Origin of the sequence: Shewanella septentrionalis, assembly GCF_025370265.1 — a bacterium.
Classification (GTDB): Bacteria; Pseudomonadota; Gammaproteobacteria; order Enterobacterales; family Shewanellaceae; genus Shewanella; species Shewanella hafniensis.
In genome coordinates this window covers 57,672-115,342 of record NZ_JAMTCC010000004.1, presented here as the reverse complement: position 1 = coordinate 115,342, position 57,671 = coordinate 57,672, and the positions used below count along the sequence as shown (strand labels likewise).

At 47.1% G+C, this 57,671-nt stretch carries 50 protein-coding genes (2 of these 50 cut by a window edge); 21 read left to right on the top strand and 29 right to left on the bottom strand.

Annotation, left to right across the window (positions count from 1 at the left end):
• Positions 1-753 carry the 3' portion of a D-2-hydroxyacid dehydrogenase gene (locus NE536_RS03485; RefSeq protein ID WP_261271814.1) on the top strand. Its footprint begins 183 nt before the window's first position, so the window shows 753 of its 936 coding nt (coding positions 184-936); its start codon lies beyond the left edge, outside the window; it ends in the stop codon at positions 751-753.
• An 86-nt stretch (positions 754-839) separates the two neighbouring features.
• On the opposite strand, the gene NE536_RS03480 is transcribed toward NE536_RS03485, so the two are convergent.
• On the bottom strand, positions 840-2,414 hold the full coding sequence (locus NE536_RS03480) for a methyl-accepting chemotaxis protein (protein WP_261271813.1): 1,575 nt from the start codon (positions 2,412-2,414) through the stop codon (positions 840-842).
• Positions 2,415-2,677: 263 nt separating this feature from the next.
• Between NE536_RS03480 and NE536_RS03475 the strand changes: the two genes are divergently transcribed.
• Positions 2,678-2,869, top strand: a complete 192-nt coding sequence (locus tag NE536_RS03475; protein ID WP_006080031.1) for a bacterioferritin-associated ferredoxin — start codon at positions 2,678-2,680, stop codon at positions 2,867-2,869.
• Between the two features lie 247 nt (positions 2,870-3,116).
• Here the strand turns inward: NE536_RS03475 and NE536_RS03470 are convergent, their stop codons facing one another.
• The gene (locus tag NE536_RS03470) at positions 3,117-3,773 is read right to left on the bottom strand and encodes a thiopurine S-methyltransferase (RefSeq protein WP_261271812.1); all 657 of its coding nucleotides are present in this window, start codon (positions 3,771-3,773) and stop codon (positions 3,117-3,119) included.
• 102 nt (positions 3,774-3,875) lie between these two features.
• Positions 3,876-4,217, bottom strand: coding sequence for a hypothetical protein (locus NE536_RS03465; protein WP_106651699.1), 342 nt, complete (start codon positions 4,215-4,217; stop codon positions 3,876-3,878).
• Between the two features lie 249 nt (positions 4,218-4,466).
• Between NE536_RS03465 and NE536_RS03460 the strand changes: the two genes are divergently transcribed.
• On the top strand, positions 4,467-6,275 hold the full coding sequence (locus NE536_RS03460) for a protein kinase domain-containing protein (protein ID WP_259504346.1): 1,809 nt from the start codon (positions 4,467-4,469) through the stop codon (positions 6,273-6,275).
• Positions 6,276-6,295: 20 nt separating this feature from the next.
• Here the strand turns inward: NE536_RS03460 and NE536_RS03455 are convergent, their stop codons facing one another.
• The 3 genes from NE536_RS03455 to NE536_RS03445 form a co-directional block, all read right to left on the bottom strand.
• Positions 6,296-8,704 carry a zinc-dependent metalloprotease gene (locus tag NE536_RS03455; protein ID WP_261271811.1) on the bottom strand — a complete coding sequence of 803 codons (2,409 nt, stop codon included), beginning with the start codon at positions 8,702-8,704 and terminating at the stop codon, positions 6,296-6,298.
• A 120-nt stretch (positions 8,705-8,824) separates the two neighbouring features.
• Entirely contained in the window at positions 8,825-12,541 is a 3,717-nt protein-coding gene (locus NE536_RS03450; RefSeq protein ID WP_261271810.1) for a response regulator, read from the bottom strand.
• 214 nt (positions 12,542-12,755) lie between these two features.
• Positions 12,756-14,150 (bottom strand): PhoH family protein, encoded by a 1,395-nt coding sequence (locus tag NE536_RS03445; protein WP_261271809.1) that lies wholly within the window; start codon positions 14,148-14,150, stop codon positions 12,756-12,758.
• A gap of 405 nt (positions 14,151-14,555) precedes the next feature.
• Between NE536_RS03445 and rapA the strand changes: the two genes are divergently transcribed.
• Together rapA and NE536_RS03435 are read left to right on the top strand one after the other, a co-directional pair.
• A complete protein-coding gene (gene rapA / locus NE536_RS03440; RefSeq protein WP_261271808.1) occupies positions 14,556-17,462 on the top strand; it encodes an RNA polymerase-associated protein RapA in 2,907 nt (968 codons plus the stop codon).
• A gap of 257 nt (positions 17,463-17,719) precedes the next feature.
• The gene (locus tag NE536_RS03435; RefSeq protein WP_261271807.1) at positions 17,720-18,616 is read left to right on the top strand and encodes an alpha/beta hydrolase family protein; all 897 of its coding nucleotides are present in this window, start codon (positions 17,720-17,722) and stop codon (positions 18,614-18,616) included.
• Positions 18,617-18,651: 35 nt separating this feature from the next.
• On the opposite strand, the gene NE536_RS03430 is transcribed toward NE536_RS03435, so the two are convergent.
• The gene (locus tag NE536_RS03430; RefSeq protein WP_261271806.1) at positions 18,652-19,458 is read right to left on the bottom strand and encodes a crotonase/enoyl-CoA hydratase family protein; all 807 of its coding nucleotides are present in this window, start codon (positions 19,456-19,458) and stop codon (positions 18,652-18,654) included.
• Between the two features lie 541 nt (positions 19,459-19,999).
• Between NE536_RS03430 and NE536_RS03425 the strand changes: the two genes are divergently transcribed.
• Together NE536_RS03425 and NE536_RS03420 are read left to right on the top strand one after the other, a co-directional pair.
• Positions 20,000-20,995, top strand: a complete 996-nt coding sequence (locus NE536_RS03425; protein WP_012090271.1) for a response regulator — start codon at positions 20,000-20,002, stop codon at positions 20,993-20,995.
• 18 nt (positions 20,996-21,013) lie between these two features.
• Positions 21,014-22,000, top strand: a complete 987-nt coding sequence (locus NE536_RS03420; protein WP_261271805.1) for a sensor domain-containing diguanylate cyclase — start codon at positions 21,014-21,016, stop codon at positions 21,998-22,000.
• A 79-nt stretch (positions 22,001-22,079) separates the two neighbouring features.
• Here the strand turns inward: NE536_RS03420 and rraB are convergent, their stop codons facing one another.
• The 6 genes from rraB to NE536_RS03390 all read right to left on the bottom strand — a co-directional run bounded on the left by rraB (position 22,080) and on the right by NE536_RS03390 (position 26,690).
• Positions 22,080-22,490: a ribonuclease E inhibitor RraB gene (gene rraB, locus NE536_RS03415; protein WP_012090273.1), complete on the bottom strand. Its 411-nt coding sequence runs from the start codon at positions 22,488-22,490 to the stop codon at positions 22,080-22,082.
• A 40-nt stretch (positions 22,491-22,530) separates the two neighbouring features.
• Positions 22,531-23,274, bottom strand: a complete 744-nt coding sequence (locus NE536_RS03410; protein WP_006080014.1) for a 1-acylglycerol-3-phosphate O-acyltransferase — start codon at positions 23,272-23,274, stop codon at positions 22,531-22,533.
• A gap of 161 nt (positions 23,275-23,435) precedes the next feature.
• On the bottom strand, positions 23,436-24,236 hold the full coding sequence (locus tag NE536_RS03405; protein ID WP_261271804.1) for a metal ABC transporter permease: 801 nt from the start codon (positions 24,234-24,236) through the stop codon (positions 23,436-23,438).
• 4 nt (positions 24,237-24,240) lie between these two features.
• Positions 24,241-25,149: a metal ABC transporter solute-binding protein, Zn/Mn family gene (locus NE536_RS03400; protein ID WP_261271803.1), complete on the bottom strand. Its 909-nt coding sequence runs from the start codon at positions 25,147-25,149 to the stop codon at positions 24,241-24,243.
• Positions 25,133-26,317 (bottom strand): hypothetical protein, encoded by a 1,185-nt coding sequence (locus tag NE536_RS03395; protein ID WP_261271802.1) that lies wholly within the window; start codon positions 26,315-26,317, stop codon positions 25,133-25,135. The genes NE536_RS03400 and NE536_RS03395 overlap by 17 nt, the downstream gene beginning before the upstream one ends.
• An 82-nt stretch (positions 26,318-26,399) precedes the next feature.
• Positions 26,400-26,690: a hypothetical protein gene (locus NE536_RS03390; protein ID WP_006080010.1), complete on the bottom strand. Its 291-nt coding sequence runs from the start codon at positions 26,688-26,690 to the stop codon at positions 26,400-26,402.
• 290 nt (positions 26,691-26,980) lie between these two features.
• On the opposite strand from NE536_RS03390, the gene NE536_RS03385 reads away from it, so the two are divergent.
• Complete coding sequence (locus NE536_RS03385) at positions 26,981-27,106, top strand: hypothetical protein (RefSeq protein ID WP_106651706.1); 126 nt, start codon at positions 26,981-26,983, stop codon at positions 27,104-27,106.
• A 115-nt stretch (positions 27,107-27,221) separates the two neighbouring features.
• Here NE536_RS03385 and NE536_RS03380 read toward each other — a convergent pair whose 3' ends face one another.
• On the bottom strand, positions 27,222-27,551 hold the full coding sequence (locus NE536_RS03380; protein WP_006084232.1) for a hypothetical protein: 330 nt from the start codon (positions 27,549-27,551) through the stop codon (positions 27,222-27,224).
• 245 nt (positions 27,552-27,796) lie between these two features.
• Here NE536_RS03380 and NE536_RS03375 point away from each other — a divergent pair, with 245 nt between their 5' ends.
• Positions 27,797-29,446 carry a mechanosensitive ion channel domain-containing protein gene (locus NE536_RS03375; RefSeq protein ID WP_261271801.1) on the top strand — a complete coding sequence of 550 codons (1,650 nt, stop codon included), beginning with the start codon at positions 27,797-27,799 and terminating at the stop codon, positions 29,444-29,446.
• 122 nt (positions 29,447-29,568) lie between these two features.
• Here NE536_RS03375 and NE536_RS03370 read toward each other — a convergent pair whose 3' ends face one another.
• Positions 29,569-31,341 carry a formate--tetrahydrofolate ligase gene (locus NE536_RS03370; RefSeq protein WP_261271800.1) on the bottom strand — a complete coding sequence of 591 codons (1,773 nt, stop codon included), beginning with the start codon at positions 31,339-31,341 and terminating at the stop codon, positions 29,569-29,571.
• Between the two features lie 204 nt (positions 31,342-31,545).
• Here NE536_RS03370 and NE536_RS03365 point away from each other — a divergent pair, with 204 nt between their 5' ends.
• The gene (locus NE536_RS03365) at positions 31,546-32,436 is read left to right on the top strand and encodes an aldo/keto reductase (RefSeq protein ID WP_261271799.1); all 891 of its coding nucleotides are present in this window, start codon (positions 31,546-31,548) and stop codon (positions 32,434-32,436) included.
• Between the two features lie 80 nt (positions 32,437-32,516).
• On the opposite strand, the gene NE536_RS03360 is transcribed toward NE536_RS03365, so the two are convergent.
• Positions 32,517-33,347, bottom strand: coding sequence for a MaoC/PaaZ C-terminal domain-containing protein (locus NE536_RS03360; RefSeq protein ID WP_261271843.1), 831 nt, complete (start codon positions 33,345-33,347; stop codon positions 32,517-32,519).
• Between the two features lie 415 nt (positions 33,348-33,762).
• Here NE536_RS03360 and NE536_RS03355 point away from each other — a divergent pair, with 415 nt between their 5' ends.
• Positions 33,763-34,542, top strand: a complete 780-nt coding sequence (locus NE536_RS03355; protein ID WP_261271798.1) for a methyltransferase domain-containing protein — start codon at positions 33,763-33,765, stop codon at positions 34,540-34,542.
• A gap of 34 nt (positions 34,543-34,576) precedes the next feature.
• Here NE536_RS03355 and NE536_RS03350 read toward each other — a convergent pair whose 3' ends face one another.
• Complete coding sequence (locus tag NE536_RS03350) at positions 34,577-35,479, bottom strand: TraB/GumN family protein (RefSeq protein WP_261271797.1); 903 nt, start codon at positions 35,477-35,479, stop codon at positions 34,577-34,579.
• A gap of 48 nt (positions 35,480-35,527) precedes the next feature.
• On the opposite strand from NE536_RS03350, the gene NE536_RS03345 reads away from it, so the two are divergent.
• Positions 35,528-35,836, top strand: coding sequence for a hypothetical protein (locus tag NE536_RS03345; RefSeq protein WP_006079998.1), 309 nt, complete (start codon positions 35,528-35,530; stop codon positions 35,834-35,836).
• 159 nt (positions 35,837-35,995) lie between these two features.
• Positions 35,996-37,753 (top strand): GGDEF domain-containing protein, encoded by a 1,758-nt coding sequence (locus tag NE536_RS03340; protein ID WP_261271796.1) that lies wholly within the window; start codon positions 35,996-35,998, stop codon positions 37,751-37,753.
• Between the two features lie 38 nt (positions 37,754-37,791).
• Here NE536_RS03340 and NE536_RS03335 read toward each other — a convergent pair whose 3' ends face one another.
• Positions 37,792-38,316 (bottom strand): DUF3016 domain-containing protein, encoded by a 525-nt coding sequence (locus NE536_RS03335; protein ID WP_261271795.1) that lies wholly within the window; start codon positions 38,314-38,316, stop codon positions 37,792-37,794.
• Between the two features lie 276 nt (positions 38,317-38,592).
• Between NE536_RS03335 and NE536_RS03330 the strand changes: the two genes are divergently transcribed.
• A complete protein-coding gene (locus NE536_RS03330) occupies positions 38,593-38,901 on the top strand; it encodes a hypothetical protein (protein WP_012090285.1) in 309 nt (102 codons plus the stop codon).
• 135 nt (positions 38,902-39,036) lie between these two features.
• Complete coding sequence (locus NE536_RS03325; RefSeq protein ID WP_261271794.1) at positions 39,037-39,351, top strand: hypothetical protein; 315 nt, start codon at positions 39,037-39,039, stop codon at positions 39,349-39,351.
• Positions 39,352-39,363: 12 nt separating this feature from the next.
• On the opposite strand, the gene NE536_RS03320 is transcribed toward NE536_RS03325, so the two are convergent.
• Entirely contained in the window at positions 39,364-39,873 is a 510-nt protein-coding gene (locus NE536_RS03320) for a DUF4240 domain-containing protein (protein WP_261271793.1), read from the bottom strand.
• A 130-nt stretch (positions 39,874-40,003) separates the two neighbouring features.
• On the opposite strand from NE536_RS03320, the gene NE536_RS03315 reads away from it, so the two are divergent.
• From NE536_RS03315 to NE536_RS03300, 4 genes are all read left to right on the top strand, one after another.
• Complete coding sequence (locus NE536_RS03315) at positions 40,004-40,384, top strand: hypothetical protein (RefSeq protein ID WP_261271792.1); 381 nt, start codon at positions 40,004-40,006, stop codon at positions 40,382-40,384.
• An 83-nt stretch (positions 40,385-40,467) separates the two neighbouring features.
• Entirely contained in the window at positions 40,468-41,265 is a 798-nt protein-coding gene (locus tag NE536_RS03310) for a response regulator (protein ID WP_126492811.1), read from the top strand.
• A gap of 159 nt (positions 41,266-41,424) precedes the next feature.
• Positions 41,425-41,697, top strand: a complete 273-nt coding sequence (locus NE536_RS03305) for an HU family DNA-binding protein (RefSeq protein ID WP_006079990.1) — start codon at positions 41,425-41,427, stop codon at positions 41,695-41,697.
• Between the two features lie 291 nt (positions 41,698-41,988).
• The gene (locus tag NE536_RS03300) at positions 41,989-42,681 is read left to right on the top strand and encodes a TorF family putative porin (RefSeq protein ID WP_261271791.1); all 693 of its coding nucleotides are present in this window, start codon (positions 41,989-41,991) and stop codon (positions 42,679-42,681) included.
• Between the two features lie 86 nt (positions 42,682-42,767).
• Here NE536_RS03300 and rimK read toward each other — a convergent pair whose 3' ends face one another.
• The 4 genes from rimK to NE536_RS03280 form a co-directional block, all read right to left on the bottom strand.
• Positions 42,768-43,673, bottom strand: coding sequence for a 30S ribosomal protein S6--L-glutamate ligase (gene rimK, locus NE536_RS03295; RefSeq protein ID WP_006079988.1), 906 nt, complete (start codon positions 43,671-43,673; stop codon positions 42,768-42,770).
• 161 nt (positions 43,674-43,834) lie between these two features.
• Positions 43,835-45,568 (bottom strand): putative bifunctional diguanylate cyclase/phosphodiesterase, encoded by a 1,734-nt coding sequence (locus NE536_RS03290; RefSeq protein WP_261271790.1) that lies wholly within the window; start codon positions 45,566-45,568, stop codon positions 43,835-43,837.
• A gap of 9 nt (positions 45,569-45,577) precedes the next feature.
• Positions 45,578-46,012, bottom strand: coding sequence for a response regulator (locus tag NE536_RS03285; protein ID WP_006079986.1), 435 nt, complete (start codon positions 46,010-46,012; stop codon positions 45,578-45,580).
• Positions 46,009-48,162: a CHASE domain-containing sensor histidine kinase gene (locus NE536_RS03280; RefSeq protein WP_261271789.1), complete on the bottom strand. Its 2,154-nt coding sequence runs from the start codon at positions 48,160-48,162 to the stop codon at positions 46,009-46,011. Before NE536_RS03280 ends, NE536_RS03285 begins: the two co-directional genes overlap by 4 nt.
• 324 nt (positions 48,163-48,486) lie before the next feature.
• Here NE536_RS03280 and NE536_RS03275 point away from each other — a divergent pair, with 324 nt between their 5' ends.
• Positions 48,487-48,663, top strand: a complete 177-nt coding sequence (locus NE536_RS03275; RefSeq protein WP_006079984.1) for a PA3496 family putative envelope integrity protein — start codon at positions 48,487-48,489, stop codon at positions 48,661-48,663.
• Positions 48,664-48,844: 181 nt separating this feature from the next.
• On the opposite strand, the gene NE536_RS03270 is transcribed toward NE536_RS03275, so the two are convergent.
• Positions 48,845-49,807, bottom strand: a complete 963-nt coding sequence (locus NE536_RS03270) for a PDC sensor domain-containing protein (protein ID WP_261271788.1) — start codon at positions 49,805-49,807, stop codon at positions 48,845-48,847.
• A gap of 278 nt (positions 49,808-50,085) precedes the next feature.
• Between NE536_RS03270 and NE536_RS03265 the strand changes: the two genes are divergently transcribed.
• Positions 50,086-51,441 carry a flavohemoglobin expression-modulating QEGLA motif protein gene (locus tag NE536_RS03265; RefSeq protein WP_106648241.1) on the top strand — a complete coding sequence of 452 codons (1,356 nt, stop codon included), beginning with the start codon at positions 50,086-50,088 and terminating at the stop codon, positions 51,439-51,441.
• 86 nt (positions 51,442-51,527) lie between these two features.
• Here the strand turns inward: NE536_RS03265 and NE536_RS03260 are convergent, their stop codons facing one another.
• The 5 genes from NE536_RS03260 to NE536_RS03240 all read right to left on the bottom strand — a co-directional run.
• Entirely contained in the window at positions 51,528-52,904 is a 1,377-nt protein-coding gene (locus NE536_RS03260; protein WP_006079981.1) for an alanine/glycine:cation symporter family protein, read from the bottom strand.
• 290 nt (positions 52,905-53,194) lie between these two features.
• On the bottom strand, positions 53,195-54,637 hold the full coding sequence (locus NE536_RS03255; RefSeq protein ID WP_006079980.1) for an MBL fold metallo-hydrolase RNA specificity domain-containing protein: 1,443 nt from the start codon (positions 54,635-54,637) through the stop codon (positions 53,195-53,197).
• A 117-nt stretch (positions 54,638-54,754) separates the two neighbouring features.
• The gene (locus NE536_RS03250) at positions 54,755-55,630 is read right to left on the bottom strand and encodes a DUF2927 domain-containing protein (RefSeq protein WP_261271787.1); all 876 of its coding nucleotides are present in this window, start codon (positions 55,628-55,630) and stop codon (positions 54,755-54,757) included.
• A 6-nt stretch (positions 55,631-55,636) separates the two neighbouring features.
• The gene (arsJ, locus tag NE536_RS03245) at positions 55,637-56,905 is read right to left on the bottom strand and encodes an organoarsenical effux MFS transporter ArsJ (protein ID WP_261271786.1); all 1,269 of its coding nucleotides are present in this window, start codon (positions 56,903-56,905) and stop codon (positions 55,637-55,639) included.
• 9 nt (positions 56,906-56,914) lie between these two features.
• On the bottom strand, positions 56,915-57,671 hold the 3' portion of the coding sequence (locus tag NE536_RS03240) for an ArsJ-associated glyceraldehyde-3-phosphate dehydrogenase (protein WP_261271785.1). 257 nt of this gene lie beyond the right edge of the window; only the last 757 of its 1,014 coding nucleotides appear in the window; its start codon lies beyond the right edge, outside the window — the gene reads right to left on this strand; the stop codon is at positions 56,915-56,917.

Below are 57,671 nucleotides of genomic sequence, written 5' to 3'. Positions count from 1 at the left end.
TGGTTACAATCAAGCTTTGCAGGCATAGATGCCCTGATGAGCCCAAGGGGCAGAAAAGACTATCAACTCACGAATATTAAAGACATTTTCGGCCCGTTGATGAGTGAGTTTGTGTTCGGTTATTTACTCGCGCATATTCGTGGTCATGATTTTTATCGCCAGCAGCAACAGCAAAAACAGTGGCAAGTTCAACTCCCCATACGTCACACAAGTTTACAGGGAATGCGATTACTCTTACTCGGTACTGGCTCAATCGCCCAGCATCTAGCGCAAACCGCAAAACACTTTGGCATGCATGTTACTGGTATCAATAGCAGCGGTAATGCCGTAGAAGGTTTTGATGCCATTGAAGTGATGGCCAATTTGGGCCAGACGTTGATGCAAGCCGATGTGGTGGTGAATTTACTGCCCAGCACTCCGGCAACCCAAAGCCTGCTTAACGCTGATACCTTAGGCAAGCTAAAAGATGATGCAGTGCTGTTTAACGTTGGCCGCGGTGATGCACTCGATCTCGATGCGCTTAATGTCCTGCTTATCGCTAAACCTGCCCAACAAGCGGTTTTGGATGTTTTTGCTCAAGAACCTTTGCCCAATAGCCATCCCATTTGGGAACGGGAAAATGCCATCATCACGCCGCATATTTCAGCGCCAAGCCATCCTGCACAAATCGTCGAGATTTTTAGCCAAAACTATCACCGCTACATTAGCGGTGAGCCACTGCAGAATCGAATCGACTTTAGTAAGGGCTATTGAGTTAGCGCTCAGGAATTGATGCAGAGAGCAGAAAAAGCAAAGGCAATAGTCAGACTATTGCCTTATTTATCTTAAGTTTTAGACAGTTAAATCCTAAAGCTGCGCTTTAAAAATTGCTCAACCAATACCGAGTGTGAATCCATTTCGTGAGTCACTTCATCATTCAAGCCGACCATTTCACTGCCGAGTTGATGGCTAGAATGGGTAAATTGCGACACATTTACCACGCTGCGATTCATCTCATTTGCCACACTCGATTGCTCTTCAACCGCGCTGGCAATATGGTGCGTCATATCGGTAATGGTCGAAATGGCCTCACGGATTGTGCGTAAGGCTGCGCCCGCAAGATCCGCTGTTGAAATACAGTCGGCAGCGGCAACCACTCCTTGCTGCATGCTGACCACAGCTTTGTTGGTCCCCTGCTGCAACAGGTTAATCATGCTTTGGATTTCTTTGGTGGCATCGTGAGTACGTTGTGCCAGCGCCCGCACTTCGTCAGCAACGACAGCGAAGCCACGACCTTGCTCACCCGCTCGAGCCGCTTCAATCGCGGCATTCAATGCCAGCAAATTCGTCTGACCCGCAATACTCTGAATCACATCGAGTACTGTGCCAATATCTTTACTGTGGGCTTCTAACTCAGTAATCACCTTTGATGTTTGTTGCAGCTGCTCCGCCATAGCTTGAATCGAGCTAATGGTGCTCGACACCGTTTTATCGCCATTGATGGTTTCAGCGGATGCCATTTGCGAGGCACTGGCTGCATCAGCACAATTGGAGGACATATCGCCTAATGTGGCGGTCATTTCCTGCATCGCCGTAGCGACTTGTTCTATTTCAGACAGTTGAGCCTGACTGGTACTCTGGATTTGTTTGCCCTTGGCAGCAGAAATTTTGGCCTGTTCTGACACGTTATAACAGGAATCCGATGCACGCCCCAGAATCGACTTAAGCTCAGAATTCTGCATTTGCAGCGCTAAATCAATCGCGCCAAGATCATCAGAGTTTCCACTGTAAATATGTGCCATCAAAGGGTTATCGTAGATATGCTTTGCCTTAGCCACGATAGCATAATAACGACTCAGCACCAGATTACCGCCCACCAGCAATACCAGAATGCTAATCGCAAGGGCAATAAAGCCCATTAAGCCAATTTGCAAAGCAAGGTAAAGCATCGGCAGCATGGCAAGTAATGCTAATAACAGCAATTTGGTGGGCATGCTCACTGTACGTTTTAACGCGCTGACGCTGCCATTTTTGTTCAATTCTGCATAAGCCGTTTCTGCACGCTTAACCTGCTCGCGGGTGGGTTTAGTGCGTACAGATTGAAACTCGACGACTTTGCCATTAACTGAAATCGGTGAGACATAGGCATCGACCCAATAGTGATCGCCATTGGCGCAGCGGTTTTTCACTATCCCTTTCCAAGGCTCGCCTTTTTTGATGCAGCGCCACAGATCCTCAAACGCTTGCGGAGGCATATCAGGATGACGCACCATGTTATGGGGCTTACCCAACATAGCATCGAGTTCATAACCGGCAACGGTACAAAAGGATTGGTTGGCGTAGGTGATATGACTTTGAGTGTCCGTGGTCGACAATAAAATCCAATCCGCTGGATAATCATATTCTCGCTGTGTAACTGGTAGATTTGTTCTCATGAAACCTTATGGATCTTTGATTAGTTCTTTGATTATTCATCCCTGAGCTATCCATCCGTGAGGCATCATCACCCTGACTCTGTATTCCTGAACCTACTTCTAAAATTGCCAAGCAATTTAATGCTAAAACACATCTAGCATAGACGATAAAATGTGCGCCATGTAACAGAAACGTTAAAAGCATAAAAATCACCCAAAAAACATGATTGCATTTGATAAGCGTTTTCATTTAGAATTAGCGCAATGCTTTTGGAGACTAATATATGTACGTTTGTCTTTGCCATGCGATCACCGATACGCAAATTAAAAATGCCGTAAGCCAGGGCGATAGCTCGCTTGCTGACGTGAAAAAGCGCTTAGGTGTTGCCGATCAATGTGGCAAGTGTGCAAGAATGGCGGTACAGATCATCCAGAATCAATTAGAGCGTGAGCCTAATTATTATGAAGTCGCGTAAATTAAATCGCGAATAGGGTGGTAAGGGGAACTCGCTAACGAACACACTTACGACAAGCTAACACCACGCTGACTCAAGCAAACTCAATCCAAAAAGTCCCGCGACAACAAAGCTTTCTATCCGTCACTTCGTCTTAAATAATCTTGCCAGTTTAGACTTTAGATATGATGTTTTAATGACAAGTCCCCACTGAACTCTAATACTACTGATCATTCAATGGGGTTACAGATCCACTTTCGAGTCAATCCTACTTACGTTTCAACAAATAGGCGGCTTCATTAAGCCAAGGCACGACTTTTTTAATAAAGCGGGGATTGTCGGCTAACACATCTTGGGAGGCTAATACTTCAATGTCAAAGTCATCACTCAGATGCTGCTCAACCCAAGTTGGGGATACGGCGAAAGGTGGACCAATTAAGGCTTCCTGCGGATAATCTAAGGTCACTAATAAGCCGACACTGCCGCTAGGTAACAAGCTCGCTAGCTGCTTGGCATATTGTGCACGCATGCTCTCTGGCCAAGCGATCAACGCGGCGCGATCATAAAAAGCAGTCACCGCTTGGGTGATAGTCTTAGGCAGAGTGAAAATATCACCTTGATACAAACTGATCTGCTCAGTGTGATAATGCTGATGCTCACCCACGGTCGTTTGTGTCATCTCGAGTTGGTTATCGCTGAAAAATTGCTGCACCGCCAATTCATTCAACTCACAACCTATGACCTGATGCCCTTGTTCGGCCAAGAAACACATGTCTAGCGACTTGCCGCATAAGGGCACAAAAACCTGTGTATCTGCGGGTAATCCAAGTTTCTGCCAATACTTAACGAGGAAAGGATTGATGTCTTGCTGATGAAAACCTATTTGTTGCTGGTGCCACTTTTCATGCCAAAAACCGGGTTCCATGGGTGTACCTCTATTCGCTAAAGTTGTCCTTACTCTAATGACATTTTAAAGCGGATGCAAAGCTCCCTGCCATTCGACAAACTCAGCAATGTAAAGACTCACTTACTGATCTAACGTGGCTTGCACTTTACGCAGCCAAACACAGTTATCACACTGACATTGACGGCGTGATAAATGGTGCGGGCTTAACGATGAGTCGATAAAATCCACAGCGATCAACAACTGCTGTTTTAACTCGGCAATCGATTTTTCGTTCACGGCCACCAGCTCGTCGTTCTGGTTCATCCAGATACATTCCATGCCCTGATGACAAGTTAAACATTGCTCGTCGCTATCATTAAAAAATACCGCATGTGGGCAATGGGTCACTTCCATTGACTGCAAAATTCGCTTACGCGGATATTCCAATAGCTCGATCAACAAGGCTTTATATTGGGTGGGCATATGCCCTCCTTAGCTGCACTTTGTCTGTTGGTTAATTAACAAAAACTGATTCCATCTCATGTCCCAAAGATTACCTATAGTCGCGAGGATTTAACTTGATGTAAGTCAAAGTCAGTGACGAAATGATGGTATAGGTAAGCCGCGCCTGACGCTGATCACTAATGCCGCTCTGAATCCTAAAATAAAGCCAGCCGCTATTTGATTATCGCCCCCGCTTACTGGTTAAATGAACAAAACAAGGAGCACAATTTGCAAACACCTCAGCTGCAGCATTTTTATATTTCTGAAGAGCAATCCATTTACTTGCTCAAAGCCAATGATGCCCGTAAACACAAGGCGTGGATCCGCCTCTGTAAGCAACAGCTGAGCAAATTAGGTTATACCGATATCGAATTGGTCGGCAAAGGTGCCTACGGTTTCGTGTTTGCGGGTATCAATCAAGCGGGCGATGCCCATGTGTTTAAGTTCTCGCGGATTAATCTGCCACAACACATTCAAGATAGGCTCGAAGAAGAAGCCTTTATGCTGTCCTTACTCAAGCATCCCAATGTGCCGGGCGCGATCAAATTTGAGCGAGTCGGCAAACAAGGCATACTCGTGATGGAACGAGCAAAAGGAGAAGATCTCGACCAACTTTGCCGCCGCATGGGCGCCCTACCGACCGCTATGGTCATGAGCATCGCCCGCCAACTCGCCGATATCTTGTATTACCTGCGCACGGGCAAGCCTTTAGTGCACGGCGATATCAAACCTTCTAATCTGGTTTACGACATTGGACAACAACACTTATCGTTGATCGATTGGGGATCGGCGGTGTTTGCCCAGCGGGATGAACATAATAAGCCGGTCGAAGACAATGTGATGGCGTTAATGTCGAGCGATCAACAACATACCAACGCACGTATGGGCGATGTGTACTTTATCGGCGAAGAACAACTCAATGGGGCACTCTCCAGCCCGCGCTTTGACGAACAAGGCGTTGCTGCAACTCTGTATGCTCTTGCCTCAGGCCAAGCAAGCCGCTTCGGTGCACAAGTTATCTCGCCCACCAGCATTGGCTTACCAATGGAATTAGCCCGCACCTTAGAGGGCATGCTCAGCACAGATCCTGAGCAGCGCAACATTGCTGGCGATTACTTTTTGAAAAGTATGCGCCACAGCCACAGACTGCATTTACCAGAACTGCCCAAAGCTGAGTTACAGGGTGAAATTCCTGTGTGGGTGCAATCCCGCGACAAAGATGTTGAAACCGTCAGTTACAGTTCGCGTAAGTCCTTTTTGAAGGAACATAACGCCCAAGAGCCTATCGCTAAGATGGATGATATTCAGCTCGAAAAATATTACCGCAACTTCCTCGCGGGCATGGGAGACACCGAAAAAGGTTTTATCGCCGCCGTGGGTCGGTTAGCGCAATATCCGATCGTGGGCGGTCTCGCGATCCACTGGCAAGAAACCGGCGTGTTTATCGACTCCAATCTTGCGATTTACGATGCAAAACAAAAAAGTGCCTTAATTATTGCGGTCAACAATATGGTAGATCTGGCGCGGGGAATTAAACGTATCGGGGTGTTTAAGGCCTGTTTCTTTAACGCCAAAGACACGCTGCATATCGAGCGAACAGATATCAGCGAGCCGTTTGTTGCCAGCGCCGATCTGCAATTGCCCTTTGAAGTCGGTGATGTGCCCACCTTAGAAGATAAGTCACGGTTACACTCTTACTTTGAAGACGGCAAAGATCCCGACGAAAACCTCGAATTGCCGGTGGAGATCATGGAAGAATTAGCCCGCATCAACCAAATTCACCACACAGGCTGCATCATTTTTGAGGCGCTGCCGAATCACTTAAAGATCCACAGTTACTTGAAGCTGCTCAACCCACGTAAGCAGGCGGCATTTCGCGCCAGTCTCGATCGCATCTTGCATCATGTCGGCAAAATCCAAGGCCACGGCGTGTCGGGCTTTATGAAACTGCCCTACAAAAACACCCGCCGCTTTACCCATCTAGAGCGTAAAGCCGATCACTTTTATCCGAAAAATCCAAAAGAAATAGGCGCCTAATGGCGCCTATATTCATCAGATTAAATCGGTGATCCCGGCGGTAAGCTTAACGGCTTAGGGATCAGCTTAACCTTAGCATCGGTTAAGCCCGCAGCCAGACCCTGTTGCAACCAAGTATAATGGGCCGCAAGACTTGCATTCGCTCGATTCGACTTCGCTTTCAATTGCTTAATCACAAACTGAGCGCGATCGTTGATCGCAGCCCTCACCTCTGGTGAGGTTTGAGGATTGTGCAGCGTTGCCAGCACTTCATCAATCACCACAGCGTTCACTCGCATCCACACGCCTTCGACCACCCCAAGCTTGTCCTCTTGATACAAGGTCGCCGCGAATAACTTATCCAGTAATGTCGTCACCGATAACTGCTCGCTATCCGCCATGGATGCTTGGCTGACACGATTCAAACGTTTAGGCATCAATAGCAAGCTCACGGTATAACGGCTAAATACTTCAGCCATACCGAGAGGATCGTTAATTGCGCCTAAACCTGAGTCGAAGGATTCCCGCGTAGCATGATAATTCCCCGCCTTTGGCACTAAACTGTCGAGCAAGGATTGCGGCACAGTTAAACTCGCCGCATCTAAGGTTTTAAGCAGTGCGTCTAAACCTGTTAACTGCAACTGCGGCGCAATATAGCTCCAGCGGCTGCCTTCACCTATGGATTGATAGTTATAGTCAGTGCCGCCAATAAACTTAGCAACCGCATCGATTTGATAACGCGTCAGCAAATAAATTGGCGCAAAGGCATCGGCTAGCTCGCCCAGTGGCTCATTGGGTAACAAGGCCGCACTGGAGAATCCCGCAATCGCCTTAGTGCGAATTTTGTCGAGCTTACCCAACTGGTCGATGGGATCGTCACCACTATCCCACAAACTGGCATAGGCCTGACTCGCATCCTTTTGGCGAGAATCGGCCTCACCGATATAACGTAAGCCACGTTTCGCCACATCGGCCAGTAAGTCGACTTGCAACGCTTGTTGGGTGCGAGCATCGCCTTGTTCGCTATAGCCATAGGCGATAGCAAAATCATCCCAAGGGCCAACACCTGTAGTGTAAGGCGCTGAAATATCAATATCATTGCCCTTTAGCTGGATTTTCGGATGGGGATAATCCATCACAGAGGCATCCTGATTGGTCGAAGCGGCAAAGTTATGATCAAGCCCTAAGGTATGGCCAACTTCATGGGCGGCCAGTTGGCGAATACGCGCCAGCGACAAGGCTGTCGCCGCTTTCTCGGCCGCCACTCTATCCTGCCAGCCTGCGGTTAAGCCTTTGGCAATCAAGTAATCCTGCCGCACACGCAAGCTGCCGAGCGTGACTTGACCCTTAATGATTTCACCGGTGCGTGGATCGGTCAGCGCGGCGCCATAGGACCAACCCCGCGTCGCCCTGTGCACCCATTGGATCATGTTGTAGCGAATATCCTGCGGATCGGCATCTACAGGTAATAACTCAACTTTAAAGCCGTTGATAAATCCGGCGCGAGTAAAAGCAGCCTCCCACCAGCGCGCGCCATCGAGCAAGGCAGACCGTATCGGCTCTGGCACACCGGGATCGAGATAATAAGTAATAGGTTTAACGACTTCGCTTGGCGCAGGGCCAGGATGCACTTTCTGTAAACGGTGGCGCAGGATAAAACGCTGCACTAAAGGTTGGTCAAAGGGCGTCGCATAGTCTTGATACTCATCTGACAAATAGCCGCTCATAGGGTGATAAGCCCGCGGCTGATAATCGGTATCGGGCAGCTCAACAAAGGAATAACGCATCCGCACCGACATTAAAGTGCCATCGGGTGTTACCTGTGCGACCTGTGTGCCTGCGACATCGCCTTTAAAGGTGAGTTGCACATCTACATCGGCGTTTTTCTCAAAGGATTTTATCCATTTGGGTAGGATGACAGAACGACTCAAATCGAGCCGATAATTGCCCTGCTCTGTTTGTTGCAATACGGAAGATACGCCGTGTAAATCATTGAGCACCAGATCGTTGACTGCCACCAGATCGGGCTTGCCCTCAATCACTTTGCCTTGCCATAGCACTGAATCGGCAAAGGCTTCTGCAACCGCTCTTTGCTCAGCGGCGTCAGTGGTATTCGCACGATATTGGGTATTGAGTTGCTTGAGTAAAATATAGGGGCCTTGGCGTTCAAACTGCACCATGCGGGTCTGACCCAGTTGGCCGCGATCGAGACCAAGGTCGTTCGAACCTACACCCTGCGGCAAACTAGTGACCAAGAGAAAAGGCTGATTTAAGCGATTGACCTCAAGGTACAACTCTCCCTGAGATTCCTCGTAATAGAGATTAAGAAACCCTTTCGCCTCTTGGCTTTGCTTAATAATCTTGGCACTAGGCGCGGCTGCTGCGACGGTAACGGTGGGAAATCCTAACAGCGCTATGGATAAGGCTAAGGCTAAACTTTGGGGTTTCATCTTTCCTCCTGATACGGCTGGCTGCGTTATTTACCTTAATAAGTTATCGATGAATCTTGATCTCAAGCGATTGATTTACAGTAAATAACGCGAGGCCATCACTGGCCCCGAGCAAATAAATTAACGATTCTGATGCTGGTTCTTATGTTTGATCCAGTGATTTAATGTTTCAAATAATTCATTGAGCACTATAGGTTTAGTGATGTGGGCATTCATCCCCGCCGCTAAACTTTTTTCCCTGTCGCCCGACATGGCATGGGCTGTCATGGCAATAATAGGCAGTTCATCGGCATTAAAACGCTCACGCAGTGCCTTTGCAGCGGTTAACCCGTCCATCACTGGCATTTGAATATCCATCAACACGGCATCAAACGGCCGCGAGTCTATGGTATCCAGCGCCACTTGACCATTGTCGGCCAGCACCACTTCATAGCCAGCGCTCTTAAGGAGTTCTGTGGCCACTTGCTGGTTGATAAAATTATCTTCCACCAGCAGCACTAAACCTGTGTGTTCTCCGTCTTCAACTTGGACTTCAACCATAGGCTGAACCACATTCAATCTCGGCTCATCGGCAAAAGCGGCAATAATCTCATCGAACAGGCTCGATGCCTTGAACGGTTTTTGCAGTACGGCAAACACATTGGCACTATCGACTTCATGCTGCAAGGGCTCTGCCGCATAGGCCGTCATCATGATAATCACAGGCCGTTTCGCTAAGCGGCCCTCGGCAACCATAGTGTCTATGGCGCTGACCACATCGCTGCCGTCCATTTCTGGCATCATCCAGTCGAGCAATAACAGATCGATTGGCGCCCGCGACAGTTTATAAAGCGCCTCGGCGCCACTGGCGGCGGTATCAACTTCGAAGTGGAAATCTCGCATCAAGGTCGAGTAAATTTGCAGTGCCGTTGGGTTATCGTCAACGACTAAGGTACGTAGACTATTGAGCTTTTCCGGCACGACCAAAGGCTCAATCTTAGCGGCTTCGGCAATCTCAAAGCTGATGGTAAAGCTAAAGGTACTGCCGACCCCAAGCTCACTCTGCACCTGCATCTTACCGCCCATCATAGATACCAGATGCTTACTGATCGATAAACCTAAACCTGTGCCACCGTATTTACGGGTGGTCGAACCGTCGGCTTGGGCGAAGGCATCGAACAGTTTTTCTTGCTGATCTTTGCTGATCCCAATACCGGTATCCCGCACCCAAAACTTCAAGGTAATCCGATGATCGCGCTCACCGACATCTTCACAGCCCAGCTCAATTTCGCCAGATTGGGTAAATTTCACCGCATTCGATAACAGGTTAATCAATACTTGACCTAAACGCAGCGGATCGCCTTTAAGCATGAGTCCCGCTGTCACAGGGGCATACAAGAGTAACTCAACGCCCTGCTCCTGTGCCTTGAGCGCATTGAGATCGAGGGCATGATCGAGCACTTTATCCAGCGGGAATGGCACCCGCTCAAGCTCCAACTTACCCGCCTCAATTTTAGAGAAGTCGAGAATATCGTTGATGATCCTCAGCAGCGATTGCGCCGAGAAACCGGCTTTTTCGAGGTAATCTTTCTGCTGCGCCGTTAACGAGGTGCGCTGCGCCAACTGCAACATACCGATAATGGCGTTCATCGGCGTGCGGATCTCATGGCTCATGTTGGCTAAGAATTCACTCTTGTAGAGGTTAGCTAATTCGGCATCTTGCTTGGCTTCTAAAAGCGCCACTTCGTTACTCTTATGGCGGGTAATATCCTTATGGGTACCGAGCATACGCTTAGGCTGACCTTCGGCGGTGAACTCCACCACACGGCCACGGGATAACACCCAGTGATAGCCGCCATTTTTACCTAACATACGGAATTCGATTTCGTAAGCGCCGACAGGGTCTGCTAAATATTGGGCACGGTATTCCTCGACGCGAATCCGATCGTCGGGGTGGGATAATTCATCAATCGTCGATACTAAAGCTGGGAATTCATTGGTTTTATAACCCAGCATAGAATAATACGCAGGGTTACAAATGATCTGTTCAGAGTCTAAATACCAATCCCACAGGCCATCCTCCACCGCATCCATAGCTAAGTGATAACGCTCTTCGGACAGGCGTAACTGTTCTGCGGATTCGTATTCCCGCGTCACATCACGCCACACAGCAATCAAGCCCTGCAGTTCACCGCGGCGATTATAAAAAGGCAGTTTAAGGGTATCGAGCAGCACAGGTTTGCCCGCTAGTTCGACCTTTTCTTGGTAGCGCAGCGGCGTGCGATCTTTTAGGACTTGTTCGTCTTCGGCGCGGATACGTATACCCATTTCAGGCGAGGTCAGATCCTCAGATGACAAACCTATCATCTCGCTCTCTGTGTAACCCAGCATGCGCTCAGCCGCCTTGTTACAACCTAAGTAGTTGCCTTCTTTGTCTTTAAAGACAATAGCTTCTGGGATTGAGTCAAGCAAAGAACGCAGTAGCGCATATTCGCGCTCACGCCGCTCTGTGGTGTCTTTTAAGCGTTCAGTACGCCGCGCCACTAGCTTATCGAGCCGCTTATTCTGCTCAGCCAGATGGTGGGTATATTGCTTGTTTTCCTCAAAAATCCGACTCACCAGCAAGAACCAAGGTTCCCAGCCGCGGGTGATTTTCTCCGGTGGCTTACGCGGCTCTTGCGAGCAACCCTCTAGGTGCGACAGTAGTCGCGAGGCAGGGCTTACAAAAGAGCGGCGCGTCTGCCAATGCACTATGGTCACCAACACAGACAGGGCGATCACCACCAAAATAAAGGTCAGCTGTAGTTTTTCCCACGAGTCTTGGAATAGGTCGTCTTCATCCTGCAAATACAGTAAACGCCAAGGCGCGTTATGCAGGGCAACCGAGTGGATGTAATAGCCGTTACGTATGATGCCATCATGGGCATCGAACAATTCCGACTCAGGTAAAGAATGCAGCTCAGAGGGAATACGTTGGCTGATGTGATAGACCCGATTAATGTCTGAGCTATCAAAATCGCTGTGGGATAAAATATTGTTCTGTTGGTCGAGCAAAATCACAGTGCCCGGCATCTTAAAGTAGACCCGAATTTGCCGCGCTAACGAGGCAAGCGTCATGTCCAAGTTGATTGAGCCAATGAATTCATCGTCCAAATAAACAGGCACACCTAAAGTGGTCAATAAACCTTTACCGGTGGAGTCCACATAGGCTTCGCTCCAAAACACACTGCGCTGCGGGTTCATGGCCGGGGTGGCATATTGGAACTGTTTCTTGTTGAGTAATTCGTCCCTAAATCGTTGATCGTCATTCGACCAAGGGAAATAGGACATAATCCTACGTTTCGACAGGTAATAAATTGCCGAGGCTTTCGGGGCGGCTTCTTTGGCGACGGGGAATGACAGTGACAACTCAAACAACATCTCAAGCTCTTGATAGAACTTGTCGCTGCGGCCATCGAGGGAACCTGCACCCGTGATCCTACCCATGTTGGTAAAAGGCTCACCGCTCTGGGCGTAGCTAGGTTCTAAGGTAAAATACTGGCCACTTTCGTTAAATTTACCGTATTGGGGTAAGCGCTCTTTACGGACGAGTTCGCCTAAGCGCAAATGATCCACGGCAACGTCACGTAAGCTTTTTACCGCTCTAATGCTCGACTCGAGTAACAAATCGATTTGCAGAACATGGCGCTGAACCTGTTCTTCACGCTGCTCCATCTGCTGGGCTTTTTGGCGGTCGAAAAACATCCATGCGGTCAACAAAGACATGACGATAACGCCGATGTACGTATAAAAAACGGCACGGTTGTAGTTCTTCTGGATCGGCGATTTTAGTTGCAGATCCGGCTCACTCGATTTCATCCACTACCCTTGATTGCAGCGCTTGATTTCAGCCAACGGCGGCAAAAGCTATGAGCTCCATATAGTAGCAGGAAGGAACTGCCAATCACATAAAATAATTGTCCGATAAAGGCTACTCATACCACTGATAAGTCGATTAAAAATCTACTACTCTATAAAACTAAGGCCTCAATATCTGAGGCCTTGTTATTACGCTAAATTAAACCGACTCTCTTTAGAGATGCTCTTCGGCGTATTCCGCTAAGCGTGAACGCACCACGCCATTTAGATACACGTTGGCGCTGCCTTCAAAGTCTTTAAAACGTTCAACAATATAGGTTAAACCTGAGGTCACTGCGGTTAAGTAGTTAGAGTCGATTTGCGCTAAGTTACCGCAGCAAATCAGTTTTGTGCCCTCGCCCATACGGGTGATCATGGTTTTGATCTGCGAGGCGGTGAGGTTTTGACATTCATCCAGTAGCACTATGGAGTTTTGGATCGAACGCCCGCGCATAAAGTTAATCGATTTAAACTGAATGTTAGCCTTCTCCATGATGTAGTTCATGCTGCCGGTGGGATTCACATCATTCTTATGTAGTACTTCGAGCGTATCGGTAATGGCGGCCAGCCAAGGCATCATCTTCTCCTCTTCCGTGCCGGGCAAGAAGCCGATAGATTCGGCGATTTCAGGGGTGTTACGGGTGACAATCACTTTGTCGTAGCGATTACGCTCGACCACCAGTTCCAACGCCGCGGCCATGGCGAGCAAGGTTTTACCGCAACCGGCGGGGCCAGTTAAGATCACCAGATCGATATCGGGATCGAGCAGCGCCTGTAGTGCCATACCTTGATAAACGTTTTTAGGTTTAACACCCCATGCCTCGAGGTTTTTCACCCGCTCACGGCCAAGATCTAAAATGTGCAGATGGGTGTCAGTGCGATCGGTAACACGGCCGCAAAAATCCGACTCCGTATCGATAAGGTATTGGTTAATGTAAAAATTATCATTTTCGAGATCTTTGAGCGGCACTTCATGCACTGTGTGTCTACCGTGACGCTCGGTGGAGACCTTATTCAAGTGTTCCCAAAAATTACCTTCGAACTGGTAAAAACCTTTGCTGAGGAAGCGAATATCATCGATCAACTGGTCGGTTCGATAATCCTCAACCAATTGAATACCCGCACCTTTGGCTTTAAGGCGCATATTGATATCTTTGGTGACTAGGACAACAGTACGGGGATGATGCAGATTTTGCAGATGTAGGGCGGTGTTGATGATGCGATTGTCGTTTCCATCTCCTGGCAGGGCGCCTAAGGTAAAATCGACAAGGTGGTCAGGAAAGATGGAGAGCGAACCGACCGCATCGGCATGACCCTCTCGGCTGGGCAAAGGGACACCATTGATAATCTGTTCTGGGGTAGTTTCACCGCCTAGGGTATCTTCCAATGCCCTAATGGCAACCCTAGCATCCCGACTCACATCACTCTTTCGATCTTTAATCTGGTCCAACTCTTCTAGCACTGTCATCGGAATGACCACATCGTGCTCTTTAAACGAATAGATCGCCAAAGGTTCATGTAGTAACACATTGGTATCCAGTACAAACAACTTTCTGTCGTCTTGTTCCATGGCGCCTCCAGAGTGCTTCATAAAAGTTTAAACACACTTTTGAGTCTCAATAAAAGTTACACGGCTCCTATTACTGGCAAAGCTTATGGCAAAAAATGATCATAAGGTTCAAGTTGATAGCACTTACTCACACTTAAACCTTAAATTGATATTGGCACCAAACTCACGAGATAACAATACAGCAACCATTGTTTACCATACAGACTCGAAGCAGTGTATAACCGCGGATGTGACATTAGCGTGACAATTTCATGTGTTGGCACGACAATTTTGTCGCTTGTACAATTTGTAATCTAGCACTCTGGGAATTAGGCTCTAACGGGTGAGAGGGCGATTTAAATATCACGAGTATTGGTATAACATACGCGCCCTTTGTTAGAGTCCGCCTAGAAATGAGAATTTAAGATGCCGTTCGCCTTAGGTCAACGTTGGATAAGTGATACCGAGTCAGAGCTTGGTTTAGGAACTGTGGTTCAAGTAGAAGGCCGTATGGTCACTGTTTTATTCCCTGCCACGGGTGAGAACCGTATGTTCTCCCGAGCAGAAGCCCCTCTGACACGCGTTATATACAATCCCGGCGATTCGGTTGAAAGCCATGAAGGCTGGAGCCTTGCGGTCAGCGAGTTGACCGAGAAAGATGGGATAGTGATCTATCACGGCATTCACAGTGAGACAGGCGAGCAAGTTACCCTGCGTGAAACCCTGCTGAACCACAATATTCGTTTCAATAAACCCCAAGACCGTTTATTCGCCGGCCAAATCGATCGCCTCGACCGTTTTGGTGTGCGCTATCAGTGCCAAATGTTGCGCCACAAATTGGCCTCATCGGATCTACTTGGCCTGCAAGGTCCACGCGTTGGACTTATTCCGCATCAAATGTGGATTGCCCATGAAGTCGGTCGTCGCTATGCACCGCGTGTACTGCTGGCCGACGAAGTGGGTTTAGGTAAAACCATTGAAGCGGGTCTGATTATTCACCAACAACTGCTGACTGGCCGCGCCGAACGCATTCTGATTATCGTGCCCGATACTTTGCGCCATCAGTGGTTAGTGGAAATGCTGCGCCGCTTTAACTTGCGCTTCTCGGTATTTGATGAAGATCGTTGCGTAGAAGCCTATGCCGATCACGACAATCCTTTCTACACAGAACAATTAGTAATTTGTTCACTCGAATTACTGCGTAAGAAAAAACGTCTTGATCAAGCCCTAGATGCCGATTGGGATCTGTTAGTGGTTGACGAAGCACACCACTTAGAATGGACCGAAGAAGCACCAAGCCGCGCTTATCAAGTGGTTGAAGCATTAAGCGAAGTGATCCCAGGCGTTTTACTGTTAACCGCAACGCCGGATCAACTTGGCCATGAAAGTCACTTCGCCCGTTTGCGCCTGCTCGATCCGGATCGTTTCTACGATTACGATGCCTTTCTAGCCGAAGAAGACAGCTATAAAGACGTCGCCATTGCCGCCGAAGCACTGGCTGGCAACGCTAAATTACCCGATACCGCTATCAACAGCTTGACCGAGTTACTGGGCGAGAAAGACATCAGCCCAAGTATTCGTTTAATCCAAGCCGAGGGTATTGATGCCGAAGTACAACAAGCTGCTCGCAGCGAATTACTGCAAGAATTACTCGACCGTCACGGTACTGGCCGCGTCTTATACCGCAACAGCCGCGCCTCAGTAAAAGGCTTCCCAAAGCGTTTCTTTAACGCTTACCCACACGCCATGCCAGATCAATATCAAACAGCCGCACGCGTCAGCGGCATGATGGGCGGACACAAGTCATTAGAGGCGAAAGCGGCGCAAGCCCTGAGTCCTGAAAAACTGTATCAAGAATTTGAAGATAACAGCGCCAGTTGGTGGAAGTTCGATCCCCGTGTGGATTGGTTAATTGAGTTCTTAAAATCACACCGCAGCAAAAAAGTGCTGATCATCGCCAGCCAAGCGGAAACCGCCCTGAGCTTAGAAGAAGCCCTGCGCACCCGCGAAGGGATTCAAGCGACGGTATTCCACGAAGGCATGTCGATTATCGAGCGCGATAAAGCCGGCGCTTACTTTGCTCAAGAGGAAGGCGGCGCACAGGCGTTGATCTGTTCTGAAATTGGTTCTGAAGGCCGTAACTTCCAGTTTGCCAGTCACTTAGTCCTGTTCGATCTGCCGCTAAACCCAGACCTATTGGAACAGCGCATCGGTCGTTTAGACCGTATCGGCCAGAAAAATGATATCCAAATTCACTTGCCGTACCTTGAAGACACCGCCCAAGAACGTTTGATGCAGTGGTATCACCAAGGGCTAAATGCCTTCGAACTGACTTGTCCGAGTGGCCACGTGCTTTACAGTGAATTTGCCGAAGATCTGTTAAACGTGCTTGTGGTTGATGACAGCGACGAGCTGACAAACCTGCTCAATCACACCCAGAGCCGTTATAAAGAACTCAAGCACGCCATGGAGCAAGGCCGCGACAAGCTGCTGGAAATCAACTCACACGGCGGCGAGAAGGCAATGGCTATCGTCCAGCGCCTCGCCCAGAATGATGGTGATACCCATTTGATCGGTTCAGTGATCCGTCTGTGGGATATTATCGGTGTTGATCAAGAAGATAAGGGTGAAAACTCGATCATTCTGCGCCCGAGTGAGCACATGATGTTCCCAACCTACCCTGGCTTGCCAGAAGATGGCGTGACGGTAACCTTCGACCGTGACACAGCGTTATCTCGCGATGATATTGCGCTGATCACCCAAGAGCATCCACTGGTGCAAACGGGGCTAGATCTGATCACAGGTTCAGAAACCGGCACCACCAGCGTCGCAATTCTGAAGAATAAAGCCCTGCCAGCAGGTACCTTATTCTTAGAACTCATCTACATGGCCGATGCTTCTGCACCTAAGTCGAGCCAGTTGTATCGTTATTTACCACCGACACCCATTCGCGTGTTGCTGGATAAAAATGGTAACGACCTGTCGGCTAAAGTGGATTACGCCAGTTTCGATAAGCAATTGAGCGCGGTGAATCGTCACATTGGCGGCAAGTTAGTCACCGCATCTCAGCCAATTCTGCATCCGTTATTTGCTAAGGGTGAGGAATATGCTCAAGTGGTTGTGGATGAAATGGTCGCCCAAGCCAGAGAGAAAATGACTCAGCAACTGAGCGCAGAGCTAAGTCGTTTAGAGTCACTCAAGGCGGTGAACCCCAATATCCGTGAGGAAGAATTGGAATACCTGCGCAATCAGATGCAAGAGTTAAACACTTATCTGGATGCCAGCCAGTTACAACTCGATGCGATCCGTATGGTGCTCGTTAGCCACGTATAGGCCCGAGCGAAACCACAGGTTTCCATCAATTAGCCCAGCCAAAGCGCTGGGCTTTTTTATGCCCTTTAGCTTTCGATTCAAAGTGGTTTTCTATAATAAGCGGCTTTTGATGCTCAGCGGCGTCACTTCAACTGACTTGGTTATCCGAAATGATGAGGCATGACCCTTTGGCGAGGAAAGTTCACTTTTTGGTAATTGTTCAGGTTATACTCAAGCACTGATGAATTTATGAGACTACACAGGTGGTTATCAATTCTATGGCACGCATTATTTCACTTCTCTTTTGCCTCCTACTTGGTTTCACTACCATCTCTTCCCGCGCGGCAGACCCAGCAACAGCTGCGCCAACGCCAGCCGAAGTCAGTGCTAAAAAATTAAATAACCGCTATTTACCCGAGAATGAAGTCAAACAAATCACCATAGACAATCAGCCCTACGATTTGTTAGTACGGCCATGGGAAGGGAAAAAGAAACTCGGTGCGGCAATCATTCTGCCCGCCACCAACGGCACAGCAGACGCGCCGGGACTAATGGCGTTTGTGCGCCGTAATATTAATCCTGCCGGTTGGGCCAGCTTAAGTTTAACTCCGCCAACTGAGCTGCCTGCGGCCAATTTTGCCACCGCCGCCACCGAAGTCACCTCGCCCGGCGCCGCGCAATTAAGTTCGCCGTCCAACAAACCTAGCCCTAAAATCAAGCCCGAAGATAACAGCAAACATCTGCAAGAGCAGGAAGACTTTCTGGTCCAAAGCATGTCGCAATTAGATGCGGTCGGCGCAGATTATGTGGGCAAACGCATTTTGATCACCGCCGACCAAAGCGCAGGATTATTGATTAGCCTATTAAGCCAAAAGAAGATTGCCGATCCCGATGTGCTGATCGTCATCAATCCCTATCGTGAGGATGAAAAGCTCAACCAAGCACTCGCGGAGCAACTGGCGAAACTCACGCTGCCGATTTTAGATATCCAATCGCCGGACGGTCATCCCGCCTCATTAGAAACGGCCGCGAATCGTAAGATTTTAGCCGTGACCTTAAAAAGCCCTAACTACCGCCAAACCAGCTTAGCGCTCAATTTAGATAACGAGAGCGCATGGCAGAATTGCTTAAATGCGATTAAAGGCTTTTCTGCCCGCATGAGCGGCGCGCAGTAACAAGGGCGATTCAAGCTAATTCAGACAAAATAGCATTACCAGCCCGACTGACGATCTTGGTAAGGTTTCTGCGGATCTTTCAGCTGACGCGCCGCCGCTATCTTGCAATTTTTGCCTAACAATAACCGAATCTGACTAATCGACTCACGGCAAAGCAAGCTCCGCACCGATGCCGTCCAACTGCGGTTAATGCTGAGTTTGATGGCCGCTGCTGCATCCGGTGAGGTTTGCATCAGTTGCTGTGCCAATTGTTGAGCCGCTTCCATCGGCGTCTCGCTCACTTGGGTCACGAGTCCTAAGGTCAGCGCTTCATTGCTCTCAAGCACTTTTGCCGTCAGGCTCAGCAGCATGGCTTGATCCTTAGGCATGATTTGCCTTAACGCGACCAACCCCGCCATATCAGGCACGAGTCCCCATTTTGCCTCCATGATCGATAACTTACAGTCATGGCTAGCGATGCGCACATCTGCGCCCAAGGCGATTTGCATACCGCCGCCATAGCAACAGCCTTCAAGTACGGCAATCACAGGTACGGGCAAGTTTTGCCAACCTAATGACACCCGCTGGGCTAAGTTCGCATTCCCCGGTAAGCCCTTAAACAGTAATTTTACCGCCTGCATGGGTGCCGACATCACGCTTTTGACATCGAGCCCAGAGCTAAAATGGCCACCCGCCCCCGAGAGGATCACCGCTCGCACCCCACGATTGGATTTGATATTTTTAATCGCACGGTCGAGCTCACTAAACATTAAATAATTAATCGCATTCATTTTTTCAGGACGATTAAGCAACACATAGGCGATGCCATCATCGATTTTGACTTGTACACTTTGGCCACTCATGAAATATTCCGTTACTGGTCAGTCCAGAATAAATGTTAACACGTTTGGAATAATTCACTAAAAGATATAACATAAGCCTGTTTTTTGACTTGAGTCAAAATATTGCCAATTCAAACATGGACTGAAGGCAACTTATGTTAGGCTGTCGCCAATACGTGCGGTAATCCTAATGTATCTTTCGATGAGATAGACTTATCGAACTCGGCAATGAAGTTACCTCGCCGCCAACATCGACGCTTATATAAAACTGTACTTGCCGCTAAGGATAACGCCGCAAACAGATGGACTCAGTCGTCCTTTTTATTCGTTACATCCTTGTTATTTGCTAAAAATTAGCCAGCTCGATTTAAAATTTTGCATCATGTGATTCAATAATGAGTCAAATTTTAATGTCAGCGAAAAAACGAAATTAATCAATAATATCTATAAGTTACATCTAGAAGATATAAATCAGACTTGCCCGAAGAACGCAATTCGTCAGTCGGACCTGAAAAATAAGTGTTATCTTCAATTAATGGGCAAATAAGGATCACTAGTCAGCATGTCAATATCTGTACTCATCTGTGACGATTCCGCCATGGCACGTAAGCAAATGGCCCGCACGCTCCCAAAAGAGTGGGATGTGGAAATTACTTATGCGACCAATGGTGCCGAAGGCCTTGATGCTATCCGAGCCGGAAAAGGCGAAGTGGTGTTTCTCGATCTCAACATGCCAGTGATGGACGGTTATGAAGTACTGCAAACCGTGCAGCAGCAGGATCTCCCCGCGCTGATCATTGTGGTCTCTGGCGACATTCAAATCAAAGCTCACGAGCGAGTCAAAGCCTTAGGCGCATTAGATTTTATTCAAAAACCCGTCAGTGCCGATGCCATCAGTAACATTTTGCAAGATTACGGCATCTTAACCCTGACGCAGAAAGATATCGCCGACGAAGTCCCGATGATCAAAGTCGACATGCGTGACGCTTGCCAAGAAATTGCCAACGTCGCCATGGGCCGCGCCGCCGATCTGTTAGCTAAGTTACTCGATGTATTCGTGTTACTGCCCATCCCCAATGTGAACGTGCTTGAGGTGAGTGAGTTGACCATGGCACTCAAAGCCACGGAAGAAAGCTCGACCGTATCGGCTCTTTGCCAAGGTTTTATTGGGGCGGGAATTGCGGGTGAAGCTCTGCTCTTGTTCCATGACTCCAGCTTTAAGGACATGGCCAAGCTGATGGGATTAGCCAATCCTGAAGATAAAAATACTGAGATAGAAGTCCTGATCGATACCGGAAATGTGTTAATCGGCGCCTTCCTTAACGGCATTTCTGAACAGCTCGACATGAAATTTAGTCAGGCTCACCCTGTCGTGCTAGGACGGCACTGCACGGTTAACGATCTGATCCATGATAATTCAGAGAAATGGCAGCGAACTTTGGCTATGGAGATCAACTATCGGATTGAAGATCATAATATTCAATGCGATTTGTTACTGCTCTTCACCGAGGATTCTATCCCTACGCTTAGTTTTAAACTCGGCTATTTACTCGATTAACCAGTTGGATTTTATCCTATGTCAAACGACCAAAGCGCAATGAACGAACTACACTGGCTCATCGATATGGTGCAAACCATAGAGGTGGGATTAGTGGTATTAGATCGCCATTACAATATCCAGCTGTGGAACGGTTTTATGGAGAATCACAGCGGTGTTTCCCCTAATTCTATCAAAGGTCAAAACCTGTTTACCCGCTTCCCCGATCTGCCCGCCACTTGGTTAAAGCAGAAAATGGAATCGGTTTTCATGCTTAAAAACCGTGCCTTTATCAGCTGGGAACAAAGGCCATACGTTTTCCAATTTAAAAACTACCGCCCGATCACAGGCCGTGCTGACTACATGTACCAAAACGTGACCTTGTTGCCACTGGCATCGCTTACAGGGCAAGTGACCCATATCAGCGTGATTATTTATGATGTGACTGATATTGCCATCAACAAGTTACAACTTAAAGCCGCGAACGAGCAACTCGAGCGCCTAAGCCAAACCGATGGTTTGACTCAGCTGCATAACCGTCGTCATTGGCAAGAATGTTTAGACCATGAGTACGACATGTATACGCGCTACTCAGGCATGGCAAGTTTAGTGATGATAGATATCGATAACTTTAAACATATCAACGACAGCTATGGTCATCTGGCGGGTGATAAAGTGATCCAGCATATCGCCCACTTACTCAGCCAATCCCTGCGTGAGACCGATTGCGCCGGACGTTATGGCGGCGAAGAATTTGCGGTTGTATTGCCCAAAACCAGCGGCGCAGATGCGATGAATTTTACCGAGCGGCTCAGGGAAAAAATCGCCGCATCCGTCATAGTGTATGAAAGCTTGAAGATCTCTGTGACTGTGAGTTTAGGTGTATGCGAAATTGGTTCCCACATCACCAGCAGCTCAAGCTGGATTTCTTGCTCCGATAAAGCGCTGTACGAAGCCAAGCAAAAAGGCCGTAATTGCAGCGTTCTGCATACCAGTACAACTGCGAAAAAAATCAGCCAAACTTAAAATATCTACCTAATAAAAATGCCCATCTATGATGGGCATTTTTATTTAAAACGGTAGAGATTAGATATTCATGCGCGAATTAATGAGGGAAACCATCATCTTCTTCGTCGTCTTCATCTTCTTCGTCATCCATTTCATCACCGACAAAATAGGTGCCCCAACCGTCATATTCCACTTTCTGTTTTACCGCTAATTGCAGCAGTTGTTCTGCGGCTTTATCCAGTAATTCAACATCTAGCTTGTGGTGCGCGACAGCATCGAAACAGAAAATAATTGAACCATCTTCCAGTTCCATTTCTTCAGCATCGTTTACCTCAAAACCTAATTTAAAGGCATCTACTGCGGCTTTTTCGAGACGATCGAAATTGGTCGATGAAAAGTGATGCTCAATAACATATTCCGCATCAGGCTCTGAGCCATCGTCAAGCAGGGCTTGCACTATGTCACGATTCTCTGCAAGTTGGGCTTTTAACTGACTTTCAATAGACATGGATTTGTCTCCGTTAAGGTAAATCTGGCTCAAATTGGCATTATACGTCATCACTCGCGAGAGTTTTACCCATAAGTGCTGCCGCCTCTTGATTTATCTCAGCAAATCTCGCCGACATGCTGGCGTGAATTTGCGCAGAAAAGTTTTTCACATCGGCTTTATCTAAGCCTGCTGTCGCCACGGGTGCCATCATATCGATAATGACTACACCGTTATTCCAGCGATTAAGCTTAATGTGGCTTTGGCACGAGGCCAATACCGGCACAACAGGCACTCCCGCCGCAATCGCAGTATGGAAAGCGCCCGCTTTAAAAGGTAACAAACCGCGCCCACGTGAACGTGTCCCTTCAGGGAAAATCCACACAGACAAATTCTTCTGTTTAATTTTTTCCACGGTTTTCGCCATAGTATCAAAGGCACTATGACGGTTTTTGCGGTCGATCAGAATATTCCCTGACAACCAATAAATTTGACCGAATAATGGCATCCACGCCAAACTCTTCTTGCCCAAACTCACAGTCCCTTTAGGTACCGCTGTCGTGTGAGTGAAAAGATCGAAGTTATTCTGATGATTTGCGAGGAAAATATAGGGGCCATCCTGCACATCTTTATGTCGACGTACAATCACTTTGATCCCAAGGATCGGAGCGACCGATGAGAAGATCTTGGCGAACATATGTACATTGTCGCGGTGCCGAGGTCTTAATAAACACACTAAGCCACCAAAAATAAAGGCAAGCAACAATGACACCGCCAACAGCATTGATCTGACGATTAAAAGCACGATTTACTCCGACTGTAAAAGTGGCGTCAGTATAGCTACCATGGCTTTGGGACTCAATATATTGTTTACATCTGTAAGCTGACTTGCTAACAAGCAAGCAAAAAAGCCCATCGATATACTGAAAATCCAGTGTATCTATGGGCTTTTATATCAATATTTATCTAAGCGTGGTGCTTTGGCAGGATTTCAGATCCCGTTGCCTGAGGTGCAACTTTAGCTAACACTAAACGGATAACGAAGGCGCTCACGGCCAAAGTCGCGACAATCGCCGCACCGCTGGGCAGATCTAACGTCGCCGACAGGACTAATCCTAGAACATAACCCAACAAACCGACGAGGTAAGCGTAGAACAACCGACCTTTGCCGCAATACTTGTTCAGCGCGAGAGCGGGCAATATCAAGGTACTGAATACCAGATAAACACCTACTAATTCCACCGACAAGGTAATGACCAGCGCAAATAGCAGATAGAACCCTGCACCATCCAATATCTGGGGACGCAGGAATATCGCCAATAACACCAGCGAATATACCACTGCTGGCAAAATCAGTTGTGACCAACTCACCCACAGGATCTGACCTGACATCAATTGCTTTAACAGCTCGGCGCCGTGTGGGTCGTTCGCCAGCAGCAACATAGCCGCTACCGCAGACAACACATAAAAGCAGCCGATCATTGCCTCCAACTCACCCGCCATCCGCTTAGATAACCAAGCGATAAACCCTGCGCCCGCGAGGGCAAACAGCGCTGGCATCCACACATTAGCAAACGGCATGTCTTCTAATCTGTGGTCCATGTGAGCGACAATCGCGCCTAAGGCGGCAACTTGCGCTATCGCTAAATCGATAAAGATGATGCCACGCTTAAGCACTTGTCTTCCAAGTACAATATGCGTTGACAACACTAAGATCCCCGCCGCCAATGCAGGCAACAGAATCGACATCAGTTCAAGATCAAACATAGGTTTATTTCACTCCATTTAAGAGTGAAATCACGCTGTCATAAAGGCTAAATAAATCTTGGCTCTTATCGTTACCACCCACAGACATAGGCAGCATTACCACGGGCAAGTTCGCTTTCTCACCCAGCCATTTTGCACCGCGCTCGTCCTGATAAGAGGCCACGACCACCGCCAGAATATCCCCTTGCTCGGCGCGCGTCAGCAGACTCGCTAAATGGCCGCTCGTTGGAGCTAAACCCGGTTTAGGCTCTAAATCCGCCACTTGCTCGATACCAATCCAGTTGAATAAGTATCTGAAGCTTGAGTGGTAAGCGATCACTTTTTTACCTTGTAATCCCTTAGCTTGCTCTTCCCAACGCGGGACTGCGGCTTGCCAGCGAGTGGTAAAATCTGCCAGTGATTTTTGATAATCAGCCGCGCCAGCAGGATCTAATTGAGCCAGCTTAGCACTCAGCGCCGTGGCGACGTTTAACAGACGCGTCGGATCGAAATGGATATGTGGATTACCTTGGGCATGCACATCACCCATGCTGCGATCGACACTGGCCAGCTTATCTAAGGTCTCGATTTGATCGGCGGCGAAAAATAACCCTTGATCGGTCGAGCGCACTTTTGCGTTTGCCGACTTCATCTGCAGCATAGGCAACCAACCCACCTCAAGATCGGCACCGGCGCAGACCACAAGATCCGCCTGACGCATTTTGGCGATCAAGCTCGGGCGCGCCTGCACTTGATGCGGGTCCTGTAATGCCGTTGTTGCCGAATAGATGCTCGCCGTAGGAGCCAGCTCCTTCGCTAATGCTGCATATTCAGGTTCACAGGCAAACACGTTTAGTTCGGCGTGGGCCAAACCGGTATAAGTGACAGATAAGGCCACTGCGGCCAATTTAGCTAAATTAGAATTGATGCGCACCGTGAGCCCCCAGAGACATAATGTATTGAATAGTGAAGATGTTGTCGTCTTCAATTCCGTCGAAGTTAGTACCCTTTTGATTGGTATACTGGAAACGAACCGTCGAGAAATGGCTAGAATGCCAAGCCAAACTCACCTCAGATTCTTTCAACTTCTGCCCATGGAAATGATCGCCATGGAGCTCTTGCGTATCAGCTTCACCATAACGCACACCCGCTGACCAGCTAGGCGTGAATTGGTACACACTGCTCAGATACCAACCTTGGTGGTAATCTTGGCTTGGCGCATCCTCTGGATGCAGATCGACAGGGGTAAAATCGCTCACCCGATAATACTCGCCGCTCACGGTAAGATTCTGATATTTGTAGTTACCGTTAGGCGCCCACTTATAAACAAAATCAGCACCATAGGTATTTTTACCTGTGTACGATGCGGCGTGGCTATGACCTGCGTGCTCATCACCATGGTCATGCTCATCTTCATGCTCGCCTTCTTCATGGGCAGTCACTTGGCCATTCTCGTTACGCAGGTAACTTAAACCCGCTTGCCATGAGCTGTTATCGCCTATGTCGCCACCGATTTTTGAGTACAAGGTATAAACGCCGACCTTCTTAAACTCACGTTCACCATGCTCATCGGCGGCACGTAAACTGTCGCCCTTAAAGGCTTCAACGCCCATAGTCCAATACAAGTCGGTTGGCGCTACGTAGTTGAAACGTATACCGTCATCGAAATAATGGCCACCTAAAAATGCACGGTAAACCACAGGACGGTCGGTGAAAGAATCTGTGTGTAAATGTTGGTTATTGAGGTAACCAATGTCCGATAGGAAACGGCCACCACGGATAGAAAATCCCGCTGACATCGCCATGGTTTGAATGAAGGCTTCTTCAAGATTCAGCTCAGTCTCACCGTCATGCATCTCAACCACAGCAGTGACTTTACCGTAAAACATATCATCGATATTGGCGCTCAGGGCCAGCTCAGTCTCACCTAAACCAAAGCCATCCGGGCTCTCGGCTAATGGACGCTCACCCGTTTGATAGTAACCATTTAATACGGCGCTGATCGCTGGGTTCGTTAGGCTCGAATCTTCAGCCAATAGGCTAGGCGAAACAAACGCACACGCCAAAGCCACCAAAGAAATTCGGGTATTTAAAACAGTCATGATATCTCCAAAATACAACTAGCACTCGACGACTAATATAAAGTCATCAAGAAATACAATAAGTTAAAATGTTTGAGTTGATTTAGAGCGTGGCAGGTGGCGCACGACTGCGATAAACACTGACGTGTTCAGAAATGGAGGGGGGTAAAATAAATTCGACCACATCGAAATGCTGCACGCCTAAATTGAACGTCAGCGGTTGGGTCAATAAAATCTTGTTGAGCTGGTGCTGATGGAAGCACAGGGTACAGTGGGTCTTAGCCCCATCGTCAAGATGGGTCACACTATGGGCTGAGGCGGCAAAAGACAGCAATATCAAGATGGCCGAAAGCCATATCGAAATCGTGCGTCTAATGTGACGTTTAAGTCTCACTCAGTCGTCCCCATAGTTAAAAAGTTGCATAAGTCTATGTCAGGGCCATAGCAAGTTGCAATAAGGTAATCACTTTGCAAAAGGTTACAAGATATTTGAGGTGGGTAATCTTAGCGACAACTGGCCTCGCCCATTACGGCGAATCCTTGCGGGAATGCTGCTAAAAGAGCGCATTTAAGATTAGCTTAAGTGAGTGTAACTATAGTGTATTTAGTTTTTATGTCAGCGAGCACAGCGGCAAAATTGAGCTCGATATGGCGTCCATTTTCAACCACCAAAAGGCCACTCACATGCTAGCATTTTTTCGTGAAAACTTAGGGATTATCTTAGGGATAGTGATTTTCAGTGTGGTGATATTTGGTGGAATTTACTACGTTGAGCATTCCTTAGCGGCCCAAGAACAAGTCGTTCAGTAAGCAAAGGCCCACTCGCGACGGCGATAATTCGCCACAATAAACACCTTATTAGCTATACCTTGAGCGCCCGCTAAAGGCGCTCGACTCATTTGTGCCTCAACAAATTGTCTTCTCGTTATCGGTACTTTTGTCTTTGGTCACTATCATCGACGGGTTCCGGCGCTTCAATGGTGATCACTTGGTCCATAAAGTGACTCACGAACAACAACATCAGCGAAAAAATCATCACAGGGATCGCAAAGTGCCGCACTGAGGCATCGAAATAACTGTATCCCGCTGTAAACACACTCAAATAAAAGCCTAATAACTTAAGCTTAGCCAATGTTGGGCTACGGCCTAACCAAGCGGTGCAGTGAGGACAACGCACTTGGGCGTCGAAGCCTTTGCCTCTTTGTTGGGTGATGTCACTGACCTTGATGTACTGATTACAATGGGAACACAACATGAAAACACGATTCCTAAATAGCGATGCGCAAGTTTACCAGATCCCTGCCAGACTACGGCCAGCAAATACTGATAAAAGGCTAATATTGTCGAAGATACGGGTAAAGCCACGAGCCCAGCAGTAAGCCAGATACATCCTTGCTACAAAAAACCTTAGCTCCGAGGCCAATTTCACGCGACGGCGTTTTACAGTCAATCCGGCAGCCACTATCATAACCAAACATATTTCAACTTAAGACCATTCCTATGCATCGCTACCTCGCTCTAGTGTTTGCCCTATTTATTCCATTGTTAAGCCTTTCATCTCCAACGCAAGCCGAACCTGTCGCGGTAACCGATAACACATCAACCACACCTGTGGCGGTCAAAGCTGAACTGGCTATGTTGCAACAGGCTATCGATACCGATATCCATAAACTAAAACATGCAAAAGGTGAGTTGAAGACGATTGTCGAATATCGCATTCAAAACAAAACCTTACAGTTACGTAATAAGATTAAAGATCTGCTCGAAGCAACACCGATCGACAGTGCTTTTCTGCAGCCATTGATCCAAGGGCAATTGAACTACATCCAACAGATTGATAGCTATATCGATGACAACATTGATAAATTAGAGCAGCAATTAGGCTCGGGTACAGATGATGCGATTCTGCTCGATATCTCTAAGCGCGAATTAGACAAAGACACCTATTACAAACAGCAACTCGAGACACTCAATTGGCTCGAACAGGTTGGCCAAGATGTTAGCGAAGCACAAAAGTCCCTGCTGCAAATTTTGATTGCGCGTGCAGATATGCTTGAAAGCTTAGTGACTTACACTCAGCAGCAACTGCAAGCTGCGGTCGATACCGCAACCAATGCCGGTAAAAATGTCACGTCGGCGCAAACTAGCCATGTGATGATGCTAAAGGAACGTTTGGCCCAAAATAGCCAAAGCTTAAATATCGACATCAACTTACTCGATGCTTTAGGCCAAGACACCGCCGCGCTGAAAAAGACCTTGTTTAGTGTGTCAGGCGATATTACTCAGGACGTATTGAGCTTTGATGTGGCCTCGAGCTTAGTCGAGCAATGGCTGAACACGGCGCAGGAACAAGCTATAAATCATGGCCCTACCGTCGTGTTTAAGTTGTTTGTATTCTGCTTGATCTTAACTATCGCGGGTCTAGCCGGCAAGTTAGCCAAACAGATAGTGAAGAATACCGTTAGCAATTCTAAGTTGAATTTGAGCAAGTTATTACAAGACTTCTTCACATCGCTATCAGGCAAAGCCGTCTTTACCATAGGACTCTTGGTCGCCCTGTCCCAGCTTGGGATCGAACTTGGGCCGCTACTCGCAGGCTTTGGTATCGCGGGTGTGATTATTGGTTTTGCCCTGCAAGATACCCTGTCGAATTTTGCCTCTGGCATGATGATCTTAATTTATCGTCCCTACGATGTGGGTGATTTGATCAACGCCGCTGGCGTCACGGGTCGAGTAAGCCACATGAGTCTGGTCTCGACTACGATTAAAACCATGGATAACCAACGTCTTATTATTCCTAACAATAAGATTTGGGGCGACACTATTAACAACATCACGGCCGAGCACCAACGTCGAGTGGATATGACATTTGGTATTGGTTACAGCGACAATATCGAACATGCTGAAGCGATTCTCAAATCCATCGTCGAGGCGCATCCAAAGGTGCAAGCACTGCCAGCGCCAACGATTAAACTGCATCTGCTGGGGGAATCTTCGGTCGACTTTATCGTGCGCCCTTGGGCGAAACCGGAAGATTATTGGGAAGTGTATTGGGACATTACCCGTGAAGTGAAAATGCGTTTTGACGCCGAAGGGATCAGCATTCCGTTCCCGCAGCGCGATGTGCATATCTATCAAACCACGAAGTAACCTTTTTAAAACAGCGCTAAAGCGTTAGCACTACAACAGTATTAGCACGTTAACTGAGTCAAAGGGCGTAGCTGTCAGCTCGCCCTTTTCTATCTCAGCACAGTTAGTTTTGTATCTAAGCGTTAGCCCAAACCGACTATCTCGCCTTTGGCATCAATATCGATTTTCAAGTATCCCGGTTTCAGCCCAAGTCCTGGCATAGTCATCACATTACCCACTAAGGCGGTAATGAATCCCGCCCCCGCATGTAACACTAACTCTCGCACTGGCACCACAAAATCCTTAGGAACGCCCTTTAAGCTAGGATCGTGACTAATGGATAACGGCGTTTTGGCTATACACAAAGGCAAATGTCCATAGCCAAGCGCGGTCAGTTGCTGCGCCTGTTGTTTCGCCTCGATAGACAGACTCACGCCTGCAGCGCCATAACCCACTTCGGCTAAGGTGGATAACTTTGCCTCCAATGACGCTTCATCTGGATATAACAGCTTGAACTGACTTTCAGTTTCAGCGGCGCGAACCACAGTCTGCGCTAAGGCGATAGCGCCCGCTTCCCCTTGGATGAAGGCATCGCTAATTTCACAGTCAAAGGCGGCACTCGCGTTGACGGCTTCCATTAGCCATTGCAACTCAGCATCGGAATCAGTGGCGAAACGGTTAATCGCAACCACCACAGGAATGCCATAACGCGCCACATTGTTGATATGCCAGTTTAAATTTGCAAAGCCCGCTTCGAGTCGAGCCTGTTCTAAGGCATTGATATTTGTCGCATTGCTATTTGTCGCACTGATGTTTGGCACATGGATATTTGATACATTGCTATCCACCTCAGTTGCCAAGCCACTATTGGCCTTCAGCGCTTTTAAAGTCGTCACCAACACAGCGGCGGCTGGCGCCTGACCCGATTGACGTACCTTGATATTACAGAACTTTTCAAAGCCCATATCCGAGCCGAAACCGCCTTCGGTCACCACAAAGTCCGCCAGCCTGAGGGCGATATCATCGGCAATAATTGACGAGTTACCGTGGGCAATATTGGCAAAAGGTCCCGAATGGATCAGACAAGGCGAGCCATTTAAGGTCTGCATTAACGTCGGTTTTATCGCATCGGCCATGATGGCCGTCATCGCCCCAGCGACACCTAAATCTTCGGCGGTAATCACTTGCCCTTGGGTATTTAAGGCCAACACTAAACGACCGATCCGCACCCGCATGTCCGCCAAATCATGGCTTAAGGCTAAAATCGCCATCAACTCAGAGGCGGCGGTAATATCAAAGCTAGATCCGTACTCTGGGCCGTTATTATCACCTAAGCCCACATGAATTTGCCTAAGGCAGCGATCATTATGATCGACCACTCGGTGCCAGCGGATCTCCTTGGGATCGATAGCCAAAAACGCTTGTCCAGATTGCGCTTCAAATTCTGTTTTACCTAAGCGCGCCTCGTGGAATAACCGCGCCGCAATCGCCGCCGCCCCTAAATTGTGGGCACTGCTGACGGCATGAATGTCACCCGTGAGATGTAAGTTCATCTCCTGCATGGGCACCACTTGCGCATAACCGCCACCCGCAGCACCGCCTTTCACCCCAAATACAGGTCCCATACTGGGCTGGCGAATACAAGCACAGGCCTTTTGGCCTATGGCATTTAACGATTGCGTTAAGCCAATGCTCGTCACCGTTTTACCTTCACCGTGGGGAGTAGGCGTAACTGCGGTGACGATAATCAATTTACCTTTGCGTTGCCCCGCTAAACGCTGCAACACACTGAGCTCCACCTTGGCTTTAGTGTGACCAAATAGCATCATCTCTTCGGGTAACAGGCCTAAGTCGGCGCCAATTTCGGTGATGTTTTTAAGGCTTGCGCGACTCGAAATATCCATATCTGTCAGCATGCGTCGATTTCTCCCTTTCAGATACGCTTTGGTTTAGTATGAGGTGTTGCTAAGCACAACACTCATTGAATAGGGCGGATATTAGGTGATTGGCTTTAAGATATATAGCCATCGAAAGGGTTAATGAGCGATTCCTTAATCTGCATCAAATATTTTGCCCTGCGCCCTATAAATCAAAAGCACACAGTCCCAAAGAGGAACAGCATGAGCGAGTCCCATTTCACTTTTTCTGAATTTGTTGCTGGTTTCTGGCGAATGGAAAGCTGGGACATGACGCCCATGCAGCGCCTTAGCCTGATTGAGCAATACCTAGAATTAGGCGTGACCACTATGGATCACGCTGATATTTATGGCGAATATCAATGCGAAACCTTGTTTGGCGAGGCATTAGCCTTAAAGCCAGCACTGCGCCAACAGATGCAAATTGTCAGTAAATGCGGTATTAAACCCGCGTTTGCCTGCCGCCCTGAGCGCTATGTTAATCACTACGACACCTCCTGTGAGCATATTATTGCCAGTGTCGAGCATTCCCTTAAACAGCTCAATACTGACTATTTAGATCTGCTGCTGATCCACAGACCCGATCCCCTAATGGACGCTGATGCGGTCGCCGAGGCATTTAAGAGCCTCAAACAAGCAGGCAAAGTACAACATTTTGGCGTATCGAACTTCACTAATGCACAGTTTTCCTTGTTGCAATCGCGCTTAGATGCCCCTTTAGTCACCAATCAAGTGGAACTCTCGCCACTGGCGATGAGCACCTTACACGACGGTACGCTCGATTTGTGCCAGCAACGTCGTATTCGGCCTATGGCTTGGTCGTGCTTAGCAGGCGGAAGGATTTTTGAAACCACGAACCCACAGGCGGTTCGCTTGCATCAAACCCTCAAGCTCATCGCCGAGCAAGTGGGAGCCCAAGATATCAGCCAAGTGATTTATGCCTGGGTTCGTATGCTACCAAGCCGACCCGTGCCACTTATTGGCAGTGGCAATATCGAGCGGATAAAGCGCGCCGTTGCCTCCAATGAGATCCAGCTCGATCGCCAGCAATGGTTCAGTATTTGGCAGGCATCTATGGGTCACAGCGTACCTTAATTTTTACCTCCCAAACGCAACAACCATAAACAACAACGGCGCCAGAAGGCGCCGTTGTTATATGTATTATTGAATGCGACTTAAAACTGCACATCGCCACTTAAATGCGGGCGACGACCTTTGCTGTCACGTAATTCAAATACCATATTATCGGTGTTCTGCTCATAGCCAAACCCGACATCAGCAGGCATCAACAGTGGCAGTTTAAAGGTCACATCCACAGTAAATGGACGATCGCCAATGCTTGGCATCAACTCCGCCAAACAACGGGCCTTAGACCACATACCATGGGCGAGCACGCGATCAAAACCAAAACGCTTTGAGAGCACAGGATGCAAGTGGATCAAGTTATAGTCGCCAGACGCCTTAGCATAACGACGACCTAAATCTTCACTCAAGCGCCAGCTTTGCGGCGTTTCCCACGCCATATCAATGGCTTTAGGTGGACGAACCCGGCGTCCAGCAACATCGATACGATATAAATAGGTGGATAGCGATTCCCAAACGAGTTCTTCACCCACAAACGCCTTAGACACAAATTCAAACTCTAAGCCGGAATCAGTCTCACGGCTTGTGGTCAAGGCGCACTCGAGGGAGAAAGTCTCGTCAACCGTCACTGGGCGATACACTTGAATGCGGTTCTTAAGGTGGATCATCCCAAGCAGCGGGAAAGTGATGCCATCGTGGGTAAAAATCACCGCATGCAGGCGAAATGCCATCACATAGAGATAGGTTGGCGGCAGCACTTTACCGTCAAATTGAAAACCACACACCTGCGCGTATTGGCTTACTTTAGTTTCAGACACAGTCACATGTGGCGCAGTCACCTTTATGTAGGGCAGCGGTTGCTGATCCCAACCCGGCTTACGGCCAAAGAAGATCTTGCGATAAAGAGAAAACAGCGACGGCATCGCGTTCAATTCAACACAATATGCATTATTCAAGTCTGAGTACCTTTTAATTAACTATCCCTTGGCACATAAATGCATTGCCATAAATTACCTCGCACAGACGAGTAACGTCTGCTCAATCAAGTTGATAACGAGTGTAAAACAGGCTGTGCTGCGTCTTAATAAGGGCTGATGCTGACTCACCGAATGGACAACTATAGAGTCAGGTTTGTCGAAAACGGCGTGATTATAACCCAGAGGACAGAGTTCTGTGTATCCCTAAGTTTAGTAGGAATAATTACTACCAATAAAATCAATAGATTAAAATATCACGATGTAAATCTGTCCATCTCGACTCGGCGATAACATCTCCTGAGTGCGAAAAATTTACGTCTGTGCCACACTATCGTTCCACTCTCTTTAACCTAGTTATCACGTGCAAGATAAGAATTTTGACAAGCTCGCGCAAAAATTTGCGAAAAATATTTATGGTACGCCTAAAGGCGACATTCGTGCCGCCGTACTGTGGCGCGACCTCGCACCTGCGCTAGCAAAACTGGGGAATAGAAAACTCAGAGTATTAGATGCAGGCGGTGGTTTTGGTTACTTTAGCCAAAAATTAGCCCGCCTCGGCCACGAAGTGGTGCTATGCGATATCTCAGCGGAGATGTTGGCGCAAGCGCAAGAGCAAGAGCAGATAGATGCATCGCCTGAACCATTAGCTATCCAGCTTATCCATGCGCCTATTCAAGCACTATCGGCCGAGCAACATGGCTATTTCGATATCATATTGTGCCATGCAGTCGTCGAATGGTTAACGGATGCTAAGCCCACGATGGCGGGCCTACTCACTATGCTTAAACCCGCGGGATTATTCTCTTTGATGTTTTACAACAAAGAAGCCATGCGCTTTCATGCCTTAGTGTCGGGCAATTTCGATTACGTCGCCGCAGATTTAAAAGTAAAGAAGAAAGTGCGGCTAACACCCACGCACCCACTTTATATTCAAGAGGTTAAAGATTGGTTTAGCGAGTGGCAGATGTCACTCATCTGTCAGTCTGGCGTGCGGGTGATCCACGACTATTTGAAAAAAAGTCAGCCAGTGGATTTCGATTATCAAAAACTGCTGCAAATGGAGCTCGAGTATTCGCAACGCGAGCCCTATATTTCGTTAGGTCGATATGTACACTTTTTAGGGCAGAGTCCAGCAGTTTAAATGCGCTTGGTTATAAACCCAGTATCCTAAACGATTACTCGCAGGTCTGTTTCCAGCAGGCGCTCACTTTGGCGCCTGCTCGTTCTAGCAATTGCACCACACTCTTATCGCCCACCACATGACCCGCACCAACCACCACAAATAATGGTGAAGCCACGTCAGTCGAGCCCATTAATTTTATAATGCCGTCGGCCATCACATGGTTTCGCCGCCAGAGAATTTTCTCTAGCATTTCAGTGTCGTCCTCGCCGCCCATTTGCTCCTGCATTATGTTATCAAGCTCAGCTTCATTACCCGAACGCCAAGCCGCAATTAACGACAAAAGGTCTGCATCCGACGTACTAATCGCCTCACGCACCATAGACCACTGCGCTTGGCTATCAAAGGACGCTAATAACTGAAATTGCGACTCGGCGGTTTCTAACTGATACACAGGTAAAGCCGCATGGCGGGCAATCAACTGCATATCAACGCCATAATCCGTGCTGTAACCTAAGTTGTTATAACGTATTAAGTTAACTTGCGTGGCTTGCAGCCAAGGCGCGAAGGATTGAATCGACTGGCAAACATTGGCCGTGGCAGCGCAATAGGGCGTCATGCTCTCAACCGTTTGTTTATCTCGGCTCTGCCAATCTAAACCTTTGGTTTTATCGGCGCGGCCGTATTGGCGCAGCAAGGCATTGCTATCAGCTTTATTCATATCGACTTCTACGACTAAGCCCTTCGCTTTGCCAAGCGCGGTTTCAATTTGGGTGGGTAAAGGATAAAAATCGGCACGTCCAATATGAATCGAACCCAGTAGATACGCGCTCTTTCCTTGCCATTGCACTTGATAAAATGGCGTCTTATCGGTTTCGGCACTCACCGCTTTGGTACTCCAACCCGTCAACGCCAGAAAACAGATTGATGCAATTAATCGCCATTGGCTTGTTGCCATATCCTTTGCCCCTTATAATTCCTGCAAATTTTGCAATGAGACGCTGTTATGCCACATACCAAGGTTATAGAGCAACTGAAAGAGAATCTTCAAATCGCCTATCGCCAAGCCATAGACGCCGACGCTAAGTTAGATGAGCTAAAGAAAGCTGGCCATGGAAACTTCACCAGCATATTCACGGCAGAACAAGGTTTTATCGCTTCGAGTAATCGTTTTCTACCCTATGTACAAGAGTTGGTCGATGACTTAACTCGCATGGAAGAATATGAGGCGCTCGATCCTAAAGAACTCGAAACCTATGTGCGCCAGCTCGGTGCGTTACTGCAAACATTGCAGGCCTTTAAGACGCAAAGCTAAGCTTGATTAAGAGCTGAAACTCGCCATTGGCATTCAGCTCTTTTCATCTGCTATCCACTCAAACCCCAGCATAGCTAACGCTAAGCTCCCTCAAAATTGTCATCATTTTGTCATTTCTAAGTCATAGACTCCGCTCACATAGACGAAGGGGCTGACGTAATGACAAGTTTAGATTTGGCTAAAGAGCTCGATAAAATAATTTCTAAAGCGGCAATCAGTCCCTTATTTCAGCCAATTTTCAATATATTAGAACATAAGATCCACGGTTTTGAAGCCTTGAGCCGCGGCCCTGAACACAGCCCGTTATACTCTCCAGTGCCGCTATTTCAGACCGCCGAGCATGAAGGCAAGTTAAGCGAGTTAGAAACCCTTTGTCGGCGCATTTCACTCGAGCAATTTAAGCTGCGTCAGTTCCAAGGCAAGCTGTTTATCAATATCTCACCCAAGGCATTATTAGATCCCGCGCACCCCAAGGGCATGACCTTACAGCTGTTGCAACAACTCGGCATAGCACCATCGCAGGTGGTGATTGAGCTGTCGGAGCAATATCCCGCCGATGATATCGACTTACTCAAATCTTGCTTGAATCATTATCGCAGCCAAGGTTTTTTAACGGCCATCGATGACTTAGGTGCGGGTTATTCAGGTTTAAGGCTCTGGTCAGAATTGTCGCCCGACTATGTCAAAATTGACCGCCACTTTATCCATGAAATTGATTCGACCCCTGTCAAACAAGAGTTTGTCCGCTCGATTGTGGAGTTATGCCAAAGCTTAACCTGCAAAGTGATAGCAGAAGGGATTGAAACGCAAGAGGAATTAGCCGTACTCAAACAACTGGGTATCGTCTATTGCCAAGGCTATTTGCTAGGGCGTCCAGAAGTGCTCCCCTGCCGCGCGATGAAAGCGACCTTAGTGCCAAACAATACTCAGATTCAACCTAGATACAGCGAATCCGCCGAAAGCCTGTGCACGAACGCCATCACAGTGGCGCCCACACTCAAACTCAAATTTTTAAGTGACACCTTTAGCTCGCAACCCGCACTGCAGGCGGTTGTGGTAGTCGATAATCAGTTGCCGCTGGGGATTATCAGCCGCGCGACCTTACTCGAACTTTTCAGTACGCCCTATGGTCGTGCCTTGCATGAGAATCATGCCGTAAGTGAAGTGATGGACCCGCAGGTCATCCAAATTGAGGCCAACGAACCCTTATCTACTGTGAGCCAATTGCTGACCTCAGAGACGGCCAATACAGTCGCTCAGCAGTTCATCATACTTCGCCGAGGCAAACTGCTCGGCATAGGCCACACTAAAGATTTACTGCAAAGGATCACAGAGCACAGAATTAAGATGGCCCGCCATGCAAATCCTCTGACAGACTTGCCGGGCAATGTGCCCATTCAGGAGGAATTAAAACGCCTTAAAATCCAAAAGAAACACTTTTATCTAGCCTATTTTGATTTATGTAACTTTAAGCCCTATAACGATATTTATGGCTTTTGTCGCGGCGATGAAGTGATTTGTGAAGTGACTAATCTGTTACTGAAATATAAAAGTGACAATTGCTTTGTCGGCCATGTGGGCGGCGATGACTTTGTGATTATCAGCACCTGTGAACATATGATCAGCCGTTGCCAACGAATTCTAGCGGACTTTGAAACCCATAAGCATTTGTTTTACAGCGCCGAGCATTGGCAAGCTCAAGAGATGCTCGCCGACGATAGACAAGGCGAAGCCTGCTACCATCAATTGATCAGCCTGTGCGTGGGTATCTTGCCACCAGCACTGACCTTTAACGCCAATGAACACAGCCTGTCGACCTTAAGTGCCCGGGCAAAAAAACAGGCAAAATCCGCGAATAACGGATTTTACCTGTTAGAAAATCACCTTACTATCGAAACTCAAGCGCTCAGTGCTTGAGTCTTAAGTGACCGATTTAACAATTGAAGGATTGACGATTAAAGTTGTGGGGCAATCGTCTTCTTTAACCAATCAGTCAACATTTTGGTTTCGTACATAAAAGGTTTATCTGTTAAAGATTTAATCCCATCCATGAAACCCATATCCGTCAGTTTTTCATCACCCGCAATAATCACTTTATCGTTTTCTAAAACTTGATAGGAAAAAGTTATACGCGGTGGATAAATGTCTTTAATAATGCGTAAATCATTGGCGGTCGCGCCAAAGGTTGGGCGCATATCACCCGCCAGATCAACATCGGTGATAGTCATTTCAAGCTTTTGATTCGGCTTTAAAATCTTCGCAGCTTCTTTATTGATGTTTTCTGTTAAGGTCTCAAATAAGCGCTTTTCATAGCGGGATTGGATTTCCCCCGATGATTTGATATCGCGAAAATCCTTAGGACTTTGCCAAACAATTTTAACCACCCCATCTTCGGTGACGGGATTCACAGGCGCTTCGTCGGCTGCCCAAGCCGCACTGCAACTTAATACACCTGCGAGTAAAAGGGACTGAATTTTCATGTTTGCCTCCAAGGCCTAGATAACTTTCTGAGAACCACAGTACAAAATCTAACCTGAACTAGAGCTTAACGCAAAACTGATATAAGTACAGCTAATGCTGTGTAAGCTTTTGTATAAATACGTAAATTTTATCTGATAACCACAATTGACACGTATCTTTTTGTATCGAGACTGCACTAAGTAAGTGCATAGTTATCAATTTGTGAACATTTTACGCGCATAACCACAAAAAAAACGTTATCCTTCCGCTATTGTTTACATGGCTCACTTAATAAAATGAAATTCCCCGTTGTACCTGTGTTCATTCTTATCCTGTTTACATGCGTGGTTAGTGCGATTTGGTTTATCTCCCCGAGTGATAAAAATACCGGCCCTAAAACTTGGTCTGCCTTTATCTATAACCATGGCTATGACTCTGGAAAGTATAAAAAAACCGATAACTTTGACAGCTATGAGACCTGCCGCGATTTTGCACGCGAACAATCGGCCTTTTACGACGATGTACCTTGGGAATGTGGTTCTATGTGCCAGTTCGATACACGCAAGCAAGGCTTTCAATGCAAAGAAATGAAGAATGAGCGCTAACTAACCGTTCAGCATAGGTTCAATATTTATACAATAAGCTAAGCCCCTCACAGTACAACTCGTTTTCTTTACCGTCTAAGGATGCACGATTTAGAACTGACGTGTTAAACGTAATTTTTAACTTGGAGCTTACCTATGAACCTAAAAACAGCAAATTTATCAAATTCTTACTCACATAAATTCGCTTTACTGGCTCTGCTAACGATCGGAACTTGCATAAGTCTTTCAAGCCATGCGGCGCCATTGACCATCAGCCAACAACAGGCAGTTAACGCTCATTTTAGCAAATTGGCTAAGACGCAACATGCGGCTGAAACCCAAATGACTGAGCAGCTTAAGCAAGATTTTACTCAGCAATTAACCGTGCAAGAACATGAGTTTATGAATGACATCTGCCCTAAATACGGCATGACCTTCGATGTCACAACCAATGCCTGCTTACGCTCATAAGCGATTGCAAGATTAAAATGGAAAACGGGCGCTGAGCTCAGGGTATTGTTGCTTTAAATCCTTGGACTTAGTGCTAAATTTTTTCCCCACGGGCGTCGCCTTGCCCGATGGCATAAAGGGCAATTCATCACCGGTTCTATCTTCATATAATTGCCCAGCAATAAGATCGTATTCATCCACAAAGGGATAAGCATAGGCATCTCGCTCAGGCCAAGCGGCTAAACGCGCTAAAGTATCAGGCTGATTAACCACACCATCGTAGATTTCTTTGCCGAGTGAAATCAAAAAACACCTGAATTCGGCAAAGGCATATTCAGAATCACAGCCCGTAATAATGTAAGCCGCGCCCCAAACCGACCACAAATAGCTACGGCGCATCTGCTGACCAAATATTTTATCGAAGGCTTTTAACTCTTCATTACTCAGTTCGGCGAGTTTCTGCTTCAGTGCTTGAGCCAAAGACTCCTGTGATTGCGCCGCCTCCGTACGCGTGACTAAACCCCAAAACTCAACTTCTGTCATAAACTTCACCTAATAGAATAAGCCTTTCGCAAAAGGCTTATTCTACACGATATTAAGGTTATGCTGGACTCGGATTAGGGCATTTCCTACACTTGCTCATCTTCTTCGCTACCTGTCTACATATCCATCTATGCCTAAACGTCTTATGCTACTGATCTCTTTATATTGCCTCTTCAGCATTGCCGCACTTTTACGGGCCGTGACAACGCAATCCTTTGATGTATTCACCCTAGGCGTCCTCCCCGTGCTCGTTGGCATAATGATGCGCACGCCATGGTCGAGCTTAGTATTGAAGATTTATATCGGCATGCAAACCTTAGGATTTTCTGCCCTAGGTATCACAGCGATTATTGCCTATCGTATTACCCCTGAAGATGTAAAAGTGATTGTTTCTGGCCACAATATTCCTATGTTGCCGCTGACAATAAGCATTATTGTCATTTTACTCTTGCAGTATTGGATCGCATTTTCTAAGGTCACGAGTCATTATTTGACCCGTCAAACACGGTAATGGACATTTGTTGCTAAGCTGTTACTAATAGCGTAGCTTAGCGACCCAATAAAATACTTGCGACTCTTAACTTGAAGTAGACTATGAGCCATTTATCGCCCAGTGAACTATCCATTCTTTTGGTAGAACCTTCAGATATCCAGCGTCGAATAATTATTCAGCGCTTGCAACAAGAAGGTATTCTCAGCATTCAAACCGCAGAAAATATCGAAGCGGCTAAAGATATTATTGCTCGCCACAAACCCGATCTTATCGCCAGCGCCATGCATTTTGATGATGGCACCGCCATTGATCTTTTGGGTTACCTAAGGGCTAACGCGGACTGCAAAGATATTCAATTTATGCTGGTCTCGAGTGAGTGTCGCCGTGAGCAACTTGAGATATTCCGCCAATCGGGTGTGGTCGCTATCCTGCCTAAGCCCTTCAGTGCCGACCATTTAGCCACAGCCTTAAATGCCACTATCGATCTGCTCAGCCACGATGAACTCGACCTCAGTAACTTCGATGTGCAAGATGTGCGCGTATTAGTGGTCGATGATAGCCGTATGGCAAGAAATGTCATTAAACGCACTATCGGTAACTTAGGGATGAAACTGATTACCGAGGCCGAAGATGGTGCACAGGCCATAGCGTTGATGAAAAACAATATGTTCGACTTAGTCATCACTGACTACAATATGCCCAGCGTAGATGGTCTTGCGCTGACTCAATATATTCGCAGCGAAAGCCAGCAATCGCACATTCCCATCTTAATGGTATCTTCCGAAGCCAACGATACCCACCTCAGCAATGTGTCCCAAGCGGGGGTGAATGCCTTATGCGACAAGCCCTTTGAACCCAAATTGGTTAAAAAATTACTCTATCAACTGTTAGAAGAATGAAACCAGAATAAAACTTAAGTCACGAACTGAGTAAATATTCTGCGCTTTACCGAACATCCTGCGGCAGCTTAGACGCAAAAGGCTTTCCAAGCGCTGAACCTTATGGCATGTTAGGCACGCTTATTTCAAATAAATCTACGGAAAGAAGAGACAATAAAAATGAACAAAACTGAACTTATCGCCAAAATTGCAGAAAATGCCGATCTAACGAAAGTAGAAGCCGCACGCGCATTGAAGTCTTTTGAAGCAGCCATTACCGAATCAATGAAAAATGGTGACAAAATCTCCATCGTAGGCTTCGGTTCGTTTGAAACTGCGACTCGTGCTGCTCGCACTGGCCGTAACCCACAAACGGGTAAAGAAATTCAAATCGCTGAAGCGACTGTGCCTAAGTTTAAAGCGGGTAAAACCCTACGCGACAGCGTAAACTAAGCGAGAAAATTCAAAACAACGCCTCCATTGTGAGGCGTTTTTTTTTGCTTTCTTCCAGTGAAACCCTGAATATTTTTTGCACAACAAGAGTGCGCCTCTGCCCCATAAGCTGGCAAATAAAAACATTTCATTAACACTTGATATTCTAATGTATTGTTTTACATATGATTGTAATAGTGGCATGTGATTAGCAAATCCCTTCTTAGAAAAAAACCAAGATGCACTAATGACCACTGCTTACTTAAGTGCGCCAATGGTGAATCGATAAATAAGTCAATCGAGGGGATGAGCATGAAGAAATCACTGTATAGCGTTTTGGCCTTATCGACGGGAATGTTACTGGCTGGCAATGCCTTTGCAGCCGTATCAGGCAACATTGGTGGTACCTCTAATTACCTATGGCGCGGTGCGACCCAAACTAAAGATGCGGTCGCAATCCAAGGTGGGATTGACTACAGCCATGATTCTGGATTTTATGCCGGCACTTGGGCATCGAATGTGGATTTTGGTGATGATACGAGCTACGAGCTAGATCTCTACGCGGGTTATGGTGGCAATATTACCGAAGACATCAGTTACGACTTTGGCTACCTCTACTACGCCTACCCAGACGCTCCTGGCAGCATTGATTTTGGTGAACTCCATGCTGCAGTAACTTGGAAGTGGCTTGAACTGGGTTACTCCCATGTCATCAATGCCGGTGACGATGTCGCCGCCGATCCGTTAGATAATAAAGATCTCAGCTATCTTGCCGCGACTGTCTCTGTGCCTCTCACTGAAAAACTTAGCTTATCAGTGCACTATGGCTACTCAAGCGGTGATGTTGTGCAATCTTGGTTTGGCGAAGATAACTATGCCGACTATAACGTCACACTAAGTGCAGATACCAGCATGGGCACAGTGTCGTTCATGGTTTCTGATACCGATCTCACCGATGATGATGCCAAACTGGTACTCGGCTATTCCTACAGCTTTGATCTCTAAGATCTAACATTTAGGATCTTACGTCTAAGCTCTAAGCATAAAAAACGCCACCTTAAACGGTAGCGTTTTTTTAGCGTAATCAACTATTAGGCAATAATAGGTCTATTGGTTTTACGGGCAGCGACCATTTTCTCGATATATTCAACAATAGGCTCAGTCACTGAAATCCCTGTGGTTTGTTCAATCCCTTCAATGCCTGGCGCCGAATTCACCTCAAGGATCAAAGGACCACGATTAGAGCGTAAAATATCCACCCCAGCGACCACCAATCCCATCGCTTTCACCGCCGCAATCGCCATCTTACGTTCCACTGCAGTGATTTTAACCACCTCACCACAGCCACCCAAATGCAGATTAGAGCGAAAATCCCCCTCGGGACCTTGGCGCTTCATAGAGGCGATGACCTTGTCACCGACAACAAAACAACGAATATCACTGCCATTGGATTCTTTAATGTATTCCTGTACTAAGATATTCGCTTTCAGCCCCAAGAATGCTTCTATCACGCTCTCAGCAGCCGTTTTCGTCTCAGCTAATACCACGCCAATCCCTTGAGTACCTTCGAGTAACTTAATGACTAACGGAGCGCCGCCCACCATATTGATGAGGTCGGGGATATCATTTGGCTTATTGGCAAAGCCTGTCACTGGCATGCCAATCCCTTTACGGGAGAGCAATTGCAGCGCCCGTAATTTGTCCCGAGAACGCGCAATAGAGATTGAATCATTCGCCGCATACACGCCCATCATCTCGAACTGACGAACAACGGCACAACCATAAAAAGTCACGCTGGCATGAATACGCGGAATGATGGCATCAAAGCCAACTAATTCAGTGCCTTCATAATGAATGCTAGGCTTAATGGAATTAATATTCATGTAGCAGTTCAGTGTATTGATCACGACCGCTTCATGTCCACGGCTTTGACAAGCCTCCACTAAACGTTGCGTCGAATACAACTGGGGGAATTGGGATAAAATACCTATTTTCATTGCTGAGTGACCAACTTAAGCATGAGTGAATAAACCGTTCTGCAGCACTAAAAGCACAGCGACAGAAAAAGGGGCTGATATTTGTCTATTGCTCAGTGTAAAGCAAGAAAATATTCCTCACCAGACGAAATCACTATGCTATTGAAATAGTTCGAGACCTCTCACACAGGGAGCTGAGTTTGGGTTAATAGTGGCAGAATATACTTGGCCTCAAACGCCGCGGTATCTAAGGGACGTGAAAATAAATACCCTTGTAAAACCGTGCAATGGCGCGCAGTACAAAACTCTGCTTGCTCAACGGTTTCCACTCCCTCCGCCACAGAAATAACATTAAAACCATAGGCAAAGTTGAGTAAAGCGGCGAGCAATCGGGTGTCTTTTTCATCTTTATCGTAGGAAGCGACAAAGCTTTTATCGATTTTCAGCACGCTGATCGGAAACAGTTTAATGTGTTCTAATGACGAAAAACCCGTCCCGAAATCATCGAGGGCAAAACGCACCCCTAATCCGGCGATTCTATCGAGCACTTTGGCATGTGCATGGGGATCTTCAATAAGGCAATTCTCTGTAATTTCAAGCTCTAATGCTCCAGCAGGCAAGCCTGTCTTAGTCAATATATGCACTATTTTATCGAACAGGTTCTCATTGCCTATTTGAGAGGCGGAGAGGTTAACTGCAATAGTAAATTCTTGGCCTAAAGGCTGTAACTGGGATAACCAAATCTGAGCTTGGGTGCAGGCTTGTTCAAGCACCCAATCATCAATGTCATCCATTAAGCCAATTTCGTCAGCAATAGGTAAAAATTGATCGGGGGCGATAATGCCATCCACTGGATGCTGCCATCGGATAAGGGCTTCCATCCCCACCAACTGATGGGTTTTCGCATTAACCTGTGCCTGATAATGGACCTTAAACTCATGTCTTTTTAAGGCCATACGCAAACTTGACTCGATATGATTACGGTAGCGCACCTCTTTATCTAAGGCTTCCGAATAAAACTGTATCTGATTTCGGCCCATCTTTTTAGCGCGATACATGGCGATATCGGCGCATTTCATCAATTCAGAACTATTCGAAGCCGCTTCATTATAAAAAGCCACACCGATACTGGCACCAATAAGCACGTCGTTATCACCGAGACAAAACACGTCCTCAAAGACTTTTAGCAGTCGATTGGCCACTATCATGGGGAAATATTTATAATCGTTATCCGTCACCAGTACGACAAATTCGTCCCCGCCTAAGCGGGCAATAATATCGCCATCGCGCAGCACTTCACTTAATCTGGCCGCCACTTGAACTAACAGCACATCACCAGTTTGGTGGCCTAAAGTGTCATTGATCGCTTTAAAATCATCGAGATCGAGTAAGATAACGGCTAAATAATCGTGGCAACGTTTCGCCCTTGCGATCGCTCGATTCAGACACAGTTCAAAGCCATAACGATTAACCAACTTAGTGAGCGAGTCGTGCTCGGCCAGCTCTTTGAGTTTTTGATGGCTATTACGTAACGCCAATGCCATTGAAGATCTTTGTTTTGCGTAGCGAATCGCACGGGTTAGTATCCGCGAATTAACCTCATCCTTGAGCAGAAAATCCTGCGCACCTAATTCAATGCAGCGCTGGGCCAGTTTTTCATCTTCATAGCGACTCAGCATCACGACCACAGTCTGATCTTGCGTCATGGCATTGAGCTTAATTAACACTTCTAACCCATTGGCATCGGGCAATAAATAATCCAATAGAATGCCGTCGAAATGACGTTCTAAAGCAAGATTTAACCCATCAAATGCACAATTGGCTTCGATCACATTAAACGTCAATTTCGACTGTCTAAGTGCTCGGATAATTGCCGTTCTATCGACTTCATCATCATCGATCAGTAGTAAATCCATATACTCACCTTATGCGGATGGGAGCTCGACTATTCGCCAGTAACCTTCAAGCATGTTAAAAATATTGTTAAAACCGTCTTTTATGTCAGTTTTAACCATGTAGCCAGCCACATGATGACTATAGGCCTTCATTCTATCTTCATCGGTACTCGACGTCGTGAGCATAAAAACGACAGATGATGAAAGTGAAGGATCTGAACGTATCCGCTCAAGAAACTCAAAGCCATTCATTCTTGGCATATTAAGGTCGAGTAAAATTAGATACGGGCCTTTAATTGTGTCTAAGCTGGTGAGAATTGCGAGTGCCTCAATGCCATCCCGTGCGCGCACTAAAGGATTGAGTAACCTAAGCTGTCTCATCGCCCGCTGCACGGCCATGTAATCCACATCATCGTCATCAACTAATAAAATAGTGACCTGTTGATATTGATCTGCTGCTCTCATAAAAGCTCCTTTTTCACTATGTGCTTAGGCCAAGTAAAGTAAAAACAACAGCCTCTACCCTGCGATTTGAGTTGAATATTACCGCCTAAACTTTCAACTGTTTTCTTCACAAGTGATAAACCTAAACCACTGCCTTCGACTTCATCTCTAGGTTTAAGTGTTTGAAACATTTCGAAGACTTTATTCTGATAGGCACTCGAAATACCTGGCCCATCATCCAACACACTGAATAGATAATGTTTACTTGTACTCTCACATAAAACGGTAATGACACCTGTAACTAAGTCATGGTGCTTAATGGCATTACTGATTAAATTTCGTATCACTAATTCCAACAAGGCGCGAACGGTATGGAAGTTCGGAAACTCCCCTTTGAGGACTAATTCGAACCCCTGAGGTGGCGCAACGAGCGCAAACATATCTTCAACCAGTTGCCGACTGTTGACCTCAGTGGTTTCAGTATCGACACGGCCAATACGGGAGAACATCAATAGCCCATCGAGCAATAACACCATGCGGTGAATACGGCTTTGGATCAGCCAGAGATATTTCTGCTCATTTTCATTGGTGTTATCGGATAAATCCTCTGTTAGCCAAGAGGTTAACTGCTCGATACCCCGTAGCGGGGATTTCAAATCATGGGAAGCGATATAGGCAAAACGGTCGAGTTCTTGATTGATGCGCTCAAGCTCTTGCATGTGTTCTGCACGCTGAACTTCAATGCGCTTACGTTCAGACACATTGTTAATTGTCGCAAGAATGAAAATGCCATTACTGAAATGAATAGGCGTCAGCCCCACTTCTATCGCGAGTCGACTGCCATCTTTACAACAGCCAAATAAGTCATCCCGCATCGACATATTTTTCGCAATCGGCTGCACTAAATAATGATTCATGTGCTGCTGGTGCACATCCCTCAGCGCGTCTGGCAATAACATATTGATAGAGCGGCCGAGTAACTCATCTCTGGCATAACCAAATAAACGTTCGGCATGGGTGTTTACCAATGTAATAATTCCAGCCTTATCCACCATAAACAGTGCGCTTGGAGAGGCTTCAATGACGAGTCTAAAGCGTTTTTCATTCGCGATTAGCTCAGAGGTAAGTAATGACTCTTTATATCGATTACGCGCCATGATTAGCACCGAGTAAAACAATGCCAAAATGAATGCACAACCGATAAATTGCAGCCAGATACCTTGGGTCTCTTCCGATCTTGAGATAAAACGCGATTGTGATGAAATGTCCAAGCGCCACTGCCTACCGCCAATCAAGTCGGTCTGTGACTGATAAAACACATCTTTTTGATTTGGCAGTACTTTACTGCTAGTGAACATTAAACTGTCTGCATTTGCCTGCGGGTTTTCATAAATAGCAAGTTTCAAACCTGAGAATCGATCTCCCATAATCCCTTGCATGAGGTCGTCCATCCTAAACGCCGCATATACGAGTCCAATCGCCTGTTGTTTCCGTTCAACCTCCGTTGCCACCGTTCCTTGATAAATGGGTAAATACATCAAGAAACCCGCTTGAGCATCTTCGGGCGTATCTTGAACTAAGGCCACCTTGCCTGAGATAGTTGGCTGGCCAGTGCTAATGGCGTGATCTATGGCTTTGCGCCGATTAGCCTCGGAACACATGTCATAACCAAAGGCTCTTTGATTGCGCCAATCAAAAGGCTCTAAATACAAGATCACGCAATACTGATCACGTACGCCTTCTGGGTATACTTTATAATCTTTAAAGCCTTCGGCCTGAACGTGTTGGACATGGTTATCTAATGTGTCAGGCTTAAGTAACTGAGCATAGCCAAAGCCTTGAAAACCTGGGTAATACTCAGATAAATGCGCATTGACAACATAGGTTTGCCACTCCTTTCGGGTCACATCATTTGAAGATAATAACAAGCCAACACCACCGCGTAAGACTTGCTCATAGGCAAGCATTCTGCGATTCACCGCTTCGGTTAACTCTTGCACACTGTTTTCGAAACGCTCTTCACCCCTATCTCTAAGATATTGCTCCAGCACATACCAGGAAATGCCCATGAAAAGTAAAGCAGCGATAATCATCAGCCAGCTAGAGCTCAGCACGCTAAAATAGATATTATTTGATGGGCTATGCAGTTTAGAAAACTCATCCTTGTCCATTTGAGCCAATTCCCTAGCAAACTATCAGCAATAAACACAGTTACAAGTGTTGTTGTAAATATGTCTAAATTCAAGTTTATCCTACTATTTAACTCGGAATTAACCCGAATATATCGATGACACTGTTGTGCTCTCAATCACAAAATAAGCAAGAACTGAATTAATCAAATATCCAATTGTAGCCTCAGGCTTAAGCCAAACAGCGGCAAGCTGAATCATCCGGCACACGGGAAGAATTTTTCACCCTGACTCACAAAATTATTTGCTTTTCTACCCTACTCTTTTTAGTTAGAAAGTCGTTAGGAACAACAAGAGGAATTCGTTATGGCTCATATTACTGAAGTCGTGCCCAACGATACTGAACTTGAGGCAATGACCACACCGAGAAACAGCAAAGCTGCCGAGGCAATGCAACATAGACGTGAAGTCAAAAAGCGTTTAGAAGACTACCTCGAACGGGCGGAGTTAAAGCGTGCATTAGGAGATGACGATTTTTTCTAGCCTATTTGATCTCACTATCTAGTGGGCAAAATTAGGGTGATGCTGCGTTAAATCGCAGAGTGTTCATCTAGAACTCACACAGTTCGTGTCCACTCAGACCTAATATCTCACCCAGCCCTCAGTGCTGGGTGAGACTTTGTTTAACCCTCTTATGCCCACATTAAACGCTGCAGTTTCACAGTCACTTTTTACCGCTTTTATAGGCTTGAGTTTTAATCAGCAACCATTCGGCCTTAGCGCCTAAATAAACGTAAGCACCTAATCCTACGAGTAAACCAACTACGGCTAACATCATCCAAATTGCGGGTTCAATATATTGTTTCTCACCGAGTGACGCCTTGAACATAGTCAATAACGCCTCAATGGAAATGGCAATAAGGATGGTAGACACAAACCGTGTAATGGTTCGCCGCGTTGAGCTGTGGCGAAAGATATCCTTATGCATTAGCACTTCTTCTTCGAGAATGGTTTTCCCGAGATCAAAAATCGCTAAAGCTAACGTCATAAAGATAATGATCCCAAAAGGTTGCAGCGGCTCTTGGCCAATTCGCTCGACCGTAAAGAGTCCGTAAATATCCCGCAATGCGGTCCAGAGCAATACAGTAACCAGCACAAACAACCCTGCCACTATCACGCCATAAACCGCTTTAAATGCTGGCGTTACGCGCCGCCGTGCACTGTCGCCCATCATAAATTCAATCAAACGGGTCAAGTCCACATCCACCACTAAATAACCCAGTTTTTGCTCCTGTTGATAAATCGCTAAAGAGGCGGAGAGGCATAAATTACCACTGGCATTGGATAAATAGGGACGTGTAATGTTGACGCCATCGGACTCATCACGATTAATGAAATAGGGTCGTTGGCTGCGATCACGATTGCCACCTAACGGAATTAACTCAATTTGGTGGTCTACTACAGCGATATTCTGACTTATCTGCAAGCCTTGGCTATCGAGTAAATACATCAGCTCGACAAAGGGATAGCTCTTCGCGATTCCTTTCATCGCTTTGACATCGACCTTAGGTTGTTTAAATAACTCGGCATCGGCAATCCCAGTTAAAATGGACTCCATCAGTTCATGCACTGTGGCTTCGTATTCGTGATACCGCTCGATCACACTCAAATAACTCATCGCTGCCATGTTTTGCTCCAATCAACCGATTTCTAAGTCCAAAACAAAGCAGCTTTAATGCCATATCAATAAAACAATATGAAACAGATAGTTATTAATTTATATCCAATGCACACAGCGCTAAAATAGTCACAGGTGCACCAAAATGATTCACAAAACCGATAACAGTTAATTTATGTAATCGGTATATTTCCTCAGCTAGTCTGCGAATCAATATGAATAAATGAGGTTTAAGGCTATGATTAGCCACATCTCTCTCGCTGAAATTACCTGCAGGATATACGGGAATGTCTGAGTCGTTAGCCCAATATCAACAAGATCTACGCCGTTTTTCCGATGAATTAATTCGCATCCAAACGCCAATAAAAATCTTAGATGCCATCAAATGGCCGCGGGAAATGGAGGAGCGTTTTCTCTCAAATAAGGGCACTGTACTACCGGCTATCAAGCAAGAGTTCTATCAAAACATTGCCTTACCTTTTGACCCAGTCAAAACCCAAGCAGAACTCGCCTCCCTCAAACAGGATATCCATAGACGTTTAGGTAAACGGGATAAACTCGGCAAGATATTAGTAGCCAACGTCGATCAATATCGCCTTGTAGTTGATATGTTAGGAAATAGAGGTACGCCAACCTTTGGTAAATTAAGCCAAGAATTATACGGTAGTGCTAGCCATAAACTGCATGGCGATCGCCATACGCTGCGCCAGTTAGGCGATAAGCTCAGCTACATTTTCTCGCTGCCTGCGGCGAGACACATGAATAAACATCATCCTAAAATTATTAGCGCACCCGAAGCGGTCCACGTGCTTAGTCAACGTTTAGAAAAGTACTTCCATAGCGATGATATGCGCGTGCGCCTCAGTGACGGTATCGTTTCTGACGCTGCTGTGGGTGGCGATACCGTTAAGCTCAATAGCAGAGCCATGTTTAGCGAATCCGATCTCAATGTATACGAAGTTCACGAAGGTTGGGTACATGTCGGCACTACGCTTAATGGCCGAGCCCAACCCCACGCCACTTGGCTCAGTGTCGGTTCGCCGCGGGTAGCCGCGACTCAAGAGGGTTTAGCTGTTTTACTGGAAATGCTAACCCTCAGTTCAAATCCAGGGCGAGCTCGACGCATCAGCGACCGTGTCGCCGCGGTCGACATGGCGGAAAATGGCGCCGACTTTATTGAAGTATTCAATTATTTCAGAGGATTAAACCTGAGCGCGACCGACAGTTACCGCGTCACCCAAAGGGTTTTCCGTGGAGGTATGGTGGAAGGCGGCAGCTTCTTCACTAAGGATATTTCCTATGTGCGCGGTTATGTGGAAAACATTAACTTTATCCGCAGCGCTATCACCTCGGGCCTTCCCGAACTTATCCCTATGTTGTTCCTCGGTAAATTGGCGATCGAAGATATCCCAGTGTTATACCAAGCTTGCCAAGAGGGCATACTGACGACACCGAAATATTTACCGCCCATGTTCGATAACTTTAGCGGTCTTTATGCTTGGTTTGGCTTCGCCTCAGGCTTAGCAGGAATCGATTTGAAAGGCGTACAACGTCACTTCACACGCCTGTTTAAAGATGTACCTAACGTCGCTCCAGCCTTTGAGTTACTCGATGATACTGAGTTCGACAACAACTCAGATTAATACGGCAATATTATTGATTTAAATAAAAAAGCTCACAATCATGTGAGCTTCTTTTATTCTAACGTGACTCAACTTTATTCATCAGATTAAGATTGGGCTTTTGCTGCTTCATCGGCACGCTTTTTAATGAAGTATTCCCGTGTTAACCCAAAGACCACAGGGCTTAACAGTGCCAAGGCGATTAAGTTAGGAATGGCCATCATGGCGTTTAAGGTATCAGCCAATAACCAAATAAAATCTAACGAGCTAACGGCGCCTAGTGGCACGGCTATGGTCCATAGCAACCTAAAAGGTTTTACCGCTTTAATACCAAAGAGATACTGCACACATTTTTCGCTGTAGAAACTCCAGCCAATAATGGTGGTGAAGGCAAAGATAGACAAGGCGATAGCCACGATATAATTACCCAGAGGCAAGGCATGGGAGAAAGCGTATGACGTCAGCGCGGCGCCATTTTCACCCGAGGTCCAAGAACCAGAAACCACAATCGCCAAACCTGTAATCGAACAAACCACGATAGTATCGATAAAAGTGCCGAGCATAGCCACCAGCCCCTGCGCCACGGGATTATTGGTTTGTGCCGCAGCATGGGCTATCGGCGCACTACCTAAACCCGCTTCGTTGGAGAATACGCCGCGCGCCACACCAAAACGAATCGCCGCCCACACAGCTGCGCCCGCAAAACCACCTTGGGCTGCCACTGGATTAAAAGCGCTGTGAATAATTAGGGCGAATGCAGCTGGTACGTCTTGAATATGCACCACCAACACACCTAGGCCAGCAGTGATATAAAAAATCGTCATAAATGGCACTAACTTACCGGCAACTTCAGCGATACGCTTAATACCCCCCATCAATACCGCGCCGACCAGCAGCATCATCACCACGCCAGACACCCAAGCCGGAACGCCGAAGTTGCTGCTTAATGCTGCGGCGACTGAGTTGGCTTGTACTGTGTTACCAATACCAAAGCCAGCGAGTGATCCAAAAATCGCAAATAGAGTGCCCAACCAAGCCCACTTTTTGCCAAGACCATTTTTAATGTAATACATAGGGCCACCGACATGGTTACCCTGATCGTCTACTTCGCGAAATTTAACCGCCAGCACAGCCTCAGAATACTTAGTCGCCATGCCAACTAATGCGGTGCACCACATCCAGAATAACGCGCCTGGGCCACCGACAAAAATTGCCGTCGCCACACCTGCAATATTCCCCGTACCAATGGTGGCTGAAAGGGAAGTCATCAACGCATTAAACGGACTCACATCCCCTTTCACATTTTTATCTTTATCGGGAATACGGCCAGACCAGAGTAACTTAAAGCCTGTGCCTAACTTCAGAATGGGCATTAATCTCAGCCCGAGGGAAAGAAACAAACCAACGCCTAAGATCATCACCAACATAGGTGTGCCCCAGACAAAGCCATTAATCAGGCCAACAAACTCCGTAATCGCTTCCATTCAAACCTCGTGATTGCTTGTTATTGTTATAGTTTGACTGACGCCGTCGGATTAGGACTTGGCCTAACGAACACGACATATCAAGGAGCCAATCTAACAGTTGCACCTCAGATTACAACGAATAGTTAACAATTGGAAATCTAAATCATCTGCGAATTTATCTGAAATGGATTGGCACGCAGAGTCGTTGCCGAGCGGTGAGATATTGATTTGTAACATAAATAAAAAATCCCCGCATTGAGTATGCAGGGAGTCTCTCGAGCAATACGCGGCTATGTAGGATAATTAACTTAAGCTGGTTTCCACACTAACTGTGGCAGCGCGGTTAAATCTAACCTGTCGCCGTGGGTCGCTATCGCAGTGGCTTGAGGTTTAGTCTTAGGGTCTTGGTTAACCACATCGACCAATCCATGCTGCGCATCGGGTTCTCCGTGGACTAAAATCAGCGGCGGTTGGCCTTCAAAGTGGCGATACCAACGCAATAACTCAGCTTGATCCGCATGGGCAGAAAGCCCGCCCACTGTGTGTAATTTTGCCGCGACTTTGATGCTATTTCCGTGGATAGTCAGCTCCTCAACACCGTCGACCAAGGCTCGTCCCGGTGTGCCAAGGGCTTGATAACCACAGATGATCACATCGCATTCAGGACGCCATAGATTATGCTCTAAGTGGCTACGAATACGCCCACCGTTACACATGCCGCTCCCCGCTATAATGATCAATCCTTTATGCACTTCATTCAGCGCCATCGACTCTTCGGTCGTCTGGATAAATTCGACATTCGACAACAGCGGATGCTGCCCAGGATGTTGGCGGGTAAAACGTTTAAAATCCTCATCCATCAGCGGATAATTATTGACGTAGACGCGAGTCGCCTCAATTGCCATGGGGCTATCTAGACAGATTTTCCAGCGGCCGAGATCCCATTCTTTAGCATATAAATGAAAGAGATATAATAACTCCTGCGCCCGTCCAACCGAGAAAGCTGGCAGCAAGATATTGCCTTGGCTCTCGTTGACTGTCTTAGCAAAAATGTCTTTCAACTCGGCTAAGGTATCCGTCCAACTGCGGTGAAAACGGTTGCCGTAGGTGCTTTCCATTAACACTAAATCCGCCGTATCCACTAAGGTCGGATTGCGTAAAATCGGCATACCCGCACGGCCAAGATCGCCACTGAAAACGACTTTTTTCTGGGACTTGCCCTCGCCTAACCACAGCTCGACTAAGGCTGAACCTAAAATATGCCCCGCATCTGAGAGACAAATATCCACATGGGGAATGACCCGAGTTACTTGGCCGTATTCAAGCGGCACAAATTGGGTGATGGCCTGTTCGGCATCTTCAACGGTGAAGAGCGGTTCTAAGGGTTCAAGATCATGTTTAGCGCGCTTTTTATTGACCCTTTCTGTATCACGAGTCTGCAGCATAGCCGCATCTTTGAGCATGATGGCGCACAGTTCTGCCGTGGCTTTATGGGTGTAGATAGGCCCATCAAAACCCGCTTTAACTAAGAGTGGTAAACGCCCTGAATGGTCGATATGGGCATGGCTGAGCACAACAGCGGAAATAGACTCAGGGTCGAAGGCGAAGGGATCATGATTACGCAGTTCATCCGCTTTACCACCTTGGATCAAACCACAATCGAGTAATAAGTGTTCATGATCGACCGAGAGTAAATGGCATGAGCCGGTCACTTCCTCTGTCGCTCCTAAAAACTGCAGTGTCATTCGCATGGTGTCCCTCCAACGTTTTTACCTTGTATAAAGCTAGACTATGCCCTTATTACTCAAAGAAAAAGGATTAATTGGTCGCATGCGAGCAATGTCAACTTTCGCAGTAACACTCAAACATCAATAACCTAATAAAGGGTATAACTGGCCTTGACGCACGGTTTTATCGGCATGGATTAGGGTGCCATCACGCTGCCATTGTTCGAGCAAGAACAGCAATGGCGCTTTGACCTCAGCGGCCGTCATACCAGCGCGAATATTCGGGCTATAGAGCAATTTAAGCAGAATGAAATCGAGCCCTGTAAGTAAATCCTGCGGGGTTTTATCGTTAAAAATGGAGGGGAATACTTTTTCAGAATCATTGGGCAGCCCGAGCACTTGAGTAATTTCCTCAACTACGCAAGCCACTAACTTACCGTGCATTTGCGCCTGATCAACGGGAATGATCACCCATGCGCGTTCAATTTCACTCTTAGCATTAAGGGCAAACTTGGCCATACACACTGAGCCGTGGACATTTTTCGCCGAACTTGGCCCCATTAAGCGGGTAACCTCGCTCTCCCATTGGGATTGACGGGTAAACACTAAGTGCAGATTTGCATCCAAGAGCGTATCCACCAGCTGAATATCATGACCCGTAATCTCGGCTAAGTGCGCTAAGTGCATCCGTACTAATTGAGTGTGCAGCGCCCTGTCGCCCACTTGGTGTTCGACAAATACTCGTACCGGAATGCGCCACTTACGCACCCGGTGTTTCGCCACGTCATACTCATTTTTAAGGGCAATTTCGCTGAAGGCTTGGGTGATGTAAGTTAAGTTTTTCCAATCCGCGACGGGTGTTAATGCCGGAATTAACGCGGGCTGCGTTTGAGCGGCGTAAAGAGGTAAGGCTAACAAACTTAAGCACAAGCCTAAACTCATACACAGGCTGCGCCAAAAACGCCGCAGACACGCACCTTTAGAGTTATGTTTTGATGTCTTAGGCCGCTTTTGCATTAGCACTTATTCCACAGCTTGCCGAGGTAACTTAATCGAAATCATAGCAGTGATGCCGATAAAAGCAGTCGAAATCCACAAACAGGCAGCTAAACCATAGGCTTGATACACTAAGCCAGACAGCACAGTGCCGACCAAACGCCCCATAGCATTGGCCATATAGTAGAAACCCACATCCAGCGATACCGCCTCTTCACTGGCGTAACTTACAATCAAGTAACTGTGCAGCGACGAGTTCACTGCAAACAGGGCACCAAATAACATTAAGCCCAACAACAAACTGGCTTCAGGGTAAAAACTAAACTGTATCGCGCTGGCAATGAGCGCTGGCACAAAGGCCAGCAAACTGGCCCAAATTAACGCGCTGCGACCATCGGGTACAGCACCGACTGCTAAGCCTTGGTGTTCATGATTCCCTGTGATCTTAGGTGCCAAAGTTTGCACTATGCCATAGCCAATAACCCACACAGCTAAAAAGCCGCCCACCGCCCAATGATCCCAGCCAAATTTACTCGCCAGATACACAGGCAGCGCCACCACAAACCACACATCTCTGGCGGCAAACAGGAATAATCGTGCCGCCGAGAGAATGTTCACGCTGCGACTCTTAGAGAAAATCTCCGTAAATTTAGGCTTATTCTTGGCTTTACCTAGATCCTTTTTCAGCATCACTAAACTGAGTAACCATACGAGTCCGAGCATGCTCGCCATAGTGGCGATCGCCAGCTCAAACCCTAGTAACGCAAGCAAGGCGCCGCCGAGGAAAAATCCCGCACCCTTGAGGGCATTTTTAGAACCCGTTAACAAGGCAACCCACTTATAAAGCTTGCCCTGCTCGCCTTTTGGCACTAGCAGTTTGATCGCGCTTTTTGCACTCATCTTATTGAGATCTTTAGCAACTCCAGAAAGCGCCTGCGCCGCCATCACCCAAGGCACGCCGGCGAGCCACAAAGGTAAACTCGCCGCCGGCACTAATAACATGGCTAAGGCAAACACTTGCATCCCAAGACCCAAGTTCATGGTGCGATTTAACCCTAAACGCGCACCAAGATAGCCGCCCAGTAGATTGGTCACTACGCCAAAAATCTCGTAGAACAAAAACAGCATAGCGATCGCTAGCGGACTGTAGCCAAGGTCGTGAAAATGCAGCACCACTAACATCCGCAGTGCGCCATCGGTTAAGGTAAAACTCCAATAATTGAAAGTGATCAGCAAATATTGCCGCACAGCAGCGGGCAATTGCATTAGTTGATCAAAGTGCTTGGCGGCAGACATTAAGCTCTCCTAGCGCGGCAAATCAAGCTGGCCGACTAAACGGGCGAGCTCTACCGTACGGTTAGCGTAGCCCCATTCATTGTCGTACCACACATAGAGCTTAAGTTGAGTGCCATTAATCACCATGGTCGAGAGCGCATCAACAATGCTCGATCGCGGATCGGTTTTGTAATCCACCGACACCAGCGGCCGCTCTTCATAGCCTAAAATCCCCTTAAGCTCACCCTCGGCGGCGGTTTTAAGTAGCGCATTCACTTCCGCTTCGGTAACGGCGCGCTCAAGCTCGAATACACAATCCGTCAGCGAGGCATTAGCCAGTGGTACCCGCACGGCATGACCATTAAGTTTACCCTTAAGCTCTGGGAATATATGAGTAATTGCTGTCGCGCTGCCAGTGGTGGTTGGGATTAAACTCAAACCACAGGCGCGGGCGCGGCGTAAATCTTTATGCGGCGCATCAAGAATAGTTTGGGTGTTGGTAATATCATGGATAGTGGTCATAGAACCATGCCGAATGCCGATCTGCTCGTGGATCACTTTCACCACAGGCGCAAGGCAATTAGTGGTACAAGATGCAGCGGTCACTATGGGATGAATGGCAGGATCGTATAGTTGATGGTTCACGCCCATCACCACATTTAACACGCCCTCTTCTTTTACGGGAGCAGTGACAACCACCCGCTTAACACCTTGATCTAAATAGGCTTGTAATAAGGCTTTGGTTTTCATCACCCCGGAGGCTTCAATCACTACATCGCATCCCGAC

What these genes read in the sequence shown, in the direction of transcription:
- NE536_RS03375 (WP_261271801.1), top strand. Translation starts at nt 27,797, where the DNA reads ATGCATCGCTACCTCGCTCTAGTGTTTGCCCTATTTATTCCATTGTTA.
- NE536_RS03450 (WP_261271810.1), bottom strand. Translation starts at nt 12,541, where the DNA reads ATGAAATCGAGTGAGCCGGATCTGCAACTAAAATCGCCGATCCAGAAG.
- NE536_RS03365 (WP_261271799.1), top strand. Translation starts at nt 31,546, where the DNA reads ATGAGCGAGTCCCATTTCACTTTTTCTGAATTTGTTGCTGGTTTCTGG.
- rapA (WP_261271808.1), top strand. Translation starts at nt 14,556, where the DNA reads ATGCCGTTCGCCTTAGGTCAACGTTGGATAAGTGATACCGAGTCAGAG.
- NE536_RS03315 (WP_261271792.1), top strand. Translation starts at nt 40,004, where the DNA reads ATGCCTAAACGTCTTATGCTACTGATCTCTTTATATTGCCTCTTCAGC.
- NE536_RS03445 (WP_261271809.1), bottom strand. Translation starts at nt 14,150, where the DNA reads ATGGAACAAGACGACAGAAAGTTGTTTGTACTGGATACCAATGTGTTA.
- NE536_RS03435 (WP_261271807.1), top strand. Translation starts at nt 17,720, where the DNA reads ATGGCACGCATTATTTCACTTCTCTTTTGCCTCCTACTTGGTTTCACT.
- NE536_RS03405 (WP_261271804.1), bottom strand. Translation starts at nt 24,236, where the DNA reads ATGTTTGATCTTGAACTGATGTCGATTCTGTTGCCTGCATTGGCGGCG.
- NE536_RS03260 (WP_006079981.1), bottom strand. Translation starts at nt 52,904, where the DNA reads ATGGAAGCGATTACGGAGTTTGTTGGCCTGATTAATGGCTTTGTCTGG.
- NE536_RS03310 (WP_126492811.1), top strand. Translation starts at nt 40,468, where the DNA reads ATGAGCCATTTATCGCCCAGTGAACTATCCATTCTTTTGGTAGAACCT.
- NE536_RS03280 (WP_261271789.1), bottom strand. Translation starts at nt 48,162, where the DNA reads ATGGACAAGGATGAGTTTTCTAAACTGCATAGCCCATCAAATAATATC.
- NE536_RS03305 (WP_006079990.1), top strand. Translation starts at nt 41,425, where the DNA reads ATGAACAAAACTGAACTTATCGCCAAAATTGCAGAAAATGCCGATCTA.
- NE536_RS03330 (WP_012090285.1), top strand. Translation starts at nt 38,593, where the DNA reads ATGAAATTCCCCGTTGTACCTGTGTTCATTCTTATCCTGTTTACATGC.
- NE536_RS03325 (WP_261271794.1), top strand. Translation starts at nt 39,037, where the DNA reads ATGAACCTAAAAACAGCAAATTTATCAAATTCTTACTCACATAAATTC.
- NE536_RS03320 (WP_261271793.1), bottom strand. Translation starts at nt 39,873, where the DNA reads ATGACAGAAGTTGAGTTTTGGGGTTTAGTCACGCGTACGGAGGCGGCG.
- NE536_RS03265 (WP_106648241.1), top strand. Translation starts at nt 50,086, where the DNA reads ATGTCTGAGTCGTTAGCCCAATATCAACAAGATCTACGCCGTTTTTCC.
- NE536_RS03465 (WP_106651699.1), bottom strand. Translation starts at nt 4,217, where the DNA reads ATGCCCACCCAATATAAAGCCTTGTTGATCGAGCTATTGGAATATCCG.
- NE536_RS03370 (WP_261271800.1), bottom strand. Translation starts at nt 31,341, where the DNA reads ATGCTGACAGATATGGATATTTCGAGTCGCGCAAGCCTTAAAAACATC.
- NE536_RS03420 (WP_261271805.1), top strand. Translation starts at nt 21,014, where the DNA reads ATGTCAAACGACCAAAGCGCAATGAACGAACTACACTGGCTCATCGAT.
- NE536_RS03475 (WP_006080031.1), top strand. Translation starts at nt 2,678, where the DNA reads ATGTACGTTTGTCTTTGCCATGCGATCACCGATACGCAAATTAAAAAT.
- NE536_RS03425 (WP_012090271.1), top strand. Translation starts at nt 20,000, where the DNA reads ATGTCAATATCTGTACTCATCTGTGACGATTCCGCCATGGCACGTAAG.
- NE536_RS03340 (WP_261271796.1), top strand. Translation starts at nt 35,996, where the DNA reads ATGACAAGTTTAGATTTGGCTAAAGAGCTCGATAAAATAATTTCTAAA.
- NE536_RS03275 (WP_006079984.1), top strand. Translation starts at nt 48,487, where the DNA reads ATGGCTCATATTACTGAAGTCGTGCCCAACGATACTGAACTTGAGGCA.
- NE536_RS03255 (WP_006079980.1), bottom strand. Translation starts at nt 54,637, where the DNA reads ATGCGAATGACACTGCAGTTTTTAGGAGCGACAGAGGAAGTGACCGGC.
- NE536_RS03385 (WP_106651706.1), top strand. Translation starts at nt 26,981, where the DNA reads ATGCTAGCATTTTTTCGTGAAAACTTAGGGATTATCTTAGGGATAGTG.
- NE536_RS03455 (WP_261271811.1), bottom strand. Translation starts at nt 8,704, where the DNA reads ATGAAACCCCAAAGTTTAGCCTTAGCCTTATCCATAGCGCTGTTAGGA.
- NE536_RS03285 (WP_006079986.1), bottom strand. Translation starts at nt 46,012, where the DNA reads ATGAGAGCAGCAGATCAATATCAACAGGTCACTATTTTATTAGTTGAT.
- NE536_RS03290 (WP_261271790.1), bottom strand. Translation starts at nt 45,568, where the DNA reads ATGGATTTACTACTGATCGATGATGATGAAGTCGATAGAACGGCAATT.
- NE536_RS03380 (WP_006084232.1), bottom strand. Translation starts at nt 27,551, where the DNA reads ATGTTGTGTTCCCATTGTAATCAGTACATCAAGGTCAGTGACATCACC.
- rimK (WP_006079988.1), bottom strand. Translation starts at nt 43,673, where the DNA reads ATGAAAATAGGTATTTTATCCCAATTCCCCCAGTTGTATTCGACGCAA.
- rraB (WP_012090273.1), bottom strand. Translation starts at nt 22,490, where the DNA reads ATGTCTATTGAAAGTCAGTTAAAAGCCCAACTTGCAGAGAATCGTGAC.
- NE536_RS03395 (WP_261271802.1), bottom strand. Translation starts at nt 26,317, where the DNA reads ATGACTGTTTTAAATACCCGAATTTCTTTGGTGGCTTTGGCGTGTGCG.
- NE536_RS03300 (WP_261271791.1), top strand. Translation starts at nt 41,989, where the DNA reads ATGAAGAAATCACTGTATAGCGTTTTGGCCTTATCGACGGGAATGTTA.
- NE536_RS03270 (WP_261271788.1), bottom strand. Translation starts at nt 49,807, where the DNA reads ATGGCAGCGATGAGTTATTTGAGTGTGATCGAGCGGTATCACGAATAC.
- NE536_RS03480 (WP_261271813.1), bottom strand. Translation starts at nt 2,414, where the DNA reads ATGAGAACAAATCTACCAGTTACACAGCGAGAATATGATTATCCAGCG.
- NE536_RS03250 (WP_261271787.1), bottom strand. Translation starts at nt 55,630, where the DNA reads ATGCAAAAGCGGCCTAAGACATCAAAACATAACTCTAAAGGTGCGTGT.
- NE536_RS03430 (WP_261271806.1), bottom strand. Translation starts at nt 19,458, where the DNA reads ATGAGTGGCCAAAGTGTACAAGTCAAAATCGATGATGGCATCGCCTAT.
- NE536_RS03345 (WP_006079998.1), top strand. Translation starts at nt 35,528, where the DNA reads ATGCCACATACCAAGGTTATAGAGCAACTGAAAGAGAATCTTCAAATC.
- arsJ (WP_261271786.1), bottom strand. Translation starts at nt 56,905, where the DNA reads ATGTCTGCCGCCAAGCACTTTGATCAACTAATGCAATTGCCCGCTGCT.
- NE536_RS03335 (WP_261271795.1), bottom strand. Translation starts at nt 38,316, where the DNA reads ATGAAAATTCAGTCCCTTTTACTCGCAGGTGTATTAAGTTGCAGTGCG.
- NE536_RS03350 (WP_261271797.1), bottom strand. Translation starts at nt 35,479, where the DNA reads ATGGCAACAAGCCAATGGCGATTAATTGCATCAATCTGTTTTCTGGCG.
- NE536_RS03360 (WP_261271843.1), bottom strand. Translation starts at nt 33,347, where the DNA reads ATGCCGTCGCTGTTTTCTCTTTATCGCAAGATCTTCTTTGGCCGTAAG.
- NE536_RS03470 (WP_261271812.1), bottom strand. Translation starts at nt 3,773, where the DNA reads ATGGAACCCGGTTTTTGGCATGAAAAGTGGCACCAGCAACAAATAGGT.